56 protein-coding genes and 2 tRNA genes (2 of these 58 running past the window's edge) are annotated in these 56,341 nt (G+C 61.1%); 44 read left to right on the forward strand and 14 right to left on the reverse strand.

Annotated elements, in window-relative coordinates:
- The 11 genes from CCE89_RS12220 to CCE89_RS12270 all read left to right on the forward strand — a co-directional run.
- Positions 1-1,465, forward strand: the 3' portion of a protein-coding gene (locus CCE89_RS12220; RefSeq protein ID WP_086438339.1) for an acyl-CoA carboxylase subunit beta. Its footprint begins 68 nt before the window's first position; the window shows 1,465 of its 1,533 coding nt (coding positions 69-1,533); its start codon lies off the left edge, out of view; it ends in the stop codon at positions 1,463-1,465.
- A gap of 314 nt (positions 1,466-1,779) precedes the next feature.
- Positions 1,780-2,220 (forward strand): methylmalonyl-CoA epimerase, encoded by a 441-nt coding sequence (mce, locus tag CCE89_RS12225; protein WP_086438340.1) that lies wholly within the window; start codon positions 1,780-1,782, stop codon positions 2,218-2,220.
- 106 nt (positions 2,221-2,326) lie between these two features.
- On the forward strand, positions 2,327-3,112 hold the full coding sequence (locus CCE89_RS12230; protein WP_086438341.1) for an enoyl-CoA hydratase-related protein: 786 nt from the start codon (positions 2,327-2,329) through the stop codon (positions 3,110-3,112).
- A complete protein-coding gene (locus CCE89_RS12235; protein ID WP_086438342.1) occupies positions 3,112-3,723 on the forward strand; it encodes a glutathione S-transferase family protein in 612 nt (203 codons plus the stop codon). The genes CCE89_RS12230 and CCE89_RS12235 overlap by 1 nt, the downstream gene beginning before the upstream one ends.
- Before the next feature lie 8 nt (positions 3,724-3,731).
- Positions 3,732-5,981, forward strand: a complete 2,250-nt coding sequence (scpA, locus tag CCE89_RS12240; protein ID WP_086438343.1) for a methylmalonyl-CoA mutase — start codon at positions 3,732-3,734, stop codon at positions 5,979-5,981.
- Between the two features lie 36 nt (positions 5,982-6,017).
- Entirely contained in the window at positions 6,018-7,028 is a 1,011-nt protein-coding gene (bioB, locus tag CCE89_RS12245; RefSeq protein ID WP_086438344.1) for a biotin synthase BioB, read from the forward strand.
- Positions 7,025-7,825 (forward strand): heme-dependent oxidative N-demethylase family protein, encoded by an 801-nt coding sequence (locus tag CCE89_RS12250; protein WP_086438345.1) that lies wholly within the window; start codon positions 7,025-7,027, stop codon positions 7,823-7,825. Before bioB ends, CCE89_RS12250 begins: the two co-directional genes overlap by 4 nt.
- A complete protein-coding gene (locus CCE89_RS12255; protein WP_086438346.1) occupies positions 7,825-9,114 on the forward strand; it encodes an O-acetylhomoserine aminocarboxypropyltransferase in 1,290 nt (429 codons plus the stop codon). The genes CCE89_RS12250 and CCE89_RS12255 overlap by 1 nt, the downstream gene beginning before the upstream one ends.
- Positions 9,114-11,150 carry an acetyl-CoA carboxylase biotin carboxylase subunit gene (locus CCE89_RS12260; RefSeq protein WP_086438347.1) on the forward strand — a complete coding sequence of 679 codons (2,037 nt, stop codon included), beginning with the start codon at positions 9,114-9,116 and terminating at the stop codon, positions 11,148-11,150. Before CCE89_RS12255 ends, CCE89_RS12260 begins: the two co-directional genes overlap by 1 nt.
- A gap of 1 nt (position 11,151) precedes the next feature.
- Positions 11,152-11,523, forward strand: coding sequence for a tRNA-binding protein (locus CCE89_RS12265; protein WP_086438348.1), 372 nt, complete (start codon positions 11,152-11,154; stop codon positions 11,521-11,523).
- A gap of 221 nt (positions 11,524-11,744) precedes the next feature.
- Positions 11,745-11,999 (forward strand): hypothetical protein, encoded by a 255-nt coding sequence (locus tag CCE89_RS12270; protein WP_086438349.1) that lies wholly within the window; start codon positions 11,745-11,747, stop codon positions 11,997-11,999.
- 9 nt (positions 12,000-12,008) lie between these two features.
- Here the strand turns inward: CCE89_RS12270 and CCE89_RS12275 are convergent, their stop codons facing one another.
- From CCE89_RS12275 to CCE89_RS12285, 3 genes are read right to left on the reverse strand one after another with little or no spacing between them, the layout of a single operon-like run.
- Positions 12,009-12,779 (reverse strand): cyclase family protein, encoded by a 771-nt coding sequence (locus tag CCE89_RS12275; RefSeq protein ID WP_086438350.1) that lies wholly within the window; start codon positions 12,777-12,779, stop codon positions 12,009-12,011.
- Between the two features lie 11 nt (positions 12,780-12,790).
- Positions 12,791-13,900 carry a 3-dehydroquinate synthase gene (gene aroB, locus CCE89_RS12280; protein WP_086438351.1) on the reverse strand — a complete coding sequence of 370 codons (1,110 nt, stop codon included), beginning with the start codon at positions 13,898-13,900 and terminating at the stop codon, positions 12,791-12,793.
- Positions 13,891-14,460, reverse strand: coding sequence for a shikimate kinase (locus CCE89_RS12285; RefSeq protein ID WP_086438352.1), 570 nt, complete (start codon positions 14,458-14,460; stop codon positions 13,891-13,893). The genes aroB and CCE89_RS12285 overlap by 10 nt, the downstream gene beginning before the upstream one ends.
- Positions 14,461-14,683: 223 nt before the next feature.
- Between CCE89_RS12285 and CCE89_RS12290 the strand changes: the two genes are divergently transcribed.
- The 4 genes from CCE89_RS12290 (at position 14,684) to CCE89_RS12305 (ending at position 19,962) form a co-directional block, all read left to right on the forward strand.
- The gene (locus CCE89_RS12290; RefSeq protein ID WP_086438353.1) at positions 14,684-16,531 is read left to right on the forward strand and encodes a hypothetical protein; all 1,848 of its coding nucleotides are present in this window, start codon (positions 14,684-14,686) and stop codon (positions 16,529-16,531) included.
- A 9-nt stretch (positions 16,532-16,540) separates the two neighbouring features.
- Positions 16,541-17,419, forward strand: a complete 879-nt coding sequence (locus tag CCE89_RS12295) for a tyrosine recombinase (RefSeq protein WP_086438354.1) — start codon at positions 16,541-16,543, stop codon at positions 17,417-17,419.
- 9 nt (positions 17,420-17,428) lie between these two features.
- Positions 17,429-18,376 (forward strand): acetyl-CoA carboxylase carboxyltransferase subunit alpha, encoded by a 948-nt coding sequence (locus CCE89_RS12300; RefSeq protein ID WP_086438355.1) that lies wholly within the window; start codon positions 17,429-17,431, stop codon positions 18,374-18,376.
- Between the two features lie 107 nt (positions 18,377-18,483).
- On the forward strand, positions 18,484-19,962 hold the full coding sequence (locus CCE89_RS12305) for a M48 family metalloprotease (RefSeq protein WP_086438356.1): 1,479 nt from the start codon (positions 18,484-18,486) through the stop codon (positions 19,960-19,962).
- Between the two features lie 101 nt (positions 19,963-20,063).
- On the opposite strand, the gene CCE89_RS12310 is transcribed toward CCE89_RS12305, so the two are convergent.
- Both CCE89_RS12310 and CCE89_RS12315 read right to left on the reverse strand, forming a co-directional pair.
- A complete protein-coding gene (locus tag CCE89_RS12310; RefSeq protein WP_086438357.1) occupies positions 20,064-20,243 on the reverse strand; it encodes a Flp family type IVb pilin in 180 nt (59 codons plus the stop codon).
- 118 nt (positions 20,244-20,361) lie between these two features.
- Complete coding sequence (locus CCE89_RS12315; RefSeq protein WP_407640401.1) at positions 20,362-20,562, reverse strand: Flp family type IVb pilin; 201 nt, start codon at positions 20,560-20,562, stop codon at positions 20,362-20,364.
- A gap of 69 nt (positions 20,563-20,631) precedes the next feature.
- Here CCE89_RS12315 and CCE89_RS12320 point away from each other — a divergent pair, with 69 nt between their 5' ends.
- Positions 20,632-21,054 (forward strand): (deoxy)nucleoside triphosphate pyrophosphohydrolase, encoded by a 423-nt coding sequence (locus CCE89_RS12320; RefSeq protein WP_086438358.1) that lies wholly within the window; start codon positions 20,632-20,634, stop codon positions 21,052-21,054.
- Between the two features lie 46 nt (positions 21,055-21,100).
- A tRNA-Arg gene (locus CCE89_RS12325) sits at positions 21,101-21,177 on the forward strand.
- Between the two features lie 54 nt (positions 21,178-21,231).
- On the opposite strand, the gene CCE89_RS12330 is transcribed toward CCE89_RS12325, so the two are convergent.
- Positions 21,232-21,636, reverse strand: a complete 405-nt coding sequence (locus CCE89_RS12330) for a metallopeptidase family protein (protein WP_086438359.1) — start codon at positions 21,634-21,636, stop codon at positions 21,232-21,234.
- Positions 21,637-21,732: 96 nt separating this feature from the next.
- Between CCE89_RS12330 and CCE89_RS12335 the strand changes: the two genes are divergently transcribed.
- From CCE89_RS12335 to CCE89_RS12350, 4 genes are read left to right on the forward strand one after another with little or no spacing between them, the layout of a single operon-like run.
- Positions 21,733-22,224 carry a hemerythrin domain-containing protein gene (locus CCE89_RS12335; RefSeq protein ID WP_086438360.1) on the forward strand — a complete coding sequence of 164 codons (492 nt, stop codon included), beginning with the start codon at positions 21,733-21,735 and terminating at the stop codon, positions 22,222-22,224.
- A gap of 18 nt (positions 22,225-22,242) precedes the next feature.
- Positions 22,243-23,769 carry a phospholipase D-like domain-containing protein gene (locus tag CCE89_RS12340; RefSeq protein WP_086438361.1) on the forward strand — a complete coding sequence of 509 codons (1,527 nt, stop codon included), beginning with the start codon at positions 22,243-22,245 and terminating at the stop codon, positions 23,767-23,769.
- A gap of 5 nt (positions 23,770-23,774) precedes the next feature.
- A complete protein-coding gene (gene folE / locus CCE89_RS12345; protein ID WP_086438362.1) occupies positions 23,775-24,389 on the forward strand; it encodes a GTP cyclohydrolase I FolE in 615 nt (204 codons plus the stop codon).
- Positions 24,390-24,411: 22 nt separating this feature from the next.
- Positions 24,412-24,837 (forward strand): PaaI family thioesterase, encoded by a 426-nt coding sequence (locus CCE89_RS12350; protein ID WP_086438363.1) that lies wholly within the window; start codon positions 24,412-24,414, stop codon positions 24,835-24,837.
- Positions 24,838-24,912: 75 nt separating this feature from the next.
- Here CCE89_RS12350 and CCE89_RS12355 read toward each other — a convergent pair whose 3' ends face one another.
- Positions 24,913-25,392, reverse strand: coding sequence for a peroxiredoxin (locus tag CCE89_RS12355; protein WP_086438364.1), 480 nt, complete (start codon positions 25,390-25,392; stop codon positions 24,913-24,915).
- A 176-nt stretch (positions 25,393-25,568) separates the two neighbouring features.
- Between CCE89_RS12355 and CCE89_RS12360 the strand changes: the two genes are divergently transcribed.
- From CCE89_RS12360 to trxA, 9 genes are all read left to right on the forward strand, one after another.
- Positions 25,569-26,054, forward strand: coding sequence for an S-adenosyl-L-homocysteine hydrolase (locus CCE89_RS12360; RefSeq protein ID WP_086438365.1), 486 nt, complete (start codon positions 25,569-25,571; stop codon positions 26,052-26,054).
- Between the two features lie 100 nt (positions 26,055-26,154).
- Positions 26,155-27,588, forward strand: coding sequence for an adenosylhomocysteinase (gene ahcY, locus CCE89_RS12365; RefSeq protein ID WP_086438366.1), 1,434 nt, complete (start codon positions 26,155-26,157; stop codon positions 27,586-27,588).
- Positions 27,589-27,700: 112 nt separating this feature from the next.
- Positions 27,701-30,040 carry a sensor histidine kinase gene (locus CCE89_RS12370; RefSeq protein WP_086438367.1) on the forward strand — a complete coding sequence of 780 codons (2,340 nt, stop codon included), beginning with the start codon at positions 27,701-27,703 and terminating at the stop codon, positions 30,038-30,040.
- Positions 30,037-30,480: a tRNA (adenosine(37)-N6)-threonylcarbamoyltransferase complex ATPase subunit type 1 TsaE gene (gene tsaE / locus CCE89_RS12375; protein ID WP_086438368.1), complete on the forward strand. Its 444-nt coding sequence runs from the start codon at positions 30,037-30,039 to the stop codon at positions 30,478-30,480. The genes CCE89_RS12370 and tsaE overlap by 4 nt, the downstream gene beginning before the upstream one ends.
- Positions 30,477-31,463 carry an aminoglycoside phosphotransferase family protein gene (locus CCE89_RS12380; protein ID WP_086438369.1) on the forward strand — a complete coding sequence of 329 codons (987 nt, stop codon included), beginning with the start codon at positions 30,477-30,479 and terminating at the stop codon, positions 31,461-31,463. The genes tsaE and CCE89_RS12380 overlap by 4 nt, the downstream gene beginning before the upstream one ends.
- Positions 31,460-32,176, forward strand: a complete 717-nt coding sequence (locus tag CCE89_RS12385) for a nucleotidyltransferase family protein (RefSeq protein ID WP_200810347.1) — start codon at positions 31,460-31,462, stop codon at positions 32,174-32,176. The genes CCE89_RS12380 and CCE89_RS12385 overlap by 4 nt, the downstream gene beginning before the upstream one ends.
- Positions 32,169-35,171, forward strand: coding sequence for a PD-(D/E)XK nuclease family protein (locus tag CCE89_RS12390; RefSeq protein WP_234990070.1), 3,003 nt, complete (start codon positions 32,169-32,171; stop codon positions 35,169-35,171). The genes CCE89_RS12385 and CCE89_RS12390 overlap by 8 nt, the downstream gene beginning before the upstream one ends.
- Positions 35,168-38,620 (forward strand): double-strand break repair helicase AddA, encoded by a 3,453-nt coding sequence (gene addA, locus CCE89_RS12395; protein WP_086438370.1) that lies wholly within the window; start codon positions 35,168-35,170, stop codon positions 38,618-38,620. Before CCE89_RS12390 ends, addA begins: the two co-directional genes overlap by 4 nt.
- A gap of 78 nt (positions 38,621-38,698) precedes the next feature.
- Positions 38,699-39,019, forward strand: a complete 321-nt coding sequence (gene trxA / locus CCE89_RS12400) for a thioredoxin (protein WP_086438371.1) — start codon at positions 38,699-38,701, stop codon at positions 39,017-39,019.
- A gap of 36 nt (positions 39,020-39,055) precedes the next feature.
- On the opposite strand, the gene CCE89_RS12405 is transcribed toward trxA, so the two are convergent.
- Positions 39,056-39,853, reverse strand: coding sequence for an inositol monophosphatase family protein (locus CCE89_RS12405; RefSeq protein WP_234990071.1), 798 nt, complete (start codon positions 39,851-39,853; stop codon positions 39,056-39,058).
- Positions 39,850-41,076, reverse strand: a complete 1,227-nt coding sequence (argJ, locus tag CCE89_RS12410; RefSeq protein WP_086438373.1) for a bifunctional glutamate N-acetyltransferase/amino-acid acetyltransferase ArgJ — start codon at positions 41,074-41,076, stop codon at positions 39,850-39,852. The genes CCE89_RS12405 and argJ overlap by 4 nt, the downstream gene beginning before the upstream one ends.
- An 88-nt stretch (positions 41,077-41,164) precedes the next feature.
- On the opposite strand from argJ, the gene CCE89_RS12415 reads away from it, so the two are divergent.
- From CCE89_RS12415 to CCE89_RS12465, 11 genes are all read left to right on the forward strand, one after another.
- Complete coding sequence (locus tag CCE89_RS12415) at positions 41,165-41,437, forward strand: hypothetical protein (protein WP_086438374.1); 273 nt, start codon at positions 41,165-41,167, stop codon at positions 41,435-41,437.
- Between the two features lie 121 nt (positions 41,438-41,558).
- On the forward strand, positions 41,559-44,318 hold the full coding sequence (gene secA, locus CCE89_RS12420; protein WP_086438375.1) for a preprotein translocase subunit SecA: 2,760 nt from the start codon (positions 41,559-41,561) through the stop codon (positions 44,316-44,318).
- 45 nt (positions 44,319-44,363) lie between these two features.
- Complete coding sequence (locus tag CCE89_RS12425) at positions 44,364-45,119, forward strand: sulfite exporter TauE/SafE family protein (protein ID WP_086438376.1); 756 nt, start codon at positions 44,364-44,366, stop codon at positions 45,117-45,119.
- Positions 45,120-45,359: 240 nt separating this feature from the next.
- The gene (locus tag CCE89_RS12430; protein ID WP_086438377.1) at positions 45,360-46,517 is read left to right on the forward strand and encodes a tyrosine-type recombinase/integrase; all 1,158 of its coding nucleotides are present in this window, start codon (positions 45,360-45,362) and stop codon (positions 46,515-46,517) included.
- A complete protein-coding gene (locus CCE89_RS12435) occupies positions 46,517-46,930 on the forward strand; it encodes a hypothetical protein (RefSeq protein WP_086438378.1) in 414 nt (137 codons plus the stop codon). The genes CCE89_RS12430 and CCE89_RS12435 overlap by 1 nt, the downstream gene beginning before the upstream one ends.
- 60 nt (positions 46,931-46,990) lie before the next feature.
- The gene (locus CCE89_RS12440; protein ID WP_234990072.1) at positions 46,991-47,173 is read left to right on the forward strand and encodes a helix-turn-helix transcriptional regulator; all 183 of its coding nucleotides are present in this window, start codon (positions 46,991-46,993) and stop codon (positions 47,171-47,173) included.
- A gap of 165 nt (positions 47,174-47,338) precedes the next feature.
- Complete coding sequence (locus CCE89_RS12445) at positions 47,339-47,539, forward strand: hypothetical protein (RefSeq protein ID WP_086438380.1); 201 nt, start codon at positions 47,339-47,341, stop codon at positions 47,537-47,539.
- The gene (locus CCE89_RS12450; protein WP_086438381.1) at positions 47,536-47,847 is read left to right on the forward strand and encodes a hypothetical protein; all 312 of its coding nucleotides are present in this window, start codon (positions 47,536-47,538) and stop codon (positions 47,845-47,847) included. The genes CCE89_RS12445 and CCE89_RS12450 overlap by 4 nt, the downstream gene beginning before the upstream one ends.
- On the forward strand, positions 47,847-48,998 hold the full coding sequence (locus tag CCE89_RS12455; protein WP_159456655.1) for an AAA family ATPase: 1,152 nt from the start codon (positions 47,847-47,849) through the stop codon (positions 48,996-48,998). Before CCE89_RS12450 ends, CCE89_RS12455 begins: the two co-directional genes overlap by 1 nt.
- A 372-nt stretch (positions 48,999-49,370) precedes the next feature.
- The gene (locus CCE89_RS12460; RefSeq protein WP_086438383.1) at positions 49,371-49,601 is read left to right on the forward strand and encodes a hypothetical protein; all 231 of its coding nucleotides are present in this window, start codon (positions 49,371-49,373) and stop codon (positions 49,599-49,601) included.
- Between the two features lie 138 nt (positions 49,602-49,739).
- Positions 49,740-51,050 carry a phage major capsid protein gene (locus CCE89_RS12465; RefSeq protein WP_086438384.1) on the forward strand — a complete coding sequence of 437 codons (1,311 nt, stop codon included), beginning with the start codon at positions 49,740-49,742 and terminating at the stop codon, positions 51,048-51,050.
- Between the two features lie 1,161 nt (positions 51,051-52,211).
- Here the strand turns inward: CCE89_RS12465 and CCE89_RS12475 are convergent.
- The gene (locus tag CCE89_RS12475) at positions 52,212-52,514 is read right to left on the reverse strand and encodes a hypothetical protein (protein WP_159456656.1); all 303 of its coding nucleotides are present in this window, start codon (positions 52,512-52,514) and stop codon (positions 52,212-52,214) included.
- On the reverse strand, positions 52,504-52,848 hold the full coding sequence (locus CCE89_RS12480; protein WP_086438387.1) for a thermonuclease family protein: 345 nt from the start codon (positions 52,846-52,848) through the stop codon (positions 52,504-52,506). Before CCE89_RS12480 ends, CCE89_RS12475 begins: the two co-directional genes overlap by 11 nt.
- 145 nt (positions 52,849-52,993) lie before the next feature.
- On the opposite strand from CCE89_RS12480, the gene CCE89_RS12485 reads away from it, so the two are divergent.
- The gene (locus CCE89_RS12485) at positions 52,994-53,560 is read left to right on the forward strand and encodes a hypothetical protein (RefSeq protein WP_143256042.1); all 567 of its coding nucleotides are present in this window, start codon (positions 52,994-52,996) and stop codon (positions 53,558-53,560) included.
- 100 nt (positions 53,561-53,660) lie between these two features.
- Positions 53,661-54,125, forward strand: a complete 465-nt coding sequence (locus CCE89_RS15190) for a hypothetical protein (protein ID WP_143256043.1) — start codon at positions 53,661-53,663, stop codon at positions 54,123-54,125.
- Between the two features lie 111 nt (positions 54,126-54,236).
- Here the strand turns inward: CCE89_RS15190 and CCE89_RS12495 are convergent, their stop codons facing one another.
- The 3 genes from CCE89_RS12495 to CCE89_RS12505 all read right to left on the reverse strand — a co-directional run bounded on the left by CCE89_RS12495 (position 54,237) and on the right by CCE89_RS12505 (position 55,794).
- Complete coding sequence (locus tag CCE89_RS12495; RefSeq protein WP_086438390.1) at positions 54,237-54,710, reverse strand: hypothetical protein; 474 nt, start codon at positions 54,708-54,710, stop codon at positions 54,237-54,239.
- 144 nt (positions 54,711-54,854) lie between these two features.
- Positions 54,855-54,929: transfer RNA gene (locus CCE89_RS12500), tRNA-Asn, on the reverse strand.
- 76 nt (positions 54,930-55,005) lie between these two features.
- Positions 55,006-55,794 (reverse strand): NAD kinase, encoded by a 789-nt coding sequence (locus CCE89_RS12505; RefSeq protein WP_086438391.1) that lies wholly within the window; start codon positions 55,792-55,794, stop codon positions 55,006-55,008.
- 146 nt (positions 55,795-55,940) lie between these two features.
- Here CCE89_RS12505 and CCE89_RS12510 point away from each other — a divergent pair, with 146 nt between their 5' ends.
- Positions 55,941-56,341, forward strand: the start of a protein-coding gene (locus CCE89_RS12510) for an EAL domain-containing protein (RefSeq protein WP_086438392.1). The gene runs 415 nt beyond the window's last position; only the first 401 of its 816 coding nucleotides appear in the window; its start codon is at positions 55,941-55,943; the stop codon falls past the right edge of the window.

A 56,341-nucleotide genomic window follows, 5' to 3' on the forward strand; every position in this document is an offset into this window, starting at 1 on the left:
CATTGCCGCGCAGCATGCCAAGGGCAAGCTGACCGCGCGCGAAAGGCTAGATGTCCTGCTCGACGAGGGGAGCTTCGAAGAACTCGACGCTTACGTCGAGCATGATTGTGTCGATTTCGGCATGCAGGAGCAGAAAATCCCGGGCGATGGCGTCGTCACCGGCTCGGGCACGATCAATGGCCGCCTGGTTTACGTCTTCTCTCAGGACTTTACGGTTTTCGGCGGTAGTCTTTCGAAACGCCATGCGGAGAAGATCTGCAAGGTGATGGACACCGCGATGAAGGTCGGCGCACCGGTTATCGGCCTCAACGACAGCGGCGGCGCACGCATTCAGGAAGGTGTCGCTTCGCTCGGCGGTTATGCCGAAGTGTTCCAGCGCAACGTGCTTGCATCAGGTGTCATCCCGCAGATCAGCCTCATCATGGGGCCGTGCGCGGGCGGTGCGGTCTATTCGCCGGCCATGACGGACTTCATCTTCATGGTGGAGGATTCGAGCTACATGTTCGTCACCGGGCCGGACGTCGTGAAGACCGTGACGAACGAGACGGTGACACAAGAGGAACTGGGCGGTGCCAAGACCCACACCACCAAGACCTCGGTCGCAGACATCGCTTTCGAAAACGATATCGAAGCGCTGCTACAGACGCGCAATTTCGTCGACTATTTGCCGCTTTCGAACCGCGAGGAAGTTCCCGAGCGCCCGACCGCCGACGCCTGGGACCGCGAGGAGCCTTCGCTCGACACGCTGATCCCCGATAACGCCAACCAGCCCTACGACATGCACGAAGTCATTCGGAAGACGCTGGACGAAGGCGAGTTCTTCGAGATCCAGCCCAATCACGCAGGCAATATCCTGTGCGGTTTCGGCCGTGTCGAAGGCCGCACGGTGGGTGTGGTGGCGAACCAGCCGATGGTCCTCGCCGGCGTGCTCGACATCAATTCGTCGAAGAAGGCCGCGCGCTTCGTGCGCTTCTGCGACGCCTTCGAAATCCCGATCCTGACCTTCGTCGATGTGCCCGGCTTCCTGCCCGGCACCGCGCAGGAGCATAACGGCATCATCAAGCACGGCGCGAAGCTGCTGTTCGCCTATGCGGAGGCGACCGTGCCCAAGATCACCGTAATCACGCGCAAGGCCTATGGCGGTGCTTACGACGTGATGGCCTCAAAGCACCTGCGCGGCGACCTCAACTATGCCTGGCCGACCGCCGAAATCGCGGTGATGGGCGCGAAGGGCGCGGTGGAGATCATCTTCCGCCAGGACCGCGACGATCCCGACAAGATCGCCGAGAAGACGAAAGAATATGAAGACCGCTTTGCCAACCCCTTCGTGGCGGCGAGCCGCGGCTATATCGACGAGGTGATCTACCCTCATTCGACGCGGCGGCGCATCGCGCTGGGGCTGCGCAAGCTGCGCACCAAGCAGCTCGAGAATCCGTGGAAGAAGCATGACAATATTCCGTTGTGATCTCTGAGAATCGGTCACTCCTTACGGCAATTTTGCTCGGGGTTGCGGTCGCTGTAGCGCTGTGGCGTGTTGGCGTTACACTGCAAGGCGAACCCGTACCACAAACCTGGCGAACCTATAGAGGATACTTTTTGGGGATTTTGCTGGGATCTGCTGCACTTTATAGCGGCCTCCGAAAAGCGGGAGTAGGACCGCGCCTGAAGACCGAGGCACTCTCTGGAACTGCGGGATGGTTTTCGATTGCTTTTATGACCATTTTTGCCGCGGCTTTGGCTTTTCAAAACTATGTCATGCTCGAACAGGCAGGTGATTAAATGAAACTCGGCCGTCTCAATCACATCGGCGTTGCAACGCCTTCGATCGCGGATTCCATCGCGCATTACCGCGATGTGATGGGCGCGACCGATATCACCGAACCTTTCGACCTGCCCGAACAGGGCGTGAAGGTCTGCTTCGTCAACACGCCGACCGATAGCGGAATGAACGGCACGCAGATCGAGCTGATCGAGCCCTATGACGAAAGCTCCCCGATCAACAATTTCCTCGAGAAAAACCCCGCTGGCGGACAGCACCATGTCTGCTTCGAAGTGCCCGATATCGCCAGGGCGCGCGAGGAGTTCGAAGAGATGGGCAAGCGCATCCTTGGCCCCACGCGCATCGGGGCGCACGGCACGCCTATCTTTTTCGTCCATCCCAAGGATATGCAGGGCATGCTTACGGAGATCATGGAAACGCCGAAGGGCACAGAGCACTGATCCACCCTTCGTCGTCCTGAACTCGTTTCAGGATAACACTCACCCGTCACAAGGCGGTCATGCTGAAACAAGTCCGGCATGACAGCCTTTCAGAGAGGTAGAACCAATGACCTACGAAACGATCCGTGTCGAACGCGAAGGCCCGCTGATGACCATCACGCTCAACCGGCCTGATCGCCTCAATGCCATGCCGCCGCAGATGGCGGACGAGATCGGAGAGGCATTCTACGACCTCGGCGATGCGCGCGCCGTTCTCATTACGGGCGAAGGCAAGGGCTTCTGCTCGGGCGCGGACCTTGCAGCGCGCGGCGATGCGAGTGCGCTGCAATCGAAGGGCGGCAGCCACCGTGCCCTGCAAAACCACTACAACCCGGCAGTCAGCCAGGTGCTGCGCGCGCCGGTGCCGGTGATCTGCGCGGTCAACGGTCCTGCTGCCGGTGTCGGCTGCTCGCTCGCGCTGGCGGGCGATTTCACGCTTGCATCGAAGAACGCCTATTTCCTTCAGGCCTTCGTCAATATCGGCCTCGTGCCCGATGGCGGTTCGACATGGCTGCTGGTCCGTGCGATCGGCCGCGCCCGCGCCACCCGCATGATGATGCTGGGCGAGAAGATCGGCGCCGAACAGGCCGAGGAATGGGGCCTGATCTACAAGGCCGTCGATGACGATGCGCTGATGAGCGAGGCCCGCGCACTGGCTGAAAAGCTCGCCAATGGTCCGACCCTTGCGCTCAAGACGATGAAGCAGAACATTGCGCTCGCGACCGATGGCTCGCTGCAGCAGGTGCTCATCGCAGAAGCCGAGGGCCAGCGCCTCGCCGGCGCGTCCGAGGATGCGCAGGAAGGCGGCATGGCCTTCCTTCAGAAGCGCAAGGCAGAGTTCAAGGGCAGGTAATGCTGTTCTACGACAGCCCCAATCCCGCGCCGAACCCCCGCCGCGTCCGTATCTTTGCTGCGGAAAAGGGCATCGAGCTTCCCTCGCAGGAAGTCTCTATCCCCAAGCGCGAGCAGAAGGCGCCGGAGTATCTCGGAAAGAACCCACGCGGCCAGACGCCGATACTCGAACTCGACGATGGCACGGTGATCGCCGAAAGCGTGGCGATCATGCGCTATCTGGAGGCGCTGCATCCCGAACCAGCGATGTTCGGGACGACGCCGAAGGAAATCGCTGCGATCGAGATGTGGAGCAGGCGGGTGGAGATGATCCTGATGTCCGCCGTCGGGGCGGTCTGGGTGAACACGCATCCGTTCACCGCCGCTTTGCCCGGTCGCAATGCCGAGTGGGGCGAGGCGAACCGGCCGCGCGTGGCGGACGCGTTCCGCTTCTTCGACGAATCGCTGAAGAATTTCGAGTATCTCGCAGGGCCGGATTTCAGCGTGGCTGATATCCTTTTGCTGACGACCGCCGACTTCGCCGATTTCGTCGGCTGTGGTATGCCCGATGATTGTGAAAACCTGCGCGGCTGGCACGAACGCGTGTCCGCTCGCCCGAGTTCAAAAGCCTGAGTTCAACCATGACAGACAAACCGACTCCCGCCGACTGGCAAGCCGCTGCCGACAAGGAAGTGAAGGGGCGCGAGCTCACCTGGGACACGCCCGAGGGCTTCACCATCAAGCCGCTGTATACGGCAGAGGACACCGACGGGATCGACCCCGGCCTTCCGGGTTTCGCGCCGTTCACGCGCGGCCCCTATGCATCGATGTATACCGGGCGTCCCTGGACGATCCGGCAGTATGCGGGCTTCTCGACCGCAGAGGAATCGAACGCCTTCTATCGGCGTAATCTGGCGGCGGGGCAGAAGGGCCTCTCGGTCGCTTTCGACCTTGCCACCCACCGCGGTTATGACAGCGATCACCCGCGCGTTGTCGGCGATGTCGGCAAGGCTGGCGTCGCGATCGACACCGTGCGCGACATGGAAATCCTGTTCGACCAGATCCCGCTGGACGAGATGAGCGTCTCCATGACCATGAACGGCGCGGTGATCCCCGTCATGGCGTTCTACATCGTCGCGGGCGAGCGGCAGGGTGTGCCTGCCGAAAAGCTCTCGGGCACGATCCAGAACGATATCCTCAAGGAGTTTATGGTCCGCAACACCTATATCTATCCGCCCGAACCTTCGATGCGGATCGTTTCGGACATCATCGCATATACTTCGGCCAACATGCCGAGATTCAACAGCATTTCGATCTCGGGCTACCATATGCATGAGGCCGGGGCGACGGCGGTGCAGGAGCTTGCCTTCACCATCGCCGACGGCAAGGAATATGCGAAGCGCGCGATGGAAGCGGGGCAGGACCTCGACAAGTTCGCGCCGCGCCTGTCGTTCTTCTTCGGCATCGGCATGAACTTCTTCATGGAAATCGCCAAGCTGCGCGCCGCGCGCAAGCTGTGGCACGATGTGATGGCGGGGCTGGGCGCTCGGAACGAAAAGTCCAAGATGCTGCGCACGCACTGCCAGACTTCGGGCGTTTCGCTGCAGGAGCAGGACCCCTACAACAACGTGATCCGCACCACGGTCGAGGCGATGGCGGCCGTGCTGGGCGGCACGCAGTCGCTTCATACCAATGCGCTCGACGAAGCGATCGCGCTACCGACCGACTTCTCAGCCCGCATCGCGCGCAACACGCAGCTGGTGCTGCAGGAAGAAAGCGGCATCACCAATGTCGTCGATCCGCTGGGCGGCAGCTACTACATCGAGAGCCTGACGGCGACTTTGGTGGCAGAGGCTGAGAAGCTGATCGCCGAAGTCGACGAAGCGGGCGGCATGACGCAATATGTCGCGACCGGCGCGCCCAAGGCGGCGATCGAGCGCGCGGCTGCGGAAAAGCAGACCAATGTCGACAAGGGCGAGACGGTGATCGTCGGGGTCAACAAGTACCGCAAGGACAAGGAAGACCCGATCGATACGCTCGACATCGACAACCACAAGGTCCGCCAGAGCCAGATCGACCGCATCAAGCGCGTGCGCGAAGAGCGCGATGAAGAGGCGTGCCAGGCCGCGCTCGCCGCGCTGACCGAGGCTGCGAAGGCTGACCCGCGTTCGAGCAACGAGGCGCTGCGGACGGGTCGCGATGAAAACGGCATTCCGCTACCGCCCTCGGTCCTCGCCGAGATGGAGAAGGCGGGCGATACCAATCTGCTCGCCCGCGCGGTCGAGGCGGCACGCCATGACGCGACGCTGGGCGAAATCTCCAAGGCGATGGAAGAAGCCTTCGGACGGCACGATGCGACGCCCAAGCCGGTGAGCGGCGTCTACAAGACCGCCTACGAGTTCGACAAGCGCTGGACGCAGGTGACCGATGGTGTCGATGCGGTCGAACGCCGCCTCGGGCGCAAACCGCGCATCATGGTCGCCAAGATGGGGCAGGACGGCCACGATCGCGGCGCGAACGTCATCGCCAGCGCGTTCTCGGACATGGGCTTCGAGGTGATTTCGGGGCCGCTGTTCCAGACGCCCAAGGAAGCGGCCAAGATGGCGCTCGAGAACGAAGTCGACGTGGTCGGCGCATCGAGCCTCGCTGCAGGACACAAGACGCTTATCCCCGAACTGATCGACATGCTCAAGGCTGCCGGACGGCCCGATATTAAGGTGACCGCCGGTGGGGTAATCCCGCCGCAGGACTATGACTTCCTGCGCGAGAAAGGCGTGCAAGGCATCTACGGCCCGGGTTCGAACGTGGTCGAATGCGCAGCGGATATCCTCACGCTGCTCGGCCACAATATGCCGCCTGCGGGCGAGGACATGGACGAGGCAGCGGAGTGAGCCGTTGATCTGGCGACCCTTCGACAAGGACAAGTAATGACTGAAATCCGCACCGACTGGACCCGCGAGGAAATCGCGGAGCTGTTCGATCTTCCATTCACCGAACTGCTCTTCCGCGCCGCCAACGTCCACCGCGAGTTCCATCCGCCCGAGCAGGTGCAGCTCTGCACGCTGCTGTCGATCAAGACCGGCGGGTGTCCGGAGGATTGCGGCTATTGCTCGCAGTCGGTGAAGGCGGACTCCGGTGTCGAGGCGACCAAGCTCATGGAGGTGCAATCGGTCCTCCAGCGCGCGGCGCAGGCGAAGGATGCAGGCTCCCAGCGCTTCTGCATGGGTGCGGCATGGCGCAATCCCAAGGACCGCGACATGCCCGCGATCGTCGAGATCGTGAAGGGCGTGCGCGCCATGGGGCTCGAAACCTGCATGACGCTGGGCATGCTGACGCCGAAACAGGCGGATATGCTGGCCGAGGCAGGCCTCGATTATTATAACCACAACGTCGACACCGGGCCGGAATATTACGAGCGCGTGATCTCCACCCGCAATTACCAGGACCGGCTCGATACGCTGCAAAACGTGCGCGATGCGGGCATCAATGTGTGCAGCGGCGGGATCGTCGGCATGGGCGAGACGCGCGAGGACCGGGTCGGCTTCGTCCACACGCTCGCCACGCTCGAGCGCCATCCCGAAAGCGTGCCCGTCAACGCGCTGGTCCCGGTCAAAGGCACGGTGCTCGGTGACATGCTGGCGGACACCCCGCTCGCCAAGATCGACGATATCGAGTTCGTCCGTACCGTGGCGGTTGCGCGTATCACGATGCCGATGAGCATGGTGCGCCTCTCCGCCGGGCGCGAAAGCATGAGCGAGGCGACGCAGGCGCTGTGCTTCATGGCCGGCGCGAATTCGATCTTCACCGGCGACAAGCTGCTGACCGCGCCAAATGCGGGCGACGACAGCGATGCGGCGCTTTTCGCGAAGCTGGGGCTGACGGCGCTTGCTCAGGAAGAACCCATGCGGGCTTGCAAGGTGGCGGAGCCTGCCGAGTGAGCCTAGGCTTCTCCGTCGATGAACTGTTGCCCAAGGCACGCGGAGGAGGGCAGCTCAAGATGGGGCTCGCCAAGCTTGAGGAGAGCGAGTGGCTTCAGCCGAAGCCGGACCTTGTCGCGCGCGCCGAAGGTTTCGCTGCCTATCCCGAGGGTGTCCAGATCGCGCCCGAGGGCGAGGCACCGGGCGCGGAACTCGCCGCGATGCTCGGCCTGCCCGGGGGTCTCCCTGAAGCTGCGCGGGCGCATCACGAGGACATGTGCCTCCTCACTCTGCGCGAAGGTGACGAGCAATACCGTCTCGTTGGCGCAGCGGTCGCATGGCCTTCCGACTGGGCGCCTGCAGACAAGATGGGCCTGCCGCTGCGCGCCCTTCATGGGCCGATCCAGGGTTATGAGGAGCAGCTGGCGAGCGGCGTCGATAATTTCATGGCCAAGCTTAAACCGGGCGCGATCTACGGACGCTGCAACTGGTTCATCGCCGCCACTGGCGAGAAGCGCTGGGTGGCAGAGCCTCCCGCGCAGGCCTTTGCCGATGTCACGAGCGATAATGCAGGAGAGACGCTTTTCGTCCGCTCCGAACGCCAGACGCTACGCCGCCTCCCCAAGACCGGCGCAATCCTCTTTACCATAGGCATCTATGTGTCGGCGCTGAGCGCGCTGTCACAAGCAAATATCCAGCGCCTCGCCACGGCCGTCTCATCGCTTTTGACAGGTGAGGGCGATCGGCGCGGCGCAGGGGCTTACGCAGACGCACTAATCGGCTATGCGAAGCGCCAGGAACTGGAGAGAGCAGGCTGATGTTGGAACATAAACTCGAAACGCTCACCATTCACGCGGGCCAGCAGCCCGATCCGACCACCAATGCCCGGATCACACCGATCTACCAGACGGCGAGCTACGTGTTCAACGACGCCGAGCACGCAGCAAACCTCTTCGCGCTCAAGGAATTCGGCAACATCTATTCGCGCATCATGAATCCCACCAATGATGCGCTGGAGCAGAAGATCGCCGCACTCGAGGGCGGCGTGGGTGCATTGGGTGTCGCATCGGGCCATGCCGCGCAACTGATCGCATTCCACACGCTGATGGAGCCGGGCTGCAACATCGTGGCGGCGAAGAAGCTCTATGGCGGATCGCTCAACCAGATGGGCGAGGCGTTTCGCAAGTTCGGTTGGGAAACGCGCTTCGTCGACACCGACGATGTCGAAAACGTGCGCGCGGCGATGGATGACAAGACGCGCTGCGTGTTCATCGAAAGCCTGGCCAATCCCGGCGGTGTCGTGACCGATATCGCGGCGATTGCCGATATCGCGCATGAGGGCGGCGTACCGCTGATCGTCGACAACACGATGGCCAGCCCGGCGCTCTGCCGTCCGTTCGAGCACGGCGCGGACATCGTGACGCACTCCACAACCAAGTTCCTGAACGGGCACGGCAATGCCATCGGCGGCGTGATCGTCGACAGCGGTAAGTTCGACTGGAAGGCGCAGGGCGACAAGTTCCCCAGCCTGACCCAGCCCAACGGTTCGTATCACGGCGCGGTGCTGGTCGATGCTCTCGAGCCGATCGGTCCCATTGCCTTCATCGTGGCCTGCCGCGTGCTCGGCCTGCGTGACCTCGGCCCGGCGCTATCCCCGCAGAATGCCTGGCTGGCGCTGACCGGTATGGAGACCTTGGCGCTGCGGATGGAGCGGCATTGCGACAATGCGCTGGCCGTGGCCAGGTGGCTTCAGGACCACCCGAAGATCGAATGGGTCAGCTATGCTGGCCTTGAAGGTAACGCCTACAAGTCACTCGCCGACAAATACCTCGGCGGCAAGGGCGGCTCCGTGTTCACTTTCGGTGTGAAGGGCGGTTACGACGCCGGCGTGAAGCTGGTGCAGGGCGTCGAGCTGTTCAGTCACCTCGCCAATATCGGCGACACGCGCTCTCTCATTATCCACCCGGCCTCAACCACTCACAGCCAGCTGGAAGGCGAAGCGCTGGTTGCAGCAGGCGCAGGGCCGGATGTGGTTCGTGTCTCCATCGGCATCGAACATGTCGACGACATTATCGCTGATCTCGAGAAAGGCTTGGCAAGCATCTGATGTTCAAGAAAATCCTTATCGCAAACCGTGGCGAAATCGCCTGCCGCGTCATCAAGACCGCTCGCCGCATGGGTATCGAAACCGTCGCGGTCTATTCGGACGCCGACGCGCGCGCGCCCTTCGTGAAAATGGCTGACGAGGCGGTGCATATCGGCCCTCCGCCTGCCGCGGAAAGTTACCTGATCGCGGACAAGATCATCGAGGCGTGCAAGCAGACCGGTGCCGAAGCAGTGCATCCGGGCTATGGCTTCCTCTCGGAGCGTGCGAGCTTCGTCGAGGCGCTCGCCAAGGAAAACATCGCCTTCATCGGCCCGCCCGCTGGCGCGATCGCTGCAATGGGCGACAAGATCGAATCCAAGAAGCTCGCCAAGGAAGCGGGCGTCAACGTCGTCCCCGGCTTTGTTGGCGAAATCCGCGATACCGACCACGCGGTCGAGATATCGAACGACATCGGCTACCCGGTGATGATGAAGGCCAGTGCCGGCGGCGGCGGCAAGGGCATGCGCCTCGCTTATTCGGAAAAGGACGTGCGCGAAGGCTTCGAGGCGACCAAGCGCGAGGGCCTCAACAGCTTCGGCGATGACCGCGTCTTCATCGAGAAATTCATCGAGGACCCGCGCCATATCGAAATCCAGATTCTGGGCGATAAGCACGGCAACATTCTCTATCTGAACGAGCGCGAATGCTCGATCCAGCGCCGCCACCAGAAGGTGGTCGAGGAAGCGCCGTCGCCTTTCGTCACGCCCAAGATGCGCAAGGCGATGGGCGAGCAATGCGTCGCTCTTTCGCGGGCAGTGGATTATCACTCCGCCGGCACGGTCGAACTCATCGTCAGCGGCGCGGACAAGACTGGCGAGAGCTTCTACTTCCTCGAAATGAACACGCGTCTGCAGGTCGAACATCCCGTGACCGAAGCGATCACGGGTATCGACCTCGTCGAGCAGATGATCCGCGTTGCTGCGGGCGAGAAGCTGGCGATGACGCAAGACGATATCGGCATCGATGGCTGGGCGATCGAAAACCGCGTCTATGCCGAAGACCCCTATCGCGGCTTCCTTCCCTCGACCGGGCGCCTCGTCGAATACAAGCCACCACTCGAGGGCTGGACCGACGATGGCAAGGCTAACGGTCGCCGCGGCGTAGATGGCGTGCGCGTGGACGACGGAGTCTACGAAGGCGGCGAAGTTTCCATGTTCTACGACCCGATGATCGCCAAGCTGGTGACCTGGGGCGAGACGCGCGACGAAGCGGCCGACCTGCAGATAGAAGCGCTCGACGCCTTCCGGATCAAGGGGCTGGGGCATAATGTCGACTTCCTGAGCGCGATCATGCAGCACCCGCGCTTCCGCTCGGGAGAACTGACCACCGGCTTCATCGCAGAGGAATATCCCGAAGGTTTCGAAGGAGCTGCGGCTTCGGACGAACTCAAGCGTGGGCTCGCCGCAATTGGTGGGGTGATCGCCACTGCCGACGCCGACCGTGCGCGGCGGATCGAAGGGCAGCTGTCGGATGATCTCTACGCGCCGGGCGACTGGGCGGTGCGGATCGGCCTGACCGAAGCGGACGCGACCCATTACGAGGTGCGGCTGGAGGAGGATGCGATCCTCGTCGATGGCGAGCCGGTCGATGTCAGCTTCGACTATACGCCCGGCGAGACGATGATCGACGTCCAGCTGGGCGAGGACGCTCTCACGGTTCAGCTCTCTCCCACACGTACCGGCTATGAGCTGACGACGCGCGGTGCGACGCACAACTTGCGGATCCTGCCGCAGCGAGTGGCGCATCTTGCGGGTCACATGATCGAGAAGGAACCGCCGGATCTTTCCAAGCTGCTCATCTGTCCGATGCCGGGCCTCCTCGTGAAACTGCATGTGGGCGAGGGCGAGGAGGTCCAGCCCGGTCAGCCGCTCGCGACAGTCGAGGCGATGAAGATGGAGAACATCCTTCGTGCCGAAAAGCAGGCTGTGGTGAGCAAGGTCAATGCCGAGGAAGGCGAAAGCCTGGCGGTCGACGCCATCATCCTGGAACTCGAATAGCATGCATCTCCTCCACGCTCACGACGCCCCGGCGGCGGAGGAAACGGATTTCGACACGTTCCTCAAGACCGATATCCGGGCGGGGACGGTGGTGAGCGCCGAGCCGTTTCCGGAGGCGCGCAAGCCCAGCCTCAAGCTGGTCATCGACCTTGGACCGACGATTGGAAGCAAGAAGAGCTGCGCGCAGATCGCCGCGCGGTATTCGCCCGATGAACTGGTCGGGCGTCAGGTGGCGGCGGTGGTGAACTTTCCGCCGCGGCAGATCGGGCCGGCGATGTCCGAAGTGCTGACCGTCGGTTTTGCTGACGAAGATGGGGAGGTGGTGCTTTTCCAGCCTGATTCGCCCGTTCCCAATGGCTCTCGGCTGTTCTGAGCCTGCTGAAAGTACAAGATGGTTAAGGCGCGCGATGCAAAGCGGTAGCGCTCCTTTACTTAATCGATCATCGCCAGAAATATTGTTACCAGTACTCGCAGCAAACGCACCCTGTGGATTGGTGACGATACTTTTCGTGGTTAATCCGCTAGGAGTTTTCTTACATCCATTTGATGCTTTGAGTCCTTCGAGTCGCTTCCAGACCAAACAGGAGGCAGGACATGGCACAAAGAGGCACCGGCTACTTCGACAGGAAGGGCCAATTTTTCAAGACGCCTGAGGAGGCGACGCGCAGCGATCTGGCATCGCTCCTTGGGCAAATCGGCGAGAAAGAGAGTCTCGCGCCCGGCATCGCGCACACGCTGCTCGACCGCCGGAGCGATATCGAGCAATTGTTCGCAGAGCATGATGCGATGATGGCGGACGCTGGCAGCGCTGCCGCACGTCCGAATAATGTCACGCGACTGAAAGCCTGAGCGAAGAGCTTACCCGTCTATCATCGCGACCGCGCGGATCCATCCCGCGCTGGCGCGCTCGATCTTGACCGGGAAGCAGCTGAACATGAAGCCGTGGCTGGGCAACGCGGCGAGATTGGTCAGTTTCTCGATCTGGTAATAGGGGCGGATACGGCCTGCCTTGTGTCCCTCCCAGATGATCGAAGGATCGCGCTTTTCCGCCCACCGCTTCGCCGTATGGCTGAACGGCGCGTCCCAGCTCCACGCGTCAGTACCAACGACCTCGACCCCGCGCTCGGTCAGCCACAAGGTCGCCTCCGCACCCAATCCCACGCCCTGATCGGTGAAATTGTCGGTGCCATAGACCGCGCCCGACTGGATCAGCACGATGTCGAGCGGCTGCAGATCGTAGCCGATCGCCTTGAAAGCGTCCTCAAGTTCTGCTGCGCTGACAACATGGCCATGCGAAAGGTGAGAGAAATCGAGCTTTACGCCCGGGCGGAAGAACCGGTCGAGCGGGGCCTCGTCGATGCTCGGAGCAGGTGATGCGCCTGCGTCAGTCGTCGAGTGATAATGCCACGGCGCGTCCATGTGGGTGCCGTTATGCGTCGAAAGTTCGAGCATCTCGACCGCCCAGCCTTCGCCGTCGGGCAAGTCTTTCTTCTCCAGCCCGGGAAAGAACATGGCGATTTGCTCCCACGTATTCTCGTGGGTCATGTACTGGATTTTCGGCCGCATCACCTCGGGATCGGAAATCACGTCATTGGTGATCGGGATCGAGAGGTCGATGAAGCGGGTCATGTGCAACAGTCCTAATGCGCCTGCAATTGCTCGTCGAGGAAGGCAGCAACGTCCGCCAGTTCGACGTCGCGCGCCATGAAGGCCTCGCCAATGCCCTTCAGCAGGATGAAGGGCAGGGTGCCGGCATCCATCTTCTTGTCATGGAGCATGTGGTCGGCAAGGCGCTGGCCGTCGCATTCGAGGCCGAGCGCCGCGATTTCCGAAGGCAACCCTGCCATGTCGATCGCGCGGGCGACCCGCGCGGCATCGTCTCCGCGCATCAGTTCGCGCCGGGCCGAATACCGCGCCGCCAGCACCATGCCGAGCGCGACACCCTCGCCATGCAACAGCTTGCTAGAGAAACCGGTCTCCGCCTCCAGCGCGTGGCCGAAAGTATGCCCGAGGTTGAGCAGGGCACGGGTGCCGGAGGTTTCGCGCTCGTCCTCGGCGACGATCCGCGCTTTCGCGGCCACGCTCGTTGCAACGGCTTGCTCGAGCGCTTGCGGATCGTGGGCCAGCACTTTCGGGCCATTTGCTTCGAGCCAGGCAAAGAACTCCGCATCGCCCAGAATGCCGTACTTGATCACCTCGGCGTAACCTGCACGCATTTCGCGGTCGGGCAGGCTGTCCAAAGCCGTGAGATCGGCCAGCACCAACGAGGGTTGGTGAAAGGCGCCGATAAGGTTCTTGCCGGCGGTGGTATTGATCGCGGTCTTTCCGCCGACCGAGCTGTCGACCTGCGCCAGCAATGTCGTGGGAACCTGGATGAAGCCGCAGCCGCGCTTGAGGATCGAACAGGCGAAACCGGTCAAGTCACCGACCACGCCTCCGCCGAGCGCGATCACGTGGTCACCGCGCTCGACACCCTCGGCAAGCAGCCAGTCGGTGAGCGATTGCAAGCCCTCCCAGCTTTTCGAAGCTTCACCGGAAGGCACCTGATACAGAGCGATCTCGAACCCGTCGGAGCCGAGCGAATGTGTTAGCCGATCGCCATGCGCTGCCCATGCATTGGCGTCCGCGACCACCGGCACACGTTTCTTGCGAAGAAATTTCCGGGCTTGAACGACAGCATCTTCCAGCAGACCGTGGCCCACCCGTACCTCGTAACTTCGGCCCGCCAGTTCGACGGGGATCACAGCCATGCGTCCACTGCCTCCACGATTTTCATCGCCGTCTCGATATGCGGCCCTTCGTCGCTCATGACACGGATCGGCGCCTGCGAATAGAAGGGTTCGCGTTCGCGATAGAGACGGGTGAGTATTTCGTGCGGGTCGCCGTTTCTCAGGAGCGGGCGCGTCTTCTTGCGACTGGTGCGCTCGACGAGAGTATCGATCGCGCAATCGATCCAGACTGCGATACCATTTTCGAGGATGAGTGCGCGGGTTTCCGGGTCGACGAAGGCGCCGCCGCCGGTCGCGATTACACCTCTGCGCTCTTCCATCAATCGCGCAATCACGCGCCGTTCTCCATCGCGGAAATAGGCTTCGCCGAAATCTTCGAATATCTCGGCGATGGAGCGCTGCGCAGCTTTCTCGATCTCCTGGTCGGCGTCGACGAAATCGCGTCCGATCAAACCGGCAAGCCGGCTGCCGACAGTCGATTTGCCGACCCCCATGAGGCCGACCAGCACCACAGGTCGATCGATCCGACGCGCGACCGCCGCGGCATGTTCCTTGCTGATGTTCTGGCAATCCTCGGTCATTGCTGTTTGGCCTATAGATGGGCTAATGCGGGCGCAATATGGCTCGCAGTAACAATTCGATTCAGCCCATGGCAGGTAGTGGCATGGCAATGGGTCGCAAAAGACGGATCGGTTTGACAGTGGCATTGGTATTGATCGTGGCACTGGGGCTGGCCTGGTACGACGGAGGCGAGGAGCCGATCAGGCCGATCGTTCAGGATATTCCCGTGCCGGAGGGACGATAATGAAGAAGTGGCTGTGGGCGGGCAGTGCCGCCATTGCGCTCGGGGCGAGCCTCGCGATTGCGCAGGACGCGCCCGAGAGCTTGCTGCCGCCGGGGTTCGACGATCCCGCTCCGGCGCCTTCGCCAACGCCCGCGCCGCGGCCGACACAGGCACCGGCGACACCGGCCGATCCGGCCGTGCCAGCAGCACCGGGCATACCGACTGTGCAGCCGCTCCCGGTCGGCCCGGGCGACGGAGAACAGGGCCCGGCACCCGATTTGAGCCGGCTTCCATCGCTGGAAGAGCTCGAATCGATGTCGACCGACGAACTCGACGAGCTGCTCGGGCTTAAACCGAAATTCGATATTCCGCCCGCTGCGCGGCGTTCGCTCGAACGTGTCGGGATACTCGCTCCGTCTGAAGGCGGACTGCCGACCGGTTCGCTCGCTTCGCAGCCCGCATCTCTCGTACGCGCAATCCTGCAAGGGACGGATGGCCCGCTTGTCTCCCGGTGGGGACATATCCTTCTGCGCCGTGCGCTTGCTAGCCGCCTTGCTGCGCCCGAAGGCATGAATCCCGTGGAATTCGCTGCACTGCGCGCCAATGTACTCAACAGCATGGGCGAGCACGCTGCTGCCCGGGCGATTGCGCAGGACATCGATACCAGCAACTGGGACAATGCGCTGACCGATGCCGCCCTCGACGCCTATGTCGGAACGGCGGATATCGTCGGTGCCTGTCCGGCAGTGCGGCTCAGCGGAACAGATCGCGATGATGCTTTCTGGTCCATTCTACAGTCCATTTGTGCTGCATATGCGGGAGAGGAATCGCAGGCCGGGCGCCAGCTCGACCGGGCCCTTCGCCGCGAAGAGGCCCCGCGCATCGACCTGCTGCTCGCACAGCGCTACGCCGGTGCCGCAGGTCGTGGCCGCCGCGCTGTCGAGATCGAATGGGAAGGGGTCGAGGAGCTCAATCCCTGGCGCGCTGCGCTTGCCAATGCGGTCGGTGAGGAAATCCCCCAAGGGCTGCGCGATGACGCCGGGGCCTACTACGAACGCAGCTGGGCGACGGCCCCCATGCTTCCCCTCGCAGAGCGCGCCCGAAGCGCGGACAGGGCGGCCCGCGAAGGCATTCTTTCGGCTGACGCGATGGTCGATCTCTACAGCCAGATCTACGTTACCGAGGGGATCGAGGGCGACGCCGCGCTCACCGCATCGTTGCTGCGTGATGGCTATGTCGCGGAAACCGGCGCAGACCGGTTCGCAGCGATAGAGACCATCTGGGGCGGAACGGACGAGCCCGACTACGGTCGAATGGTGCTTACGGCCTATGCTGCAGCCCGTTTGCCGGTCACCGATGCGCTCGCATCCTCGAGCGACAATATCATCGCTTCGATCCTCACGGCGGGTCTCGATCGTGATGCCGAAAACTGGTTGAGAGCCGTGCCGCAGGGCAGCCTGGCGTGGGCGCAGATCGCGGCGGCAAGGCCGGGCGACAATCGCATTGCCTCGCGCGAGGACATCGACGCCTTTATCGACGACGATGACAGCAGCGACTATCGCAAGTCGCACATGATGCTCGCCTCGCTCGCAGGCCTGGGGCGAATTGCGCAGGGTGACCTCAATGATTTCGTCGGGCGGACCGAGCTTAATCTCTCCCGCGAGAGCCGCTGGAGCCGGGCGATTACCCGTGCAGCAGAAGTCGATAACCGTGCACTTGTCGCAATGCTCGCTGGCCTCGGCATGCAGGGGGAGAGCTGGTCGCAGATGACGCCCCGGCATCTCTATCACATCGTCTCGGCACTGAACCGCGTCGGACTCGATGCTGAAGCGCGCATGATCGCCGCGGAGGCGATCGCACGCGGATAGGGCTGGCGTATGTCCGCCGCGATAGAAGACTTCCTCGACATGTTGGCCGCAGAACGCGGCGCAGCGGCCAATACGCTGGCCGCCTATCGTCGAGATCTAGAGGGGGCGGAAGAGGCGATCGGCGAACTCGTCAGCGCTGACCGCGAAAAGGTTTCGGGGCTCGCCGGGCAATGGTCACGCCTCGCGCCCTCGACAGTCGCTCGCAAGAGTTCGGCGCTGCGGCAGTTTTTCGGTTTCGCGGTGGACGAGGGCTGGCGTTCGGATGACCCCTCCGGCGCGTTGCCGCGCCCGCCCGCGCGCCGACCCCTGCCCAAGGTGCTATCGCATGACGCGGTCGACAAGCTGTTCGCCCGCGCAGAGCTCGAGGCGGAAAGTGGAAAGCCAGCGGCAGTACGCCAGCTGACGCTGCTCGAATTGCTCTACGGCTCGGGCCTTCGCGCGACCGAGCTTGTCTCCCTGCCAGTCAGCGCGGTCCCGCGCGATGCGCCCATGCTCACGGTGATGGGGAAGGGTGGTCAGGCGCGGATGGTCCCTGTCAGCGATCGCGCGCGAGAAGCGCTCTCTCGCTGGATGCCCTTGCGCGACGACAAATCGCGTTACCTGTTTCCTTCTCGCGGCAAGCATCTGAGCCGCGTGCGGCTGTTCCAGATGCTCAAGGAACTTGCGGTGCGCGCCGATATCGCGCCCGAGGGAATCAGTCCACACGTGCTGCGCCATGCCTTCGCGACGCATTTGCTGGAGGGCGGGGCAGACCTGCGGGTGCTTCAGACGCTGCTCGGACATGCCGACATATCCACGACGCAGATTTACACTCATGTCGACGCGGCGCGGCTGGTCGAGCTGGTCAATACGCGCCATCCTCTTGCCCGCGCGCGCACATCCGACTAGCGGGATTGCATGATTTCCTATCTCGACTTCGAGAAGCCCGTCGCCCAGCTCGACGAGCGCATTGCCGAACTTCGCGCTGCAGCCGAAAGCGACGAGGTCGATATCGCTGCTGAATTGAAGCGCCTCGAAACCAAGAGCGCGGACTTGCTCGCCAGCACCTATGCCTCGCTCACGCCGTGGCAGAAGACGCAGGTCGCGCGGCATCCCAATCGCCCGCATTTCCGCGATTTCGTCGAGCACGCGTTCGACGATTTCGTCCCGCTGGGCGGCGACCGCCTTTATGGCGACGATCAGGCGATACTGGGTGGTTTCGCCAAGCTCGACGGGCGCCGGATCATGCTCATCGGGCACGAGAAGGGGCATGACACGGAAACCCGCATCAAGCACAATTTTGGCATGGGCAAGCCGGAGGGTTATCGCAAGGCGATCCGCCTGATGGAACTTGCGGGGCGCTTCGGGCTCCCGGTGGTGACACTGGTCGATACCTCCGGGGCATTCCCCGGTGTTGAAGCGGAAGAACGCGGACAGGCGGAAGCCATCGCCCGCTCTACCGAAGCCTGCCTCGCTCTGCCGACCCCGATGGTCGCGACGATCGTGGGCGAGGGCGGTTCGGGCGGCGCAGTCGCTCTGGCGAGTGCCGAGCGCGTGTTGATGCTCGAACATGCGATCTATTCCGTGATCTCGCCCGAGGGATGCGCGTCTATCCTGTGGCGGACAGCCGAAAAGGCGGCCGATGCGGCGCAGGCGATGAAGGTTACCGCGCAACATCTCAAGCGCCTCAAGGTGATCGACCGGATCATCCGCGAGCCTGTCGGCGGTGCGCAACGCGACCCGGTTGCAACGGCCAAGTCGCTCGGCAAGGCGATCGGTGAGGAAATCGATGCTCTTTCGAACCTCCCGGCGGAGACGATTCGCCGGATGCGCGAAGAACGGTTCCTTCAGATAGGGGCCTCCTGAATTAGTCCTCTTCGGGAACATCGCAGCCCTTTAAATGTTCGAAAGCTGATGGAATAATCGGCGGTGAATGGTGGGCGCGGCCGTACGACCCAGGAGGACAATAAATAATGGCATTTTCGACCAGAACGCTCGCTCTTGCAGCCGCAGCGCCGCTTTCGCTGGCGCTTTCAGGATGCATCGGCGGAGGAGATATTCCGAGCGCTTCCGCTCCGATAACTCAGTCCGAAGCCCAGCAGGGCGCGGAACTTCACCCGCAGCTTCTTGCCGAATTCGGCGGCGCGATGTCCGGCACACAGGCGCAATATGTCGAGCAGGTCGGCAAGAACATCGCGGTTCAGTCCGGCTTGGGCAATGCGCGCGATTCCTTCACGGTTTCTCTGGTAGACAGCTCGGTCAATAACGCATTCGCTATCCCCGGCGGCTATGTCTACACGACGCGCCAGCTGGTCGCGCTGATGGATAACGAGGCGGAATTGGCTGCGGTACTCGGCCACGAAGTCGCTCACGTCGCCGCGCGCCATTCGCAACGTCGCCAGCAGGCCGCGCAGCGCAATCAGATTGGCGGTATTCTCGGGGCGATCGCGAGTTCGATCCTGCTCGGCAACAGCGAAATCGGTAACACGCTTTCGCGCACATTCCTGCAGGGTTCGCAGCTGCTGACACTGAAATTCTCCCGCAGTCAGGAACTTCAGGCCGATGATCTCGGCATCCAGTATCTCGACAGTGCAGGCTATGATCCTGACGCGATGGGCACGGTTCTTGCGAGCCTAGCCCAGCAAAACGCGCTCGATGCGCAATTGCTCGGACGCGGTGACGCGAAGCTTCCCGAATGGGCTTCGACTCACCCCGATCCGGGCAGCCGTGTCCAGACAGCCCTGCAGAAAGCGCAACCGCTGGGTGATGGCGTCACCAACCAGGACACGTTCCTGACCCGGATAGATGGCCTGATCTATGGCGACAGTCCGTCGCAGGGCATGATCGAGGGGCGGACCTTCATCCATCCCGAATTGCGCCTCGCCTTCACTGCGCCCTCGGGCTTCTACATGGTGAACGGCACCCGCGCCGTTTCGATCAATGGCGAAAGCGGCAAGGCACAGATGACGCTGGCGCAGTATGGCGGCAATCTCGAGACTTACGTTCGCCAGCAATTTGCGGCCCTGGGCGGCGAGAACCAGCAGCTCGCTCCGTCGAATCTCGAACGCACAACGGTAAACGGCATTCCCGCAGCCTATGGCACGGCGCGAGTCAACAATGGCAATAGCCAGGTCGATGTGGTGATTTTCGCCTACGAGTTCTCGAATGACAGGGCTTATCACTTTGCCGCGATCACACCCGCCGGGCGCTCCGGCGTATTCTCGCCGATGTTCAATTCGATGCGCCGGGTGAGCGATTCGGAAGCTGCAGGTATTATTCCGCGGCGCCTAGACGTCGTCACGGTGCGCAGTGGCGACACGGTCCAGTCGCTTGCCAATCGCATGGCCTACGACAGTGCACAGGTCGAACGCTTCCGTGTGCTCAATTCTCTCGGCACCAACGATGTTCTGCGTGCCGGCCAGAAGGTAAAGATTGTCGTGCGCGGACGCTAAGTGCATTCCGACATGAGCAAGGCCCGGGCCAGAACCGGGCGCGCATAGAAAAAGGGCGGCGGGATCACTCCCACCGCCCTTCTTTCTGGGTAGAACCCGCCTTAGGCGACGGTGTTCGACTCGCTCATCTTGGTCGAGACGGTCGAGAAAGTCGTGCTGAGCTCGTTGCCGAGGCTCTGCATTGCAGTGATCGCAGCAACAGCGATCAGTGCAGCAATCAGGCCGTATTCGATGGCGGTCGCGCCCTGCTCGTCCTTGAGCAGCTTGTTGAAGAACTTCATTATTAGTCTCCTGGTTTCAGTCTTCGGTACCCGTGCCCGCCCGTTAAATTGCGAACAGACATCTGAGAGATAGCTGGCAGCTCTTGAGAAATTCCTAATTCAAGGCCTTTCGAAAAAGTTACTGCTCGTTCATCACCCCTTCGACCTTGTTCGTGACCACCGCCCAAAGACCGGTGTTTTCGTTCGCAACAGAATCGAACGCACCAATGGAGGCAATCACGATCAAGCTCGCGATCAGGCCGTATTCGATGGCAGTTCCGCCGGAATTGTCGCTTCCGAAAGATTTCAGAAATGTCGTCAATTTCATGGAAACACCCATCAATACGTGTCTGACTGACGGCCTTTTCGTCCGGATTCAGTTAAGATTGTGTTGAAGGGGCGCGCGAAAATGGAAAATAATCCGACATTCCGCCTGGTGGTGGCCGGCGCCCTGCACGATGCAGAAGGCCGGTGGCTGATGCATAAACGCCCATTGGAAAAGCATCATGGCGGTCTCTGGGAGTTCCCCGGCGGCAAGGTAGATCCAGGCGAAACCCCTGCAAATGCGTTGATTCGCGAACTTCACGAGGAACTGGGCATAGAGATCCGGGCGGAGGATCTCGTCCCGGCGGGTTTCGCGCAGGAAGCGCCCGGCGCCACACCTTCACCGATTGTAATTTTGCTTTACACAATTGCCCGCTGGACAGGTGAGCCCCAGCCGCTCGAAGGAGGTGATATAGAGTGGTTCCGCCCGGAAACGGCGTGCCGACTCGATCGACCGCCGCTCGATGTGTCGCTCTGTCGACATTTGTTTGGCCGGAATGGGCAATAGGGGATTGCCAAGCCGCCAAGGCCCCCTTATGTGCCGCCCCTCACGCGCGCCAGTAGCTCAGCTGGATAGAGTACCTGACTACGAATCAGGCGGTCGGAGGTTCGAATCCTTCCTGGCGCGCCATAAAAAACCCATCCCTTCGGGGGTGGGTTTTTTTGTGCCCGGCTCAAGGGCAGATCACTCCACCTGATCCTCCAGCGCGTGCATCTCTTCGTCGGAAAAGCCGAAGTGGTGGCCCGCCTCGTGAATGACGACGTGTTTCACCAGCGCTTCGAGCGCAACGCCGGTCTCTCGCATTTCTAGAAGAAGAGGTTGGCGGAAAAGACTGATGACCGGCGGCATCCCGCCCGATTCCCAAACCGACTCTTCGGTAAGGGGCCGGCCTTCGTATAGCCCTGTCAGGTACCAGCGCTCCTCGTGATGCATTTCAACGGCAGCGAGCTGTTCTGCGCTGGCGAACTCTTCGATCCGCACGACTACGCCGGTCATCTGCTCGCGAAAAGCTGCGGGCATGCCAGCGATGGCCTCGGCCGCGATGGCTTCGAATTTTTCGGCAGCGGGGCCGGTCAGTGGACGGTCCATGTCATTCGATATGGGGTTGACGCGCGCGGGGGGCAAGCAGGGGAACTTGTCCGCGTCTGACCCATTGATCGGGAAACATCTACAAGGAGACTTCCCATGGCCGATTCCAGCGCAATCTTCGATCGTCTCAAGCAGGATCACGACCGACATCGCGAGTTGCTCGACAAGATCGGCGAAACCTCGGGAGAGACGGAAGAGCGCAAGGAGCTCTTCACCATGCTGACCAAGGAACTGAAGAGCCACGCGGCCGCCGAAGAGCAGGCGCTATATTCGACCATGCTGCGTAAACCGCCGACGACCGATGAAACGCGCCACTCGGTGGCCGAGCATCACGAAATCGATGAGATGCTCAACGATCTCGCCGCGACCGACATGTCGACGGGCGCATGGTTGCAGAAGTTCAAGGACTTCGAACACCGCTACCGCCACCATATCGAGGAAGAGGAAGACGATCACTTCCCAGATTTTGCCGAGTATCTCGACGACAAGGATACGCAGCACATGGAAAAGGTCTTCCAGCGCCGCAAGGAGGAAGAAAAGGCCGAGGCCGAGGTAACTCCTGAGAAAAAGGAAGACGCCAAGGAGTAATCCGCGAAGGAGGGGCGGATGAGCGAGGATTCCAAAATTGTGCCCGAGGGCGACGAATCGGTCGCTCCGGGCGTATGGCGATATGCTCATGCCGACCGGGTCGGCGTGATCATCGACGCCGAAGACTATTTTTGCCTGATGCAGCAGGCGATGCTCAAGGCGCGCCGGCGCATCATGCTGGTCGGCTGGGATTTCGATACGCGCATCCACCTTACTCATGGGCGCAGATGGCATGAGCGCCCCATAGATGGCGACTACCCCTCCCGGTTGGGAAGTTTCATCTTGTGGCTGTCGCGTCATCGCAAGGGTTTGGAGATCAATGTCCTCAAATGGGGGCTATCGATATTTCAGCTGCTGACGCGCGGCTCGATGACGCTAGACATAATGCGGATGTGGCCAAGGCGGCGGATCACCTTCAAGTTCGATACCAAACATCCGGTTGGCTGCTCGCATCATCAGAAACTGGCCGTGCTCGACCGCAAACTCGCGGTTTGTGGAGGGATCGACCTGACGGCCGGTCGTTGGGATACACGGAGCCATCGCGAAAAGGATTCCCGTCGCCGGCGTCCGGGCGGTGAGATTCATAAACCCTGGCACGACATTACCATGATGATGGAGGGCGAGATCGCAATCACGCTGTCCGAGTTATGTCAGGCTCGCTGGCAGCGGGCCGGTGCGCCAGCGCTCGAGGAATTCAAGCCCCCTGAGGAGAGTCCCTGGCCCGAAGATCTCCAGACGGATTTCGAAGATGTCGAAATCGGGATTGCCCGAACGCGCGCCGAATATGAGGGCGTTCCGGCGGTGACCGAAATCGAGGACCTGATCATTGGCCAGATCAAGGCGGCGCGCAAGTTCATCTATATCGAGAACCAGTATTTCACTTCGCGCAAGATTGGCGAGGCGATTTGCCAGCGCCTGACCGAGGAGGATCCGCCCGAGATTATCGTGGTTCATCCTGAAACGGCCGAAGGCTGGCTGGAACAGCAGGCGATGGACCATGCTCGCGCGGCATTGACGGAAATGCTCGGTGAAGTGGACAAGAAGAATCGGTTCCACCTCATGATTGCCAATTCTGGGGATGAGAACATTTATATCCATGCCAAGCTGATGATCGTGGATGACTGCATTCTCCGCATTGGTTCGGCCAACCTCAACAACCGCTCGATGGGGCTCGACAGCGAATGCGACATATTCATCGATTGCACACGCGAAGCCAATCAGAACCGTGGGTTCGAGGAGAAGATCAAGGCTATCCGGTATTCTCTCATCGCCGAGCATTGCGGCACGGATGAGCAGGTCATGCGCGAATTGCTCGACGGAGCCGACAGCATGATCGAAGCGATCGAGCGTGTGGGGCCGGAGGGCGAGAAGAGGCTCTGTCATTTCGAGCTTCCAGACCTCGGAGAAGCAGAGGAGAAGCTCGCGGAATCCGAACTTCTCGATCCCGAAGACCCGGACGATATGTTCGAGCCATTTGCCAAGGGCGGACTTTTCCGCAAGGGAAGCTTGCTGGATCGGGTTCGCAAGAAGGTAAAAGGAAATTAGCCGAAATGAGTTGCGATGATGGCTACGTTGATGATCCCGGCGCTCCACAGAAGCCCGAGGTTCCTGAGCACGTGCAGGACGCCATCCGCACGCTGATCGAGTGGTCGGGCGATGACCCGACGCGCGAAGGACTGATCGATACGCCGAAGCGCGTGGGACGCGCCTGGCTCGAGTATTGCCAGGGCTATCAGGAAGACCCTGCGATCCATCTCAGCCGCGTGTTCGAGGAAGTCGGAGGCTATGACGAGATCGTCCTGCTCAAGGACATTCCGTTCCAGAGCCACTGCGAACACCACATGGCTCCGATTACCGGCAAGGCGGCGATCGCCTATCTGCCCAAGAACAAGGTTGTCGGCATTTCGAAGCTTGCGCGCGTGTTGCACGGCTTTGCCCGCAGACTGCAAATCCAGGAACGGCTCACCGCCGAGGTTGCTTCGTGCATCTGGGATAATCTCGAACCGCATGGTGTCGCGGTCGTGATCGAGGCACAGCATGGCTGCATGACCGGCCGCGGCGTCCGCACGCCAGGCGTCAATATGGTCACGAGCCGGCTTTGTGGTTGCTTCCTCGATGACCAGCGCAGCCGCAAGGAAGTGCTGAGCCTGATGGGCTATGGCTGAGGCGGGCCAGTAAGCAGAGACTATGGCGCGCGCATTCGAGTTGAAGATGACGACAGACGATCTGTCCGAATTCTTCGTGCAGGCCTTTCCCGGAGATCCTCAGCGCAATTTCACATTCGACCGGTTCGAAACTGGCTTTCTCCGCATCAAACTGGTGCCCGATGATACGATGTTGCGACCGGGGGAGCTTGTTTCCGGTCCCACGCAAATGGCTTTGGCGGATCGTGCGGCCTATGCGGTCATCCTGGCACACATCGGTCCCGTTGCGATGGCGGTGACCAGCAATCTCAACATGAGTTTCCTGCGCGGCGTGCAGAAGCAAGAGCTGTTCGCTGATGCGACCTTACTCAAGCTGGGGCGCAAGCTTGCCAGTGTCGACGTCCGGTTGTGGCAGGGTGAAGAGAGCCATATCGTCGCTCAGTCGACGGTCACTTACGCCATTCCCTGAAACGCTTGGGCAAAGCAGAAGGCCCGCCGGCGATGAAGCTGACGGGCCTTATGAAAGCAAAAAGAACAATCGAGCCTAGAGCTGACCGAGCATGTGCTCCGCGCTCGAAACCGAGAAATCGCCCGGTGCCTCGACATTGAGTTCCTTCACCACGCCGTCTTCGACAATCGCCGACCAGCGCTGTCCGCGCTTGCCCAGGCCGAAGCCCGAACCGTCCATGGTGAGGCCGATAGCTTCGGCGAAATCACCATTGCCGTCTGCCAGCATAGTGATGTCCTCGCTGCCCGCAGCCTGGTTCCAGGCCCCCATGACGAAGGCGTCATTGACCGCGGTGGCGGCGATTTCATCGACACCCTTGGCCTTGAGCTCGCTCGCCTTCTCGACGTAGCCGGGCAGGTGGCGCGCCGAGCAGGTCGGGGTGAAAGCGCCCGGCACGGAGAACAACGCGACTTTCTTGCCGGCGAAATATTCGGAAGAGGAAACTTGTTGTGGCCCTTCGGCGGTTGCCTTGACCAGGGTTACTTCGGGCAGCTTGTCGCCAACAGAAATCGTCATGTCCAATGTCCTTCCTTTATGTCTCGTCCGTGTTGATGATCGACATAGTCTCTGACGCGTTACAGGCAAGCGGGTAGACCGAGTTAATTTGGCTTCACCAATGCGGTTTAATCCGCGCTAGGTCCGACTGTTCACAGTTTCCGGCGGGCAGGGGTGCCTGATCGGGAGACTGGAACATGAGGACTATTGCACGGGCCGCTTTCGTCGCGGCTACATTGGGCATCGCGGCGTTGACGCCCGGGGTCGCTAGCGCCGATGGCGACATCGCCAGTGCGGAGAAGCTGCGCAAGCTCGACATCATGCTGATGGTGAGTTCGCTGCGTTGCAGGTTCGGCGAAGACAATTTCCAGCCGGAATATCGCGAGTTCTCGGCAAAGCATTTGCACAAGCTCAATGCGGCAAGCCGCGAAATGCACGCCGATCTAAGTCGGCGGCACGGCACCAAAGGGGCAAAACGGCAGCTCGACAAGATCAGTGTCGGCATGGCCAATCGCTATGGCCTAGGTCACCCGTGGCTGGGTTGCGGTGAGCTCAAGCAGGTGACCAGGGACCTGGTCCAAAAGCATCAATCGCACGAGCTTGTCGCAGCAGCCGATGAATTGCTGGCAGACAGCCCGCGGGCAAACTCGGTCATGTTGGCGCGCTACGTCGCAAAGAAGTAACCCAAAGGTGAAGTTGCCAAGGCCCTGAGAGCGGGCTAGGGGCGGCGCTTAAGCAGAGTGCCGCCCTCTTCGTATGCGGCGCCCTCATGATTTCCCCCCAATGCAAAAGACGAGGGACACCCACGTGACCGCCAATCAGAACTATGTGATCAAGGATATTGCGCTGGCCCAGTATGGCCGCGACGAAATCGCCATTGCCGAAACCGAAATGCCCGGGCTGATGGCCCTGCGCGAGGAATATGGCGAAGCGCAGCCCTTGAAGGGCGCGCGCATCACCGGCTCGCTCCACATGACGATCCAGACCGCCGTTCTGATCGAGACGCTCGTGGCACTCGGTGCCGAAGTGCGCTGGGCAACCTGCAACATCTTCTCGACCCAAGACCACGCAGCTGCCGCGATCGCCGATCAGGGTATCCCCGTCTTTGCCATCAAGGGCGAGAGCCTGGCGGACTATTGGGATTATGTCGGTCGTATCTTCGACTGGTCGACGGACAGCGATGCTGATCTCACCGCCAACATGATCCTCGACGATGGCGGGGACGCCACCATGTTCGCTCTCTGGGGGGCGCGGATCGAGGCGGGCGAAACCATGCCCGATCCGGCCAATGCCGAGGAAATCGAGTTCCAGCGCGCTCTCAAGGCCTTCGTGAAGGCGAAGCCCGGCTACCTCACCAGGTCGGTCGAGAACATCAAGGGCGTGTCGGAAGAGACGACCACGGGCGTCATGCGCCTCTACCAGATTGCCAAGCAGGGCAAGCTGCCTTTCCCGGCGATCAACGTGAACGACTCTGTGACCAAGTCGAAGTTCGACAACCTCTACGGCTGCAAGGAATCGCTCGTCGATGCGATCCGCCGCGCGACCGACGTGATGCTGGCGGGCAAGGTCGCCTGCGTTGCCGGTTATGGTGACGTCGGCAAGGGTTCGGCAGCATCGCTGCGCGACGGCGGTGCCCGTGTCATGGTGACCGAGATCGACCCGATCTGCGCGCTCCAGGCGGCCATGGATGGCTTTGAAGTGGTCACTATGGACGAGGCCGTGAAGCGCGCCGACATCTTCGTGACCGCGACCGGCAATGAAGACGTCATCACTGGCGAGCACATGAAGAACATGAAGAATATGGCAATCGTCTCGAACATCGGCCACTTCGACAGCGAGATCCAGATTTCCGCGCTCGACAATTACGAGTGGAAGGAAATCAAGGAAGGCACCGACATGGTCACTTTCCCCGATGGCAAGTCGATCTTGGTGCTGGCAAAGGGTCGTCTTGTGAACCTGGGTTGCGCCACAGGCCACCCGAGCTTCGTCATGAGCTCCAGCTTCACCAACCAGACGCTGGCGCAGATCGAGCTCTTCACCAAGTCGGATGAGTATGAGAACGACGTTTACGTCCTTCCCAAGCACCTCGACGAAAAGGTCGCTGCGCTGCACTTGGAAAAGCTGGGCGTTACGCTGACCCAGCTAAGCCAGAAGCAGGCCGATTACATCGGCGTGCCGAAGGAAGGACCGTTCAAGCCGGACCATTACCGCTACTGATCGGCCGCCGAAGCACGGCTCGACCGAAACTAGGGGAAAGCCCTCGCAATTGCGGGGGCTTTTCGCGTTTGGGGCCATTGCATCGCGGCGGCGCGGCGCATAGCTGGATGCCATGGAACTTTCGCCCACCGCCATTGCGCTGATCGGCCTTATCCTGGCGGCATGGACGCTTGGTGCGGCTGCGATCATTCTGCGCTCTTCGCGAAAATTGCGCCGGCTGGATGCTCTGCGAACCAGCGTACGGCGGATGAGCAAACTGCTGGACGAAGCACCCGCCGTTCCGCTGCTCGTTCGCGCGGACGGCAGGGTTGAAGCGCCCGAGAAACTGGCGGGCTGGCTCGGCCTGGACAAGAAGCCCCAGTATTTGAGCGAGCTTGCCGGGGGGCAAGGCAAGGGCCTGTCACCCGAACAGCTCGAACAGCTTTCCGATGCGATCAAGGCGACGCAGAAATCGGCGGCCCCCTTTCGTATGGCGATCACGCCGCCTGGTTCAAAACGAAGTCTCGCCCTGCGGGGTTCGCTCGCCGATCCGGCGGTTTCCCCCGGCGGTTCGGCACAAGTCTGGATCTTCGATTTCTCGGAGAGCGAGGCGGAACTGTCCGAACTGCGTGAAGAAGCGACGCGCGCGAAAGGCGACTTTGCAGCGCTTGTCGGCCTCATCGAAGCGGCACCCATGCCGATGTGGTTCCGCGGTCCCGATGCGCGCCTGCGCCTCGTCAACCGGGCATATGTCGAGGCAGTCGACGCGGAGGATGCCGAACAGGTCGTCTCCAAACAGATCGAGTTGATCGAGGAAATCGACGGTTTGGGGCCGGCGCAGATTGCGCAACAGGCGGCGCAGCAGGGTCTGGCGGCAGAACGGATCGTTCCCGCTACTACTCATGGCCAGCGCCGCTCTTACAGGGTCAGCGACCTGCCGCTGGGTAGCGAGGGCGTGGCAGGCTACGCCATCGACATCGAGGAAATGGAGCAGCAGGCGCGCGAGTTCCGCGCCTTCCGCGAGGCGCAGCGCGCCATGCTCGACCAGCTTTCCTTGGGCGTCGCGCAATTCGATGCGAGCCAGAAGCTCGTCTTTGCGAACAAGCCGTTCCTGCGCCAGTTCGACCTTTCTTTCGGCGCGATCACCGATGCGCTGCCGTTCGACCGCTTCCTCAGCGATGCGCGTGAAAAGCGCCGCACTCCCGAGGTCCGCGATTTTCCTGCATGGCGGGCAGAGCACCTCGCCTGGTTCGGAACACGCGACACGCAGGAGGAAGCCTGGCCGCTCCCAGGCGGAGTCCACCTGCGCATCGTTGCGCAGCCCATGCCCGACGGTGGTCTTGTCCTGATTGCAGAGGACCGGACCGAACAACTCGCGCTGTCGGCCACGCGGGACACGCTGCTCCGCACGCGAACCGCGACGCTCGACAGCCTGTTCGAGGCGCTCGCCGTCTTCGCGCCCGATGGCTCGCTGCAACTATGGAACCGGAGCTTTGCCGGCACCTGGGGCCTTGATGAGGACGAGCTCGATTCACATCCCAGTGCCGATCAACTGCTGAAGCTCATCGCGCCCAATCTCGCGCGTCCGGCGAGGGCCAAGGTGATCGGAGAGATCATTCGCGCTGCGACGCTCGATCGGCAGGAGAAGGGCGGGCGGATCGAGCTGGCCGATGGGCGCACGCTGGAGTTCGCCGGGGTCCCGCTACCCGACGGCAACGGCCTGCTGACCGTGCTCGACATCACCGATTCGCAGAAGGCCGAGAATGCGCTGCGCGAACGTAATATCGCGCTGGAAGAAGCAGATGCGGTCAAGGCGCGCTTCCTCGCCAACATGTCCTACGAGTTCCGCACGCCGCTGACTTCGATCGGCGGCTTTGCCGAGCTGATACAGAGCGGCGCAGCGGGCGAAGTGTCCGATCAGCTCAAGGAGTATACCGATGCGATCCTCGAATCGGTCGGGCGGCTGACCGAGCAGGTCGAGAACGTGCTCGACCTATCGCAAAGCGAGGCGGGTCTTTTGCCGCTCAACCTGGAGCGCGTGGAGCTGTTGCCCTTCGTTACCGAAGTCGTGCGGAGCCGGGAAAAGGCCATTCTCGATGGCGGGCTGTCGCTCGATCTCCGTGGCAATGCGGGCGGCTCGATCGAAGCCGACAAGCGCCAGCTCGGGCGCGCGATCGGCAATCTGCTCGACAATGCTATCGGCGCGACGGGCGAGGGCGGCAAGATCCTCGTCGACATCGCGAGGGGCAAGAGCGGTGCGCGGATCGTGATTTCCGACAATGGCTCGGGCATGGAGAACGAAGAGCTATCGCGGGCGCTCGACGGGATGCGGGCCAAGGAAGATGGTTCGCTCGAGCGGCGACAGGGCCTTGGTATTCCGCTGGCTCGGCAGTTGGTCGAAGCACATGGCGGCACGCTGACGCTGCAAAGCGAGAAAGGCGCAGGCACCACTGCGATGATCCGCCTGCCGTGACAATCGCACTTCCCGATCTGGCCGCCATAGAAGCGCTCGGCGCACGGATTGCCGCGCGGGTCCAGCCCGGCGATGTGGTGGCACTGAGCGGCGATCTGGGTGTGGGCAAATCGACGCTTGCCCGCGCGATCCTGCACGCGCTGGGCCATCGGGGCGAGGTGCCGTCGCCGACCTTCACGATCATCGAGACTTATGACGGTCCGGAGATGCGAATCCCGGCGGTGCACGCAGACTTCTACCGGCTGGAAGATCCTTCGGAAGCCGAGGAGATCGGTCTCGACGACTATCGCGAAGGGGCAGTGTTGATCGCCGAATGGCCCGATCATGCGGGCGGCTTCGCGGATGAAGCGCAATGCCTGTCGATTGGCCTGGAATTTGCGGAAGAAGGGCGAAGCGCGATTGCCCATGGTGGAGCCGATTGGCTAGAGCGTATGCCATGAGCGAACTGCCTGACGGATTGCGCGATTTTCTCGAAAGCGCGGGCTGGGAGAATGCGGCGATCGACCCCATTCCCGGAGATGCCTCCTTCCGCCGCTATTTTCGGCTCAACCGCGACGGCGAGCCGGCGATGCTGATGCATGCGCCTCCCCCGCATGAAGACCCGCAGCCCTTCCTGACCGTCGGAAATTGGCTGACCGAATTCGGCCTTCGTGCCCCCCGCATCTACGCCGCCGAGCCGCGCGAGGGCTGGGTGCTGCTGGAGGATTTCGGCAATGACCGGATGCGCGACTGGCTCGACGACAATCCCGATGCCGAACACGCCGCCTATGCGGGGGCGATCGACGCTCTGGTCGAACTCCATGCCAAGCCGCCGGGTCCTTTCGCACCCTATGACATGGCGACTTACCAGCGCGAAACCGACCTGCTCACCGAATGGTATGCGCCCGCGGCGGGGCTGGAGGTCGATGCAGCGGCTTATCGTGCTGCGTGGGACGAGGCGCTTTCGCCCATGATGGAACGCCAGCAGCCCGGCGTGACCGTGCTGCGCGATTATCATGCGGAAAACATCATGCTGCTTGGCGATCCGCGACAGGGTGCGGAACAGGGCCTGATCGATTTTCAGGACGCGCTCGTCGGCCACCCCGCCTACGATCTTGTCAGCCTGTTGCAGGACGCGCGGCGCGACGTTTCGGAGGAACTGGAGCGCGCCATGCTCGACCGCTATCTCGGCGCGGTCGATGCGGGCGCTGATTTCGAGGCGGATTACGCGCGGCTCGGCGCGCAGCGCAATGCCAAGATCGTCGGCATCTTCACGCGGCTCTTCAAGCGCGACGGGAAGCCGCGCTATCTCGACATGATCCCGCGCGTCTGGAACGCGATGGAGCGCGATCTGGCGCATCCCGCGCTGGCTCCGGTGGCGCGCTGGTTCGATGCAAATATTCCGACCGAACTGCGCACATCGGGTGGAGGCACAATCTCTTGAGCGATCTCGTTTCCGACACTGCAATGGTCATGGCAGCGGGGTTGGGCAAGCGCATGCGCCCGCTCACCGCGAGCCAGCCGAAGCCGATGGTACGGGTCGCGGGCAAGCCGCTGATCGATCACGCGCTCGACCGGCTGCAAGAAGCGGGCGTGGGTAGGGCGGTGGTCAATGTGCATTACCTCGCCGATACGCTCGAGGCCCATCTCAAGGAGCGCAAGCAGCCCGAAATCGCGATATCGGACGAGCGGGCGGAACTGCTCGAAACGGGTGGCGGGATGATCAAGGCGCAGGATCAGCTTCCCGACCCCTTCTTCTGTCTCAATGCCGACAATATCTGGCTCGATGGGCCGCGCAGTGGTTTCTACGACCTTTCGCGCCGTTGGGATCCGGAGGCGATGGACGCGCTGCTGCTCGTGGTGCCGCACTCTCGCGCGATCAACTTCTCCGGCCCGGGCGATTTTCACATGGACGGCCTTGGCCGATTGTCGCGCCGCAAGCCAGGCCGCATCGCGCCCTTCATCTACACCGGCATCCAGCTAGTGTCTCATCGGCTGCTGCGCGACGCGCCCGAGGGCAAATTCTCGACCAATGTCCTGTGGAGCCGCGCGATCGAAGAAGGACGCCTCTATGGCACCTCCTTCACCGGCCAATGGTTCGAGGTCGGCACGCCCGAAGCCATCAAGCCGACCGAAAACGCCCTGAAGCGTGGGTAGCAGGCCCGACCCTTCCGTCTATTCGATTGCCGCGCATCGCGGTTTCGCTGACGCCCTGGTGGCGGGTCTCGTTCCGCGATTCGCCGATCCGGAGCTCGGCCTCTCGCGTCTCACGTTGCTGCTGCCGTCGAGCCGAGCGGCGCGTACTCTCACAGAAGCCTTCATCCGGCTGAACGGGGAAGAAGGACGGGCTGGAATGCTGATGCCGCGCATGGCGCTGGTCGGCGATCTCGACCTCGACGAAACGCTCGGGCCGCTGATCGATCCACTGGGCGCGAGCGACATTCCGCCCGCGGTCGAGCCGACGCGGCGCTGGCTTGAGCTGGCGGAATTGCTCCGCGAGGAGATGGAGGCGCTTGGTCGCACCGTGCCGGGAGATGCCGGGCTGTTGCGGCTTGCGCGCGAAACCGCCGCAACGATGGACCGCTTGTTGGTCGAGCAGGTCGCTCCCGAAGACCTGATGAGCCCGCGCGTGATGGACCTGCTGGTCGGAAGCCTCTCGGACCATTGGCGCGAGAGCATTCAGCTGTTCGCCCGGGTTCAGGCGCGTTGGCTGGCGACCCTGCAGGAACGTGGCGAGGTCGATACCGCTACGCGCCGCAATCTGCTGTTCGAGCGCGCGGCGAGGAAATGGCGGGAAAGCCCGCCAGATACGCCGATCGTTGCAGCAGGCGTAACCAGTGCCGCACCCGCGCTCGCGAAGATGCTTCGCGTGATTGCGGATCTGCCGCTGGGCTCTGTGATCCTGCCCGATCTCGATCTCGCGATGGATGATGCAGCCTGGGAGGAACTGGGCCGGGCCGGTCAGTCACCCGACCCCGATGGCGAAGTTTTCGCCCGCTCCGACGCGCTGACCCATCCGCAATATCATCTCAAACTGCTGCTTAATCGCATGGGCGTGAACCGCGCTGAGGTGAAGCCGTGGCATCGCAAGGGGATCGGAGCCGCCCTGTGGGAGCGCAGCCACGCGATCTCCTCGCTCTTCCTGCCTGCCGAGGCGAGCAAGGTGTGGGTCGATCTGCCGGCTGAAAAGCGCAGGCTTTCGGGCGTCAGACTGCTCACCATGCCCAATACAGAAGCCGAAGCGCAGGCGATTGCGGTTCTTGTGCGCGAGGCTCTGGAGGTTCCCGAGCGGCGCGTCGCGGTGATCACGCCCGACCGCGCCTTGGCCCGCCGCGTCATTCAGCACCTCGAACGCTGGAACATCGTCGCCGATGATACGGCTGGGCGGCCGCTTAATCTGACTCCGGCGGGGCGTTTCCTGCTTCAGCTAGCCGAACTGGCAAGCGAGAATGTCTCACCCGTGCCGTTGATTGCGGCGCTGGCCCATCCGCTGGTGAAGCGCGGCGAGGATCGGCGCGCCTGGCTCGAAAACCTGCGGGCCTTCGAACGTAGGCTGCGCGGCCCGCGACCGGCGCCGGGGCTGGAGAATTTGAGCGAGATCGCGGCAAAGGCGAAGGTCGCCGACTGGTGGGACGAAGTTGCGCCACTGCTCGAAAGCTGTGCCGGATTCGGAGACCGGACGGAGCTCGCGAATGCGCTCGATTGTCTGGTCGAATTAGCCGAAAAGCTCGCCGGGGAAGAGCTGTGGTCGCAGGAGGATGGCCGCGCGCTTTCTCGCTTCGTGGAGGATCTGCGGCAGCACGCGCGCGACAGCGGCACCACGATCGCCACGAGCGATCTCCATGCCGCGCTGAGCGATGCGATGGAGCAGATCGCGGTCCGACCGCCCTATGGCGGACACCCGCGTGTTGCGATCTACGGTCTGCTCGAAAGCCGCATGACGCGGGCCGATCTTGTAATCTGCGCCGGTCTCAACGAAGGGACCTGGCCCGGTGTGTCGAGCAGCGATCCCTTGCTTGCCCCGGCGATCCTGCGCGCTCTGGGTGTGCCTGCGGCCGAGTTCCGCATTGGCCTTTCCGCGCATGACCTCGCGGGCGCGCTGGGTGCGCCCGAGGTCGTGCTGTCTCGCGCCCAGCGTGACATGGACGGCCCAACGATCCCCTCGCGCTTCCTGTTGAGGATCGAGGCGTTGCTGGGCGAGCAGGCGAGGGACCATCGCGAGACAAAGGCTCCGAAGCTCACCGCCGAGATCGATGCGCGGCGCGACGAGATCGCGGCCTACCAGCGGCCTGCGCCCGATCCCGAGCCCGATCTGCGCAATGTGCCGATCAAGGTGACCGGACTCGACCCGCTGCTGGGCGACCCGTTCCAGTTCTACGCCGCCGAGATCCTTGCGCTGCGCCCGCTTGACGCGCTCGATGCCGAGGCGACAGCCGCGCTTCAGGGTACGCTCGCGCATAAGGTGCTCGAAGAATGGCACAAGGCGCGAAAGTCCGACCCGAAGGCGCCGATTATCCCGGTGGCGGAGGCAGTGCTGGCGGCGAACCATCTCCACCCGGTTGTGCTGGGCCTGTGGAAGCCGCGTCTCTTCGCAGCGCTCGAATGGATCGAAGCCGAGATCAATCGATACGAGGGCCGAGAGGTGCTCGCGGTCGAGGCCAAGGGCGCGATGAAAGTCGATGGTGTGCGTGTTTATGGCCGCGCCGACCGCATCGACCGGCTCGATGACGGGACGCTCGCGATCGTCGATTACAAGACCGGCAAGCCGCCCGGTGGATCGCAGGTTGCGGCAGGGTTCGCCCTGCAGCTTGGGCTTCTCGGCCTGATCGCGCGTGAAGGTGATTTCGATGGACTTACGGGCGAAGCGACTGCGTTCGAGTACTGGTCGCTGTCGCGCAACAAGGAAGACGGGTTCGGCTATGTCAGCGATCCGGTGAAGCGTAGCAATCAGCAGAAGGGTCTCGAGCCGGAGGAGTTCCTCCCCGAGCACCTCCGCTATCTGAAGGAAGCGATCCGACGGTTCATCAAGGGCCGCGATCCTTTCCTCGCCAAGGAAAACCCCGACTATCCGGGATACACCGATTATGACCAATTGATGCGGCTTGAGGAATGGCAGATCTTCCTCGCCGATATCGAGGAGGCCGGACAGTGAGCGGTGCGGTCTATCCCCTCAAAGGCCAGCAGCGTGATGCGGTCGACCCGCAGGAAAGCGTGTGGCTTTCCGCCTCGGCAGGGACGGGCAAGACGCAGGTGCTCTCTGCGCGCGTTCTCCGACTCTTGTTGCAACCCGATGTCGATCCGTCGGAAATCCTCTGTCTGACCTTCACCAAGGCGGGCGCTGCGGAGATGGCTGTCCGGATCAACGAGGTGCTGGCGCGCTGGGTGCGGCTCCCCGACACAGCGCTCGCTACCGAGTTAGGCCATCTCGGCGCGGCGAGCGAGCCTGAAACGCGTGCCCGCGCGCGGACGCTTTTTGCGAGTGTGCTCGATTGCCCCGGAGGGGGGCTACGGATCGATACGATCCATGCCTTTTCGCAATGGCTGCTGGCCAACTTTCCGAGCGAGGCCGAACTCATTCCCGGCGCACGCCCGATGGAGGATCGCGAGCGCGAATTGCTCTCCCGCGAAGTGCTGAGCGACATGCTGGTCGAGGCCGAGCGAACCTCCGACAAGGTGGCGCTCGATGCCGTCAGCCTCTTCACCTGTCGCAAGGATCCTGACGCGCTCAAGGCGTGGCTGATGCGCTGTGCTCGCACACACGACATGTGGTTCGGCAAGAGCGCGTGGAAGCCTCCAATGAAGCCGCAGGTCCTGCAATTGCTCGGACTTCCAAGCGATGCGGACCTCTCCCATGTTGCCGAGATGTGCGACGACGACACGTTCGACACGGTCAGCTTGCGGCGTTGCTGGCAAACGCTGTCCGAGTGGAACACGAAGGCCGGTAGCGAAGGAAGCGAGGCAATCGCGACGTGGCTCGCGCTCTCGCCACGGGATCGCGCGGCCCGGATCGACGACCTCTATTTCGGTCTTTTCACGAAAACCACCGATGCGCCGAAACAGCTTGCGAACGTGTTGAAACGCGATCCCGACTATGGGCAGTTTATCGAGCGGGTGCAGGAGCATATTGCGCTTATCCGCGATTACCTGGCATTGCTCGACCTCGCCGATTTTGTTGCTCCCGCGCTCGAGCTCGGCAGGACATTCGCCCTGAAATGGGACGAGGCCAAGACCCGCGAAGGGCTGCTCGATTTCGACGACCTCATCCAGCGCGCCGCCAGCCTTCTCAACGACAAGGCCGCTGCCGACTGGATCCGCTACAAGCTGGACCGCCAGTTCGACCACATTCTCGTCGACGAGGCGCAGGACACCAATGAGGAACAGTGGCGGATCATCGACGGGCTGATCGATGATTTCTTCGCGGGTGAGGGCGCTGCTTCCGGCAAGGTTCGCACGATCTTCACCGTGGGCGATTACAAGCAGGCGATCTTCGGCTTCCAGGGAACCAGTCCCGAGAATTTCGAGCGCGCGAAGGAGCGGGTCAAAGCGGCGATGATGGGCGCGGCGGAGAATGCCGCTTCCGTGCGCGGCCGCAATTCCGCGCGTGTGCCGCGGGAACCGAGCCTCAACCAGAGCTTCCGCACATCGCACCATGTCCTCGCCTTTGTCGATCGCGCGGTCGATGCGGTCGGACACACTGCGCTCGGCCTCAAGGTCTTTGAACCGCATGTCGGGCAGTTGCGCGCCGGTCTCGTCACCCTGTGGAACCCCGTCCATGATGGCGAGGACGATGCAAGCGAGGAGGGCGAGGAGAACTGGCTCTCGCGTCACGATCGACTGCTCGCCGACAAGATTGCGCGCCAAGTCAAACGCTGGACCGACGGCACTGAACCCTTCGCGCTAGAAAAGGGCGAGAAACGCAATGCCAGCGCTGGCGATGTCATGGTACTGGTGCGCAAGCGGCGGGAACTCGCCTCGCTCATCGTTGCCCGCCTCCATGCCAAGGGCGTGCCCGTGGCAGGTGTCGACCGGCTAAGACTCGGCGCGCCTTTGGCAGTCAAGGACCTGATGGCGGCTTTGCGCTTTGCCTCGCAACCGCTCGACGATCTGAACCTCGCCAACTTGCTCGCCTCCCCCCTGATCGGATGGAACCAGGACGATCTGCTCGCCCATGTACCGCGCGCAGAGGGCGTGCGGCTATGGCATCATCTGCGCAAGAGTGACGAGCCGAAGGTCGCGGCGACGGTGGCGCAACTGCGCGAACTGCTGGCGCGTGCAGATTTCGATACGCCGGAGGCGCTGCTCCAATGGATGCTTGTCGGGCCGTGGCGCGGGCGCGCCAAACTGCTGGCGCGGCTCGGACGAGAAGCGGGCGATCCGATCGACGAGCTTGTGAACGCCGCCTTTGCCTACGAAGCGCTGCACACGCCGAGCCTTGCCGGATTCATTCAGTGGTTCGACGCGGGTGAGGGCGAGTTGAAGCGCGATGCAGGTGAGGCACCGGACCTTGTCCGGGTGATGACAGTGCATGGCTCGAAGGGGCTGCAAGCGCCGATCGTCATTCTCGCCGATGCCACAGGCAAACCGGGCGAGGGCGGTGAGCTGTCACTCGACGAAGCACCGCTTGGTCAGAAAAGCGGGCGCACGGTGCCGCTGCCGGGCCTTCGCAAGGACGAGCGCGCCGGTCCGGTGGAAGAGGCGCATGAAGCGGCGCGTGCGGCTGAACTGCAGGAACACTGGCGGCTGATGTATGTCGCGATGACGCGGGCCGAAGAGGCGCTGTTTATCGGGGGCTCGCTCGGACCGAAGGAGCGAAAGGGTCCCGATCCCGACAGCTGGTACGCGCGGGTTGCGCCGATCTTCGGGGAAGATGCGATCGAGGACCCTCTGTGGGGCGCGCGGCGTGAATTGGGCGAGCGGGCGGAGCCGGTATCCGCGCAGCCAACTGCGGAAATGGCCGCGCCGATCCTCGACCTGCCGCAGTGGCTTCTCCATCCGATCGGTCCGGAGCCGCGTCCGCCGCGCCCGCTCGCGCCATCCTCGGCTGGCGAGGAGCAGGGCAGCGATCCTCCGCTTCCACCCGACCAGGCGCGGGAAGCGGCGCGGAGGGGCGTGCTGATCCACCGCCTGCTGGAACGCTTGCCCGAACTCGCCGAAGACGAGCGCCGTGATGCGGCGAGCGCCTGGCTGGCGCAACAGGGCAAGGATCTTTCGGAGGAGCAGCGGAGCGAGATCATCATCCGCGCGCTTGCCGTGCTGAAAGATCCGCGCTTCAGCGAGGTATTCTCGCCCGCTGCGCTGGCGGAAGTGCCGCTTGCGGCGACGGTCGGTGACGAGGTTGTGGCGGGGATTGCCGACCGCTTGCTGGTGACGAGCGATTCCGTAACGGTGGTAGACTTCAAGACCGCGCGCCGTCCCCCGACCTCCGAGGATCAGGTTCCGGAGAGCACAGTTCGCCAGATGGCGGCCTATGTCGCGGCGCTCGAGGCGATTTACCCCGGGCGCAACGTTCGCGCCGCGGTGCTTTACACCCAGACCCCTCAGATATTTCTGTTATCCGAAGCGAAATTGACCACGCACAAAGCGGCATTTGCACAGGCGTAGCAAAGCTATTTGGTGCCAAGCGTTGAGTGCGCGCGAAAGTTACCTAGATAGGATGCAACAGAATTTAGGAGATTACCGATGGCGACCGTCAATGTGACCGATAACAGCTTCAAGTCCGATGTGCTTGAATCAGACAAGCCCGTTCTGGTCGATTTCTGGGCCGATTGGTGCGGCCCGTGCAAGATGATCGCCCCCGCGCTCGAAGAAATCAGCGAGGAACTGGGCGACAAGGTGACGATCGCCAAGATGGACATCATGGAAAACACCGGCGTTCCCGGTGAAATGGGCGTCCAGTCGATCCCGCTGATGGTGCTGTTCAAGAACGGCCAGCCGGTTGCACAGAAGCTCGGCGCCGCTCCCAAGAGCCAGCTCAAGGATTGGCTCGAAAGCGAGCTTTGATTGCTCGGTCAGGCGGCTCGGCCAGCCTGATCTGGTCTAATCAGCCAGGACCCTTTCCACGAATGTGTCCCAGATAGCCGGGCTTGATGCACCCACCAGGCCCGGCTTGCTCTGTTCGTCCACGCGATAGGCGCTGCCGTCGAGCCGCGCTGCCTTGCCGCCTGCTTCGTTGAGCCACAACACGCCTGCCGCGTGATCCCATGCCAGCGTGCGCTTGAAGCTCGACACGTCGTTTTCGCCCAGCGCGAGGCGCGGATATTGCTCGGCCGCGCAACGCGGTATTTCGACCATGGTGTAATGCGGGGCGAGCTTTCTATCGACCTGCGCGCGCTGTTCCTCTGTCAGGAAGATGCGCGAAATCGCGGCGATGGGCTGCTCCTGACCGGTTGTTTGCGCTTTGGTTGCCTCACCGTTGACGAAGGCGCCTTCGCCGCGATGCGCGTGACAGAACCGCCCTGACAGACAGTCGTAGAGCCAACCGGACTGACATTCGCCGCCCGACGCCTGGGCGAGGATGATGCCGAAGGGCGCATGCCCATGCGCGAAATTATGCGTGCCGTCGATGGGATCGACGATCCAGCAGTCATCGGACAAGGCTTCGAGCACCGTGGCATCGGCATGCGCGGCCTCTTCGCCGACGATGGCGAGTGAAGGGTCGATCTTGGCGAGGCCTTCTTCCAGCGCTGCCTCCGCCTCCCGGTCAGCCACGGTGACGAGATCGTCGGCGGCTTTTTCGATGACTTCATGGCTGGCCAGATTGCGAAAGCGCGGGAGAATAACTTCCTCGGTCACTGTCCGCATCAATTCGAGCACGGATTTGTCGAGCGGGCTCACGAGCGGTAATCCGCATTGATCGAGATGTATCCGTGGGTGAGGTCGCAGGTCCATACGGTCGCGCGCCCTTTGCCTATGCCCAGATCGACGTCCACGCGGATTTCGCGCCCTTCGAGATGTTTCGCGACCGGCGTTTCGTCATAATCGGCGAGCGGCTGGCCATCCTTCGCCGCCCAGGTGCCGCCGAAACCGATCGAAAGCTTGTCTCGGTCAGCCGGTTCGCCCGCCTTTCCGACGGCCATTACGACCCGGCCCCAATTGGCATCGCCGCCCGCGATCGCGGTTTTGACAAGCGGCGAGTTCGCGATGGCGAGGGCGACCCGCCGCGCGCTGTCGTCGCTCACCGAACCCGATACCGCGATTTCGATGAGTTTCTGCGCGCCTTCGCCGTCGCGCACCACGAGCTGTGCCAGCTGGCGGCAGACATCCTTCAGAGCGGCGTAGAACGCGTCGGCTCCCGCGTCGTCCCAGGATCCCAAGGCAGCATTCCCGGTCTTGCCCGTCGCGAAAGACAACACGGTGTCGCTGGTCGAGGTGTCCCCATCGACCGTGATGCAGCTGAATGTCGCCCCATTGGCGCGGGAAAGCATTTCCTGGAGGAAACCCGGCTCCACCGCGGCGTCGGTAAAGATATAACCCAGCATCGTCGCCATGTCGGGCGCGATCATACCCGAACCCTTGATGATCCCGCACAATTCGACCCGCTCGCCGCCGACCACGGCGCTGGCGTGGGCGCCCTTGGTAAAAGTGTCGGTGGTGCCGATAGCGCGGGCCGCATCTTCCCAGGTGCAGGGCTTGGCGTTGAGGGCTTCGGCAACGCCTGCCCGGGCCTTGTCCTTGGGAAGAGGCACGCCGATCACGCCGGTCGAGGAAACGAAGACTTCTTCTGGCGCGCAGCCGATCCCTTCGGCGACCTGCGCCATGATCTGCTCCACCGCCTCACGTCCGCGATAGCCGGTAAAGGCGTTTGAATTGCCGGCATTGACGATCAGTGCCCGTGCGCCGCCGCGCTTCACCTGCTCGCGTCCCATCTCGACCTCCGACGACGCGCAGGCGCTCTGGGTGAAGACACCCGCGACAGCCGTCCCTTCGGCCAGTTCGGCATAGGTCAGGTCCGCGCGGCCCCAATCCTTGTAACGCGCCCTTGCGACGCGCAGCGTCACGCCCTCTATCGGGGGCATTTCGGGGAAGGGCAGGGCGAGCGGTGACGGATCGAGTTCCATGGCGCGAACCTCTAGGCACAGGTGCGCGCACAGTAAATCCGCTTCTCGCAGTGGACGTTCGGGGCTGCATGACCTATATCGCCGCACGATGCTAAGTCGCATTCTCGCCTGTTTTGCCCTTCTTACGGGCCTTTCCGCCATCGGAGCGACTGCAAACGCTTCGATCGTGGAGGCGTTGCAGTGCGAAATTGGCGTTGCCGCCGATGCGCAGGACGATGCTTCGGAAGACCACCGGTCTTGCGAAGAAAAAGTCGCGAAAAACCCTCGTGGTGAGCACGGCAAGGTGACCGATCCTGCCAAGCGCGAAAAGCGCTATATTCGTCCACCGATCCTTTTCGGTGTCGACCGCGCGCACGAGTAGCGCGCCCGATTTCATAGACCGTCCGGTTTAGCCAGCGAGCGCCACAGCGCCGGACTGGCATTTCTCGCTTACAAATACAGATTTCGGGTCCCGCCTGGGATCTCGTCACAGGAATTCCGACATGCTCAACTCTCTCGCCAAATCGATCTTCGGCTCGTCCAACGATCGCTACGTCAAGTCGATCGGCAAGATCGTCAACCAGATCAACGCGCTCGAGCCGCAGATCCAGGCGCTCTCCGACGAGGAGCTCAAGGCCCAGACCGACAAGTTTCGCCGCATGCTGGATGACGGCGCCAAGCTCGACGACATCCTGCCCGAAGCGTTCGCCACCGTACGCGAAGCTTCGGTCCGCGTTTTCGGCATGCGGCACTTCGACGTGCAGATGGTTGGCGGTGTGGTGCTCCACCGCGGTGAAATCGCCGAGATGAAAACCGGTGAGGGCAAGACGCTGGTTGCAACGCTGGCGACCTATCTCAATGCGATCGAGGGCAAGGGCGTCCACGTTGTCACGGTCAACGATTACCTCGCTCGCCGTGACGCCGAATGGATGGGCCAGCTCTATCGCTGGCTCGGCCTGACCGTGGGTGTCGCCGTGCCGAACATGAACGAGTACGAGAAGCGCGACGCTTACAACGCCGACATCACTTACGGCACGAATAACGAGTTCGGCTTCGACTACCTGCGCGACAATATGAAGCATTCGCGCGAGGACATGGTCCAGCGCCCCTTCAACTTTGCCATCGTCGACGAGGTCGACTCGATCCTGATCGACGAGGCGCGGACCCCGCTGATCATCTCCGGCCCGACGGAAGACAAGTCCGACCTCTATGTCGCGCTTGACGAAGTGGTGAAGGGAATTCCCGAAGACTGGTTCGAGAAGGACGAGAAGAGCAAGAACATCCAGCTGACCGAGGACGGCACCGAAGAAATCGAGAAACTGCTGATCGAGAAGGGTCTGCTCGAAACCGACAACCTCTACGACGTCGAGAACACGCAGGTCGTCCACCACATGGACCAGGCCCTGAAGGCCGTCCACATGTTCAAGAAGGACACCGACTACATCGTCAAGGACGACAAGGTCGTGATCATCGACGAGTTCACCGGCCGCATGATGGACGGGCGGCGCTGGTCCAACGGCCTGCACCAGGCGGTCGAAGCCAAGGAAGGCGTCAAGATCGAGCCCGAGAACCAGACGATGGCCTCGATCACCTTCCAGAATTACTTCCGCATGTATCCCAAGCTTTCAGGCATGACCGGTACGGCAGCGACCGAAGCGGCCGAATTCTGGGACATCTACAAGATGAATGTGGTCGAGATCCCGACTAACGTTCCGATCCGACGCATCGACGAGGAAGACGAGTTCTACAAGAACACGCTCGACAAGTTCGCTGCCATCGCCAAGGCGATCAAGGAGAAGAACGAGATCGGCCAGCCGGTGCTCGTCGGCACCGTTTCGATCGAGAAGTCGGAGCTTCTCAGCCAGTTCCTCGAGAAGGAAGGCGTGAAGCATGAAGTGCTCAACGCCCGCCAGCACGAGCGCGAGGCGCATATCGTGGCGCAGGCCGGCCGCATTGGCGCCGTGACCATCGCCACCAATATGGCTGGTCGCGGTACCGATATTCAGCTCGGCGGTAACGTCGATTTCCGCATCGGCGACGAGCTGTCCGAGATGGCGGATGATGATCCCAAGAAGCAGCTCGAAATCGATCGGATCAAGGCCGAGGTCGAAGCCGAAAAGCAGAAAGTTCTCGAAGCGGGCGGCCTGTTCGTTCTCGGTACCGAGCGACACGAAAGCCGCCGGATCGACAACCAGCTGCGCGGTCGTTCGGGCCGCCAGGGCGACCCCGGCCTGTCGCGCTTCTACCTCTGTCTGGAAGACGACCTGCTGCGCATCTTCGGGCCGGACACGCTCTTTGCCAAGATGATGAATTCGAACCTTGCCGATGGCGAGGCGATCGGTTCTAAGTGGCTCTCGAAGGCGATCGAGACCGCGCAGAAGAAGGTCGAGGCGCGCAACTACGACGTGCGTAAGCAGGTCGTTCAATACGACGACGTGATGAACGACCAGCGCAAGGTCATCTACGAACAGCGCGCCGAAATCATGGAATCCGAGTCCGTGGACGATGTCGTGGTCGACATGCGCCACGACACGGTGAACTCCATCGTCGGCGAGGCATGCCCTCCGGGCTCCTACCCGGAGCAGTGGGATATCGACGGGCTGAAGGAAAAGGTCGAGGAGGTCTTCGGAATCACTCCGCCGATCGATTCCTGGCTCGAGGAAGACCAGGTCGAACCCGAGATCCTCGAAGAGCGCATTCGCGCCGAAACCGATGCGATCATGGAAAAGAAGATCGCCGAACAGGAACCAGGTTTCTGGCGGCACGTCGAAAAGAGCGTCCTGCTCGAACGGCTCGACTATCACTGGAAGGAGCACCTCGCGACGCTCGATGCGCTGCGTCAGGTCGTCTTCCTGCGCGCCTATGCGCAGAAGCAGCCTATCAACGAATACAAGCAGGAAGCATTCGGCCTGTTCGAGAAGATGCTCGACACGCTGCGTGAGGATACGACGAAGATCCTCGTGAAGTCGGAAATCCGCGCTGCCGCGCCGCCTCCGCAGCAGGCTCTGCCCGATCTTCCCGACTTCCTGACGGGGCATATCGATCCCTTTACCGGACTCGACAATTCGGACGATGGAGACGGATCGGAACAGCGTCCCGAAACCTTCGGTTCGCTGGCGGGCTCGGCTCGCGCTGCGGCAAGCCCGGGCGGTTCGAACACCGAAAACCCCTATGCCGGCATGGACATCAGCCGCAACGCGCCGTGTCCCTGCGGTTCGGGCAGCAAGTACAAGCATTGCCACGGGGCAGCGACCGTCGCCTGATCTGCTACGGTTTGCAGCGAGGACACAGGAAGGGGACGGGCTGAGATGATCGGTGCCGTCCCCATTCTCCTGATTGTCGGGTTCTTCGCGACCGCGCTGCTTTATGCGGCGGTCGGTTTCGGCGGAGGCTCGACCTATGCGGCGCTGCTGGCGCTTTCGGGCCTCGACTACCGCCTGCTGCCAATCCTCGCTCTTGCCTGCAATATCGTGGTGGTTGCAGGCAGCACAGTGCGCTTCGCGCGGGCCGGGGTTACTCCTTGGAAGGGAGCGCTGACGGTGACGGCGCTCGCGGCCCCGGCTGCGCTCCTCGGTGGTCTCACCCCGATTGCGCAGGAAAGCTTCATGCTGCTGCTCGGCGCGAGCCTCTTGCTGACGGGCGCGACGATGTTCTTGCCGATCCGCGACAACCGGGAGGGGGAGCCGTCTGCGATAGCGCGCTTCATGCCGGTGATTGCAGCGCCGCTCGGCTACCTAGCGGGTCTCGTCGGCATCGGTGGAGGCATATTCCTTGCCCCGCTGCTGCATTTGACGCGTTGGCGGGACGCGCGTGCAATTGCCGCGACGGCAAGCCTCTTCATTTTTGTGAACTCGATATTCGGCCTGGCAGGGCAGCTCATCAAGAATGGTTCGGACATGCTCGGAGCGGCCGTTTCAGGAGGATTGCCGTTACTCATCGCGGTTGCGATCGGCGGTCAGATCGGAAGCCTGATGGCGGTGAAGTTCCTGCCGCAGCGCCTTATCCGCTGGATGACCGCTGCGCTGGTTATCTGGGTCGGCGCGAGATTGCTCTTCGGTCTGTGACCGGCGCGACTATCAGCGATCTGGGTGAAAAGTGGCTCCCCGAGTTGGATTCGAACCAACGACCAAGTGATTAACAGTCCTGTCGAACGGTTCTCATAGGCTCGCAAGAGCCGCAATATGCCGGTTTTCAACGTTTTATTGCTACCATCTTTTGCATGCTACCGCACTCTGAGTTACCTAGAGTGTTACCTATTGCCGTTCAGGTAACAGGCGAGCCAAAAGGAAAGTCGAGCCGCAGTGATGTTGACCGACACTCGTATCGCATCGATCAAGCCACCCGCGACAGGCCAAGAAGAGCATCCCGATCACAAGGTGACGGGCCTTCGCCTTCGCGTTGGTGCCGGTGGAACGAAAACCTGGACCCTTCGCAAGCGCGCGGGGTCTAAGACCGTTAACCGCAAACTAGGCTCATATCCGAGCATGAAGCTCGCTGCAGCTAGAAGCGCAGCAGAGACGATTATCGCTTCTATCGAGTTGGAGGGCACGACAGACGGGATAGACCGCACCTTCGCAGACGTTGCGACTCATTGGCTTGAGAATAAGGCGAAGGAAAAGAACAAGCGCTGGCAACACCAAGAGGCGCAATTGAACAAGCACGTTCTGCCAGCGTTCGGCGCTCGAAAGATTGTGGAGATCAAGCGGCGCGAAATCAGGGACTTTATCGACGGGATCGAGGGCAAGGTTTTACCGAACCGAATCCTCGCTCTCGTTAAAACCATTTTCCGCTATGCACTTTCACGCGACTGGATCGAGGCCTCGCCAGTAGAAGGTATCGAAAAGCCCAAAAGCGAGAAGCCGCGCGATAGGGTGCTGGATATGGGCGAAGTTGCGCGCGTCTGGCACTCTGCTGGCCTTCTCGGCTTTCCCGAGGGCCATTGGACCCGCATCTTGATGCTTACCGCTCAGAGGGGCGGAGAAGTCACTCAGATGAAATGGGCCGACCTGAACCTTGACGCTGGCAGTTGGCTGATTGCGGACAACAAGGCCGATAGGGCTAACCTAGTCCCGCTCACTGATGCGGTGGTCACGATACTGCGCGAAATGCCACAGCTGGGTGAGTATGTTTTTACCACAACAGGCGACAAGCCGATCAACGGTTTCGCGAAAACCAAACTCACGCTCGACAAGTTTATTGCGGGCAAGGGTGATCCTCTGAAGCCTTGGCGCTTTCACGACCTGCGCCGTACAGCGGCAACGCATATGGTGAGACTCGGTATCTCAGAGACAGTTGTCGGAAGAGTGCTAAATCACGCTGCGAAGGGCGTTACCGCGCAAGTCTATGCGCTCCACTCCTACGCTCCGGAGAAGCGCAATGCGCTAGAAGTGTGGGCGGCTGAAATTGATCGCGCAGTCAACGGCGAGGGAGGCGGCAACGTGATGAAAATGGAGCGCAGCTGATGGCCGAACAGAGCGTGAGCGAAAAGTATGTAGCCCTCGCCAATGAGTGCGAGAAGCGTGCCAAGGCAGCCGAAAAGCTTTCGATGAACTGTGACCTAAGGGAAAGTGAGCGCCGAGATAAGGCTGAAGAAGCCAAGGCCCTATGGCAGTTGCGCGGTGACTACATCGAAACTGGCATGCGGCTCGATGCGGCGCGGGGCAAAAAGGTGGCAGCGGCACAAAAGGAAGCTGCAGCACTCACAAATGCTAAGCATGGATCGATGCGAGAACGGCGCTTTGCTCGTATAGGACAATTGCTACCGAAAATGAGCCTGCAAAGCGCCGCCGCGCAATGCGAACGCGAGCAACTAGGCAGCGCCGAAGCTATTGTGCGGCAATGGAACCGTCACAAACAAAAAAGGTCGGACACCTAGGCCGCTGTCCGATTCCGTAACGGATAAACGGGCTCCATGGAAACACATGGAGCCTTACCGATGCAATTCCTCACTCCTAAGCAAGTTTGCGCCAAGATTGCACTGAGCCGCGCTACGCTAGACCGCATGGTCGCTGATGGCCGCTTCCCAACCCCAATTCGCTTGACGGAGCGTCGCCTCGCATACGAGGCGCATTTGGTCGAAGCATGGATGGCCCAGCAGGTGGAGCGGGAGAACGCCTGATGGATACGAAAAACCCCCGCGCTGAAGGGACAGGCGCAGGGGCTTCGGTATCCATTGCTACGGATGCTCGAAGCCTTACCCAAGATCGACCAATTTTGCAAGCAAATGCGGCCATGCGCGCGCGCCTCTCGGCCCTGCTTTGGGGTTGGAGAATGGAGGTGCGGCATGGCTGAAACTCGCACCCTTGGCGATATCCAAACTGGCTGGACATACACGCAATCCGGCAAGCCGGGCGCCTTCATCATGCCGCTCGATAATCCGGGCGATGCGACGTTCATCGTGCAGGATACTTGGTGGCAAGCGCTACGCTACGCGCTGATCTTCGCGCATAACAATGCCTGCGAATACGTGGGAGGGCCAGAATGAACGCTTCTCTGGACGATATTCGAACCTTCCTGCCGAACATCGGAGAGCGGGAATATGCCTTGCGCGCCAGGATGCGCTCGCTGCGCAACACCGCTTCAGCGATGATCGCCAAAACCGAGTGCAGCGCTTCTCGGCAGCTAGCCTGGATCGTCGTCGAGGCGGCCACAGATTGGCTCTACGCGGCTGCGCAGGAGGCTGAACTTGAGGATTTGAACCGCTTGTTCAACCGGCTGATGCTTACCGCCATTCAAGCGGAGAACATCGCCCAGTTTGGTCCTGGCGAAATCCCGATTGCGGAGGCGGTATAGTGAGCGATTTTGCTGCTACTGCGCAAGAGAGCGAGAGGCTGCAAGCCCTTGCTGAGAGCTACCGTGAGCCGCTTTCACCTGAGAGCCTAGGGCGTGACAGTTTGCTCCCCTTGGCTGATCTGGCCAGCTGGGCAAACGCAAGGGCAAAGCCCAAAGCTCATCTGTGGGCTGGGCGGATTGCGAAAGACGAAGTCGCCAAGCTCGATGGTCCCGGTGGTTCGAACAAATCGACGGCGGGCCACCAGCTTGTAATTTGCCGCGCTGCAGGACTTCCATTTCTGGGCGAGGATGTTGAGCCTGGAAACTCAATCTATGCGACGGCGGAGGATGACTTCGACCGCCTGCAGTGGGTGCATGAGCGCCAGTGCGCCAACCTCGGTATCGACCCGCAATCGCTAGTCGGCAAGGTTCACCTTTCGAGCGTAAGGGGACGTCTCAATAACGAGTTGGCCACGTTCGATGGCCAAGGCCGTATCGAGCCAACCCGAACGTTTGAAGAGCTTAAAGACACAATCGATGCGACCGGCTCTGATCTCGTAGTTCTCGATAACGTTGCTCACCTTTTCACAGGCAATGAGAACGACCGCGCCCAAGTCACTGCATTCATCAACCTTCTCTACTCGCTGAAGGTAACGGTCCTGCTTGTCGGGCACCCAAACAAGTCGGGCGATACCTATTCAGGTTCGACGGCATGGCTCAATGCTGTGCGCTCTCAACTGGTTATCGAGAAGCCCGACCCGCTTGATCCTGATGCAAGGCTGCTGCGTGTCGGCAAAGCGAACTATGCGCGCTCTGACACCGAAATCAGGTTTCGCTGGCACGACTTTTCCCTGTGGTTGGATGACGAGATGCCCGACGATTACGCCGAGGAATTGGCGAAAGCATCGCGGGCCGCATCGGAGAACGAGGCTTTTCTCGCCTGTCTGAGGAAACGTGCCGAGCAAGGTGATGGACGGCATGTCGGAGCGACACCTGGCCCAAACTATGCGCCAACTCAATTTGAAGGGATGACCGAGGCCAAGGGCCTAGATCGCCAAGCGCTCCGCCGGGCGATGGAACGGCTCTTCACGATCAATGCGATTGAGACACACACGCATCGCAACACAGCAAAAGGGCGCGACGTAACAATCATTCGGGAGGTCAAACCATGACCCCCGAACTGCTCCCCGAACTAATCCCGAACACTGATCCCGATCATCCCCGAACTATCCGCCCGAACTACCCCCCGCACACTCTATACCTAAAGGTATATCGGGCGCGGCCTCTGTGCCGCCCGCGCCCTCACTTGATGGAGGCGCGCATGGGTGGGGGTGCGCGCGTTTTCTCAATTCGGCCGGCCTCCTGGCGGTGCGTGCCTGAAAAGACCGCATCCGCAATTCAAAACATGGGGGGGTGCATCCGATCGCTGGAGCGATGGGGATCTATGGCGGCGGGGAACGTCCGCAAAACATCTAACACCTAAATCTTCTCGAAACCGCTTCTCGCGCGCGCGCGCGAGGCGATTGCAACACTAGAGGTGAACTATGAAACTGAACGAAGCTCAATTTGTCGAAGCAACCCGCGCCGTGGCGCAGACTGTCCTGGACGCTTTCGAGGCTTACGGCTTTGAACGTGACGACGCGGCAAACGTGGCCGGAGCCGCGATGGCCGAAATCATCGCTCGCCAGATCGGACCTTATGAGGCTTGCGAACGCCTGCGAGACGTTGCTGATAAGTGCGAGAAGCAAGTCCTGGGCGAGATAGGCGTAGATTGACTTTGCCGAGAATCTATGCTAGCGCCACACACATCCGGCGATCTGCCGAGGCCCACGGGGTGCTGATACCCCGCCCACTGATAACGGGACGGCCTTGGCTACGCATTTGCTCCGTCCCTCGACATTCAAGGACGGATCATGAAGACCACAAAACTTATCGAACTGGAACGCGACCGCCTCGCCCTGAGGGATGAGGCGCGCGAAATCTTGCGCGAACTGGAAAGCGAAACCGACACCTCAAAGGCTCGCGAGCTTGAACGAAAGCATGACGCAGCGATGCGCTCGCTCGACGAGAACAAGCTCGACATTGAAGAAGAGCAGCTGAGTGCAGCCGATGAAGCTTTGCGCCTAAGTCGCCGCCCTCATTCCGAGGGCAGCTGCGGTGGTGCCGATGACGGCGCTAGCGACTTTGCCCGAGCTTGGGGCGGTGAAGGGCGCGGCGAGTGGGTCGATGAAAAGGGGAACGCGGTCCGCGTTCTGGAAAACACCGACCGGTTCAGTGATACGCGACAGCGTGGTAATGCTCTTGGCGACACTGTGCGCGCGATGATTACAGGCGCTCGCAATGACACTGAGCGCCGCGCCCTTTCGGAAGGCACTGACAGTGCAGGTGGCTACACCGTTCCGACCCCGCTGGCCTCCTGGTTTATCGACCGGCTGCGCTCGCAGTCCGTGGCCGTGCGCGCTGGCGCTCGCACTGTGCCGATGGAATCACAGACCCTAGCTATCGCGAGGCTCGAAACCGACCCGACAATTGGCTGGCGCGCTGAAAACGCGAGCATCGCGGAAGGCGACCCGACTTTTGGCGCGGTGACGCTCACTGCCAAGTCGCTTGCCGGTATCTTGAAGGTTTCGCGTGAATTGATGGCTGACAGCCTCAACGTGGGCGAGATGATCGAGAACGCGCTTGCGCAGACCATGGCTCTTGAAATGGACCGTGCAGCCATCTGGGGGAGCGGTTCGAGCAATGAGCCGACTGGCGTGGTCAATACGGTCGGGATCAACACCGTGAGCATGGGGACCAATGGCGCGGCTCTCACAAGCTACGATGATCTCATCGATGCGATCTATGAGCTACACGCTGACAACGTGCCGAACCCGACCGCTGGAGTTCATCATCCGCGAACGGGGCGCGAGCTAGCCAAGCTGAAGGACGCTGACAACAACCCGCTCGGCGTTCCTGCGATGGTGTCGAATATCCCGCTGCTTTCCACGACTGCAGCGCCGATCGATGACACGCAAGGCACGGCTAACGACGCTTCGAGCATCGTTTACGGCGACTATCGCCAGATGTTCCTGGGTATGCGCGAAAGCATCAACATCCGCATTCTGGATCAGCTCTACGCAGGCAGCGGTCAGATCGGCATTCTGGTGCACGCTCGCATGGACGTTCAGCTCGCACAGCCGAAGGCCTTCTGCGAACTCGCGGGCATTATTCCGCCCGCCTAATCAATTCCCGGCGGTTTTCTTGCAAGGTTCGCCGCCGGGCCTTTCGGGTGAGAGGGGGGTGTCTGAACTTCAGCGCTTTCCTCTCATTCTGGCGCTGCGGAACTGAAACGCGCGCATCCGCAATTCAAAACTTGGGGGGCTGATTAGAAGGCGTCTTAGTCCACAACTCCATCCGATGCCCGCCGCATTAATTTCAAGCGGATATACGTAAATGCGGAGGCTAAACTAATTAGTGAGAGGGGGCACCTACGCTACTTCCTCTTTTTGCGGGTCGATTAGATGAGGTGGGACCTCAAGATTAGTTGCAAGTGGGGCAAGTTATGCGCGGCGTTGGCTGGTCAACAGTTGGCTCTTTCGATTCAGACGGAGCAACAGGAGTAGGCTCTACAGCGGTCAGGCCCGCAGCCTCTAGGAGCGCACGATAGTGCCTCGCGGGAATTGTAACCATGACAGCCGGTCCGCTGTACGCTCTCAATTGCATCTCAAGCTTTCCGCTCTGTAACACGCTTTCCCACTCTTCGGTCGTAAGCCTCACCCTGAATTGTTCGCTCAATAGACAGCCACTGCTGTAGCGAGAGCCGCGACATGATATGACGTCACGAGAGCCGAAGTCGGCGCTCAATTCCTTGCCACCCCGGAGGATGGCAGAGTTATAGCGTCGCCATTCTCCCCTGTAGACTACCGACCCGATGATCTCCGGACCGCGCACCGTGCCAGCACTTTTGATGTATGCGACCATAGCTATGCCTTGGGTTCCAGGAATCTCTACCGAAGGGGAGGTGTATTCATATCGGTCGGCAAACTCGTCCGAGTACAATGTCACATCAATACCGGTCGACGTCTGGACCGTCGATTTCACAGATTGAGCGACAGCCGAGGCACTGAAGACAAATGCCACTGCTAGAATGAGTGTCCGCATAGTTATCCCCCTGATTCGTATCGCATGCTCTCTGATTTTTCGGAGATTGTCCAACAGAGAAAATCCGGCGCTAATACTGTTAGTCTTGCGAAATTCGATCACCCAGATGGGGAACACTTTAAAGTAAAAGAACATTGTGGGAATTTGCCAAGTTCTGGGGCGCGAGAATAATGGAATTGGAGGACGGTCTCTACACCGACAGGCCTAGCACGAATGCTCAGTGCTAATCGTGAATGTGAATGTCAGGCTATTACCTCACAGCGATAACTGTCATTCGGGAATTTCTCGCTATACAATTCTACTACTGCCAAACAGGCCTCGTAGTTATCCATATATCCGAAGAAGGCCGAAAGGCGGTCGTTTGGCGCGGCGGATGAGGTTTTGACAAGCCAAACAGCTTTGTTGCCGAGGCTGCTCACCTCATCATTGTTGGAGAGAGCGTCAGCAATCCGGTCATCCCGTAGTTCATACTTTCGCATGGGGTCGCTATCTGAACAGGCCGCCGTCAGAAGGCACGAAACAATCAAGCTGGCTCTAACAATCACGTGCAACGATCCCTCCATTGTCCCAGCGAGCCACATATGCCGCGTGGCCTTCAAGTATCATCTCACAGGAAAGATTGTAGCCGTCAGCATAGACAGCGCCGATTGTGCGCCCGTATCTGTCCTTTCCCAGACGCTCGATGGTGAGTTTGCCGCGCAAATGTGAAGCAAGGTAGTCTTTTGCGTTCTGTGGATCGCCCTCCACGCACTGCCGGTTCCGAGGGCAATTGAACTCCGGCGCATCTATTCCGACAAGACGGATGCGCTCTCCATTGCAGTTGAGACTGTCGCCATCGACAGCGACACAAGCTGAAAGCGCTGCGGCGAGAAAGAGCATGGGGAACCTCTTTGTTGGTGACCATCAATTCAAGAATACATCGGCTCATTTAGTTGATGAAGCTATAAAGGGGTAGCACCGTTCGGACAGATTGACTTCCATCCGAAACACAAGAAATCTTCCCTCCAGTCTTCAGGGGAGCACTATGAAATCGTTTTCTTTTTGTATGGCACTTTGGGTCGCAGCGACACCCACCACATTGCTCGCGCAATCGCGCGAGGCGGTCATCAACATCGGACAGATGCAATCGGAGCGGCAAGCCGAGGTTGAGGCCCGGGCTGAAGCTGATGCCAAGCCGGCGAAAGTGCACATGATGCCTGCCAACACACTCGTTTCAGTTACACCTCGCGAAGAGATTTCTTCCAAGCGAGTAGAGGAAGGACAGCGAGTGGCTTTCGTGGTGGTCGACGATGTGGTTGAGAACGGAACCGTTGTCATACCTCGCGGCTCAGTCGTTCGGGCTAACATTCCTTGGAAGACGGGGCGCGCAATCGGTGGCAAATCTGGCAAGTTTGAGGTGGCGTTCGAGAGCGTGAGCTTGAAAGGCAAATCCTACGCTATGACCGGCCAGTATCGCCAGGAAGGTCGAGGCAACACGGTTGGCGCGCTACTCGGGTCAATTGTGATTAGTGGTCGCTCGGCAGTTATGCTTCCGGGCCAGATCGTCACTGCTTTTACCAATGAGCCGATCCCATACGAAGTGGCCGAATAGCTCATTATCTAAGTTGGTTGCACCTTACTGCAGAGCCAAAGATTTTCGGACTTGGAAATGATAGACCCCAAAGCGAGAGCGGTCGGCGGGAGTTGTGATCATGGGTGAAAGCGAAGAGAGCAATCGTGGGCCAAAGGACTATTCCTGTCCTAACTGCGGATCGAACAAAACTAGGAAAAGTTCTGTCGTTTGGGAGGAAGGGCTTAGTGAGATCCACACCGAAACCAAAGGTGGATTGATCGGCTCAGGGGGAGTGGGCGTTGCTGCAGGGCGAACCTCTGGCTTCAGTCAGACCGGAGCCAGTTCGAGCAATGCTCCACCAAGGTATGAAGTGCCTATTCGCTGGGTTTTGCTTCTCATCGTCGCGACGGTATTTGGACTAATTATCTTCCCCAGCATTTTCGACAATGCTGTAATCGGGTTTATGGTGGCCCTGATTGGTGTGCCCATTTCGGTGATCGCGCTCCAGTCTTATCTGGAGCCTCAAGATCGATCCGAAATAGAACGTTGGAATAAGCAATGGTATTGCTTGCGATGTGGCAGCAACTTCATTGCTGACAAGTGATCCGTGAGGAAGGGCCATCATCAAAGGTTCAGAGCTGGCTGCGGATGAGCTTCGCGGGGTGAAGCGAAATTAGGGGCGCAAATCAAGTCGGACAGAATGTCCCGATTGAACCTAAGCTTTCCCATCCCACTCGCGGGCTATTCCCACAAGGCGGTCTTCAAGAGAGTTTCGAGCTAGATACCACGGCTGATATGCTGACAAAAAGTCATCTTTAATTTGGTCGATTTTGCCATGCAAACGGCGCAAACCAGCATCAATCGTCCATTTCTCAAGCTCCACAAGACTCAAATTGAACTGCAGAATCTCGGCGTCTAGGTCAGGAAAGTGCATGCCCACGGTAGTGCGAATCTTCCACGCAGGGCTGGATGGCGGTGCGATGTCATGGCCCCAGGCGTTTATATTGATCATGGCTTGGACGTAGGCGTCCAGTTCCGCCAAAGCTTCAAGCGCTTGCAAAGCCTGATCACGCTTGCGCTCCTCACTTTTGATCTTCTTCGATAGGACGTGATTGACTATCGGTGTGGCAACTTGGCCAAGAGTTGCGAGTAGTCCGCCCACTATCGCGATCAGAAGGGTTTCCCACATAGCCTCACCTCTTTCAAAACGCACCTTGTGCGCGTTTCCCAAGGGAAGGAAATAGGGTGGGGCCGCAATCCACAAGAATACGGCATGGAGGTTACCTATACGCTACCTAGCGTCTAGTCAGGTATCAGCTAAGGGCTTGAAAAGTGGCTCCCCGAGTTGGATTCGAACCAACGACCAAGTGATTAACAGTCACCTACTCTACCGCTGAGCTATCGGGGAGCAGCCTTACGGCGGAGGCGAGCCTATATGGTCGCCGCGCGTCCAATGCAACCCCGTTTTCGCCGCTTTTCGCGCCTCAGACAACGAATTGTTCCGCGACGATACGCTCATCGAGCGCATGGCCGGGGTCGAACAGCAGCGTCAGTTCCGATTCGCGCGCGATCTCGAGCGAAACCTCGGCGATATCGCGCAGTTCCTTTTGATCGGCGACAGCCAGCACCGGCCGCTTCGCCGGTTCGAGAATGCGAAACTTTACCCGGCTGCGGTCGGGCAGGATCGCACCACCCCAGCGGCGCGGGCGGAACGCGCTGATCGGGGTTAGCGCGAGCAGGTTCGAATCTAGCGGCAGGATCGGCCCGTTTGCCGACAAATTGTAGGCGGTCGAGCCAGCGGGCGTGGACAGCAGTACCCCGTCGCAAACGAGTTCGTCTATCCGGACCTTGTCGTCCACGGAGACCTCGATCTTCGCGGTCTGGCGCGTTTCACGCAGGAGTGAGACTTCGTTGATCGCATTCCACTCACAGGTGGTTCCGGCCTGCGTGATTGCACGCATGTGCAGGGGAGCGATGGCCACCGCCCGCGCTTTCTGGAGGCGCTTGTCGATGGTCGCGCCGTTCCGGTGGCGATTCATGAGAAATCCCACGGTGCCCACATTCATTCCGTAAACCGGCAGGATTCGCCCGCTGTCGAGCATTGAATGCAATGTCTGGAGCATGAATCCGTCGCCGCCGAGCACGATGACTGCATCGGCCTCGTCGATATCGACCCAATCATGCTGAGCAGCGAGCGCCTCACGCGCTTCCTGAGCGCGTTCGGTATCGGAAGCGAGCAGGGCAAGCTTCGAATAATTGGTCTTCTCGGACAATTCGGCCCCTCCCGTGGCGCGGCGCGCTAGCGCGACCCTATGGGTAGCTGTGCCATTTTTCAACGCATCACAAATCGCAGGCGCAATTCGCCACGATTACGATATGTTACATTTAACCCGCTCGCAGAATGTGAGATGCAGCAAGCATGGCTTATACGAAGCCCCCGTTTCGATCGATGCGCGATGGCGGTCTGCCATCCGCACTCGCTCGATCGCTGGAAAGCGAGCTGGTCAAAGCGTTCGGCCAGGGCGAGATCGAGGTGCTGTTCCAACCGCAGTTCTCGAGCGCAAGTGAGGAACTGATCGGGGCCGAGGCGCTGGCGCGCTGGCAGCATCCGACGCTCGGCGAGATCGGTGCTCGCGACCTGTTCAACATTGCCGAGAAGGCGCGGCTAGTCGCGCCGCTTTCGCGCCATGTCGTAGCGCAGGCGCTGGAGCAGGCGTGCCATTGGCCGCAACATCTCACGCTGTCGCTCAACGTCACGCCTGAGGAAATCGCCGATGCGGAGTTCGCGCGCGAGTTTGCCTCGCTGATCGGGCGGTCTTC

It is taken from the genome of Altererythrobacter xiamenensis (genome assembly GCF_900177715.1).
GTDB lineage: Bacteria > Pseudomonadota > Alphaproteobacteria > Sphingomonadales > Sphingomonadaceae > Erythrobacter > Erythrobacter xiamenensis.

Excerpts from the sequence above, each read along its gene's own strand:
- CCE89_RS12265 (WP_086438348.1), top strand. The coding sequence starts at position 11,152 with ATGCATCTCCTCCACGCTCACGACGCCCCGGCGGCGGAGGAAACGGAT.
- CCE89_RS12435 (WP_086438378.1), top strand. The coding sequence starts at position 46,517 with ATGGCCGAACAGAGCGTGAGCGAAAAGTATGTAGCCCTCGCCAATGAG.
- trxA (WP_086438371.1), top strand. The coding sequence starts at position 38,699 with ATGGCGACCGTCAATGTGACCGATAACAGCTTCAAGTCCGATGTGCTT.
- CCE89_RS12485 (WP_143256042.1), top strand. The coding sequence starts at position 52,994 with ATGAAATCGTTTTCTTTTTGTATGGCACTTTGGGTCGCAGCGACACCC.
- CCE89_RS12445 (WP_086438380.1), top strand. The coding sequence starts at position 47,339 with ATGGCTGAAACTCGCACCCTTGGCGATATCCAAACTGGCTGGACATAC.
- CCE89_RS12340 (WP_086438361.1), top strand. The coding sequence starts at position 22,243 with ATGAGCGAGGATTCCAAAATTGTGCCCGAGGGCGACGAATCGGTCGCT.
- CCE89_RS12495 (WP_086438390.1), bottom strand. The coding sequence starts at position 54,710 with ATGTGGGAAACCCTTCTGATCGCGATAGTGGGCGGACTACTCGCAACT.
- CCE89_RS12275 (WP_086438350.1), bottom strand. The coding sequence starts at position 12,779 with ATGACCCGCTTCATCGACCTCTCGATCCCGATCACCAATGACGTGATT.
- CCE89_RS12285 (WP_086438352.1), bottom strand. The coding sequence starts at position 14,460 with ATGACCGAGGATTGCCAGAACATCAGCAAGGAACATGCCGCGGCGGTC.
- CCE89_RS12480 (WP_086438387.1), bottom strand. The coding sequence starts at position 52,848 with ATGCTCTTTCTCGCCGCAGCGCTTTCAGCTTGTGTCGCTGTCGATGGC.
- CCE89_RS12235 (WP_086438342.1), top strand. The coding sequence starts at position 3,112 with ATGCTGTTCTACGACAGCCCCAATCCCGCGCCGAACCCCCGCCGCGTC.
- CCE89_RS12450 (WP_086438381.1), top strand. The coding sequence starts at position 47,536 with ATGAACGCTTCTCTGGACGATATTCGAACCTTCCTGCCGAACATCGGA.
- CCE89_RS12430 (WP_086438377.1), top strand. The coding sequence starts at position 45,360 with ATGTTGACCGACACTCGTATCGCATCGATCAAGCCACCCGCGACAGGC.
- CCE89_RS12290 (WP_086438353.1), top strand. The coding sequence starts at position 14,684 with ATGAAGAAGTGGCTGTGGGCGGGCAGTGCCGCCATTGCGCTCGGGGCG.
- CCE89_RS15190 (WP_143256043.1), top strand. The coding sequence starts at position 53,661 with ATGGGTGAAAGCGAAGAGAGCAATCGTGGGCCAAAGGACTATTCCTGT.
- CCE89_RS12295 (WP_086438354.1), top strand. The coding sequence starts at position 16,541 with ATGTCCGCCGCGATAGAAGACTTCCTCGACATGTTGGCCGCAGAACGC.
- CCE89_RS12320 (WP_086438358.1), top strand. The coding sequence starts at position 20,632 with ATGGAAAATAATCCGACATTCCGCCTGGTGGTGGCCGGCGCCCTGCAC.
- scpA (WP_086438343.1), top strand. The coding sequence starts at position 3,732 with ATGACAGACAAACCGACTCCCGCCGACTGGCAAGCCGCTGCCGACAAG.
- CCE89_RS12460 (WP_086438383.1), top strand. The coding sequence starts at position 49,371 with ATGAAACTGAACGAAGCTCAATTTGTCGAAGCAACCCGCGCCGTGGCG.
- ahcY (WP_086438366.1), top strand. The coding sequence starts at position 26,155 with ATGCAAAAGACGAGGGACACCCACGTGACCGCCAATCAGAACTATGTG.
- CCE89_RS12370 (WP_086438367.1), top strand. The coding sequence starts at position 27,701 with ATGGAACTTTCGCCCACCGCCATTGCGCTGATCGGCCTTATCCTGGCG.
- CCE89_RS12230 (WP_086438341.1), top strand. The coding sequence starts at position 2,327 with ATGACCTACGAAACGATCCGTGTCGAACGCGAAGGCCCGCTGATGACC.
- CCE89_RS12440 (WP_234990072.1), top strand. The coding sequence starts at position 46,991 with ATGCAATTCCTCACTCCTAAGCAAGTTTGCGCCAAGATTGCACTGAGC.
- CCE89_RS12350 (WP_086438363.1), top strand. The coding sequence starts at position 24,412 with ATGGCGCGCGCATTCGAGTTGAAGATGACGACAGACGATCTGTCCGAA.
- CCE89_RS12335 (WP_086438360.1), top strand. The coding sequence starts at position 21,733 with ATGGCCGATTCCAGCGCAATCTTCGATCGTCTCAAGCAGGATCACGAC.
- CCE89_RS12380 (WP_086438369.1), top strand. The coding sequence starts at position 30,477 with ATGAGCGAACTGCCTGACGGATTGCGCGATTTTCTCGAAAGCGCGGGC.
- CCE89_RS12425 (WP_086438376.1), top strand. The coding sequence starts at position 44,364 with ATGATCGGTGCCGTCCCCATTCTCCTGATTGTCGGGTTCTTCGCGACC.
- mce (WP_086438340.1), top strand. The coding sequence starts at position 1,780 with ATGAAACTCGGCCGTCTCAATCACATCGGCGTTGCAACGCCTTCGATC.
- secA (WP_086438375.1), top strand. The coding sequence starts at position 41,559 with ATGCTCAACTCTCTCGCCAAATCGATCTTCGGCTCGTCCAACGATCGC.
- bioB (WP_086438344.1), top strand. The coding sequence starts at position 6,018 with ATGACTGAAATCCGCACCGACTGGACCCGCGAGGAAATCGCGGAGCTG.
- CCE89_RS12255 (WP_086438346.1), top strand. The coding sequence starts at position 7,825 with ATGTTGGAACATAAACTCGAAACGCTCACCATTCACGCGGGCCAGCAG.
- argJ (WP_086438373.1), bottom strand. The coding sequence starts at position 41,076 with ATGGAACTCGATCCGTCACCGCTCGCCCTGCCCTTCCCCGAAATGCCC.
- CCE89_RS12305 (WP_086438356.1), top strand. The coding sequence starts at position 18,484 with ATGGCATTTTCGACCAGAACGCTCGCTCTTGCAGCCGCAGCGCCGCTT.
- CCE89_RS12270 (WP_086438349.1), top strand. The coding sequence starts at position 11,745 with ATGGCACAAAGAGGCACCGGCTACTTCGACAGGAAGGGCCAATTTTTC.
- CCE89_RS12415 (WP_086438374.1), top strand. The coding sequence starts at position 41,165 with ATGCTAAGTCGCATTCTCGCCTGTTTTGCCCTTCTTACGGGCCTTTCC.
- CCE89_RS12330 (WP_086438359.1), bottom strand. The coding sequence starts at position 21,636 with ATGGACCGTCCACTGACCGGCCCCGCTGCCGAAAAATTCGAAGCCATC.
- folE (WP_086438362.1), top strand. The coding sequence starts at position 23,775 with ATGAGTTGCGATGATGGCTACGTTGATGATCCCGGCGCTCCACAGAAG.
- CCE89_RS12355 (WP_086438364.1), bottom strand. The coding sequence starts at position 25,392 with ATGACGATTTCTGTTGGCGACAAGCTGCCCGAAGTAACCCTGGTCAAG.
- CCE89_RS12360 (WP_086438365.1), top strand. The coding sequence starts at position 25,569 with ATGAGGACTATTGCACGGGCCGCTTTCGTCGCGGCTACATTGGGCATC.
- CCE89_RS12465 (WP_086438384.1), top strand. The coding sequence starts at position 49,740 with ATGAAGACCACAAAACTTATCGAACTGGAACGCGACCGCCTCGCCCTG.
- CCE89_RS12315 (WP_407640401.1), bottom strand. The coding sequence starts at position 20,562 with ATGGGTGTTTCCATGAAATTGACGACATTTCTGAAATCTTTCGGAAGC.
- CCE89_RS12260 (WP_086438347.1), top strand. The coding sequence starts at position 9,114 with ATGTTCAAGAAAATCCTTATCGCAAACCGTGGCGAAATCGCCTGCCGC.
- CCE89_RS12300 (WP_086438355.1), top strand. The coding sequence starts at position 17,429 with ATGATTTCCTATCTCGACTTCGAGAAGCCCGTCGCCCAGCTCGACGAG.
- CCE89_RS12310 (WP_086438357.1), bottom strand. The coding sequence starts at position 20,243 with ATGAAGTTCTTCAACAAGCTGCTCAAGGACGAGCAGGGCGCGACCGCC.
- aroB (WP_086438351.1), bottom strand. The coding sequence starts at position 13,900 with ATGGCTGTGATCCCCGTCGAACTGGCGGGCCGAAGTTACGAGGTACGG.